The 57,671-nt window shown below is 68.9% G+C and carries 44 protein-coding genes and 1 rRNA gene (1 of these 45 running past the window's edge); 30 read left to right on the top strand and 15 right to left on the bottom strand.

The annotated features are described in order from the left end of the window. A protein-coding gene (locus BLR21_RS33160) for an FAD-dependent oxidoreductase (RefSeq protein WP_090012353.1) crosses the window boundary here: on the top strand, positions 1-339 show its 3' portion. 819 nt of this gene lie to the left of the window's left edge; the window shows 339 of its 1,158 coding nt (coding positions 820-1,158); its start codon lies beyond the left edge, outside the window; its stop codon occupies positions 337-339. A gap of 70 nt (positions 340-409) precedes the next feature. Continuing rightward, positions 410-1,567 (top strand): hypothetical protein, encoded by a 1,158-nt coding sequence (locus tag BLR21_RS33155; RefSeq protein WP_090012350.1) that lies wholly within the window; start codon positions 410-412, stop codon positions 1,565-1,567. Positions 1,568-1,609: 42 nt separating this feature from the next. On the opposite strand, the gene BLR21_RS33150 is transcribed toward BLR21_RS33155, so the two are convergent. The 4 genes from BLR21_RS33150 to BLR21_RS33135 form a co-directional block, all read right to left on the bottom strand. Then, complete coding sequence (locus BLR21_RS33150; RefSeq protein WP_090012347.1) at positions 1,610-3,700, bottom strand: alpha-galactosidase; 2,091 nt, start codon at positions 3,698-3,700, stop codon at positions 1,610-1,612. 98 nt (positions 3,701-3,798) lie between these two features. Beyond that, positions 3,799-5,196: a GntP family permease gene (locus BLR21_RS33145; protein ID WP_090012345.1), complete on the bottom strand. Its 1,398-nt coding sequence runs from the start codon at positions 5,194-5,196 to the stop codon at positions 3,799-3,801. Then, on the bottom strand, positions 5,193-6,776 hold the full coding sequence (locus BLR21_RS33140) for an N-acyl-D-amino-acid deacylase family protein (protein ID WP_090012343.1): 1,584 nt from the start codon (positions 6,774-6,776) through the stop codon (positions 5,193-5,195). Before BLR21_RS33140 ends, BLR21_RS33145 begins: the two co-directional genes overlap by 4 nt. A 13-nt stretch (positions 6,777-6,789) precedes the next feature. After that, positions 6,790-8,070: an amino acid deaminase gene (locus BLR21_RS33135; RefSeq protein ID WP_090012341.1), complete on the bottom strand. Its 1,281-nt coding sequence runs from the start codon at positions 8,068-8,070 to the stop codon at positions 6,790-6,792. Positions 8,071-8,168: 98 nt separating this feature from the next. Here BLR21_RS33135 and BLR21_RS33130 point away from each other — a divergent pair, with 98 nt between their 5' ends. The 3 genes from BLR21_RS33130 to BLR21_RS33120 are packed head-to-tail and all read left to right on the top strand — an operon-like array spanning position 8,169 to position 10,273. Beyond that, the gene (locus BLR21_RS33130) at positions 8,169-9,134 is read left to right on the top strand and encodes a sugar kinase (protein WP_090012338.1); all 966 of its coding nucleotides are present in this window, start codon (positions 8,169-8,171) and stop codon (positions 9,132-9,134) included. Beyond that, positions 9,135-9,881: an IclR family transcriptional regulator gene (locus tag BLR21_RS33125; protein ID WP_090012334.1), complete on the top strand. Its 747-nt coding sequence runs from the start codon at positions 9,135-9,137 to the stop codon at positions 9,879-9,881. It begins immediately after the preceding gene. Positions 9,882-9,892: 11 nt separating this feature from the next. Beyond that, positions 9,893-10,273, top strand: a complete 381-nt coding sequence (locus BLR21_RS33120; RefSeq protein ID WP_030481733.1) for a RidA family protein — start codon at positions 9,893-9,895, stop codon at positions 10,271-10,273. Positions 10,274-10,333: 60 nt separating this feature from the next. Here the strand turns inward: BLR21_RS33120 and BLR21_RS33115 are convergent, their stop codons facing one another. After that, the gene (locus BLR21_RS33115; protein WP_143027993.1) at positions 10,334-12,241 is read right to left on the bottom strand and encodes a tachylectin-related carbohydrate-binding protein; all 1,908 of its coding nucleotides are present in this window, start codon (positions 12,239-12,241) and stop codon (positions 10,334-10,336) included. A gap of 106 nt (positions 12,242-12,347) precedes the next feature. Beyond that, on the bottom strand, positions 12,348-14,411 hold the full coding sequence (locus BLR21_RS33110; protein ID WP_090012329.1) for a tachylectin-related carbohydrate-binding protein: 2,064 nt from the start codon (positions 14,409-14,411) through the stop codon (positions 12,348-12,350). A 356-nt stretch (positions 14,412-14,767) separates the two neighbouring features. Here BLR21_RS33110 and BLR21_RS33105 point away from each other — a divergent pair, with 356 nt between their 5' ends. The 4 genes from BLR21_RS33105 to BLR21_RS33090 all read left to right on the top strand — a co-directional run bounded on the left by BLR21_RS33105 (position 14,768) and on the right by BLR21_RS33090 (position 26,132). After that, a complete protein-coding gene (locus tag BLR21_RS33105; protein WP_176929910.1) occupies positions 14,768-24,469 on the top strand; it encodes an RHS repeat-associated core domain-containing protein in 9,702 nt (3,233 codons plus the stop codon). Further along, positions 24,459-24,785: a hypothetical protein gene (locus BLR21_RS33100; RefSeq protein ID WP_090012325.1), complete on the top strand. Its 327-nt coding sequence runs from the start codon at positions 24,459-24,461 to the stop codon at positions 24,783-24,785. Before BLR21_RS33105 ends, BLR21_RS33100 begins: the two co-directional genes overlap by 11 nt. 103 nt (positions 24,786-24,888) lie before the next feature. Then, entirely contained in the window at positions 24,889-25,479 is a 591-nt protein-coding gene (locus BLR21_RS33095; protein WP_090012322.1) for a hypothetical protein, read from the top strand. Beyond that, a complete protein-coding gene (locus BLR21_RS33090) occupies positions 25,476-26,132 on the top strand; it encodes a hypothetical protein (protein ID WP_090012320.1) in 657 nt (218 codons plus the stop codon). Before BLR21_RS33095 ends, BLR21_RS33090 begins: the two co-directional genes overlap by 4 nt. On the opposite strand, the gene BLR21_RS33085 is transcribed toward BLR21_RS33090, so the two are convergent. Next, the gene (locus BLR21_RS33085; protein WP_090012317.1) at positions 26,126-26,467 is read right to left on the bottom strand and encodes a DUF1844 domain-containing protein; all 342 of its coding nucleotides are present in this window, start codon (positions 26,465-26,467) and stop codon (positions 26,126-26,128) included. The two genes, BLR21_RS33090 and BLR21_RS33085, sit on opposite strands and share 7 nt — an antisense overlap. Positions 26,468-26,765: 298 nt before the next feature. Between BLR21_RS33085 and infC the strand changes: the two genes are divergently transcribed. From infC to BLR21_RS33060, 5 genes are all read left to right on the top strand, one after another. Next, positions 26,766-27,380, top strand: coding sequence for a translation initiation factor IF-3 (gene infC, locus BLR21_RS33080; protein WP_090012314.1), 615 nt, complete (start codon positions 26,766-26,768; stop codon positions 27,378-27,380). 49 nt (positions 27,381-27,429) lie between these two features. Then, entirely contained in the window at positions 27,430-27,624 is a 195-nt protein-coding gene (rpmI, locus tag BLR21_RS33075; RefSeq protein WP_030481724.1) for a 50S ribosomal protein L35, read from the top strand. A 77-nt stretch (positions 27,625-27,701) separates the two neighbouring features. After that, on the top strand, positions 27,702-28,091 hold the full coding sequence (gene rplT, locus BLR21_RS33070) for a 50S ribosomal protein L20 (protein WP_090012311.1): 390 nt from the start codon (positions 27,702-27,704) through the stop codon (positions 28,089-28,091). After that, positions 28,088-28,930: a TrmH family RNA methyltransferase gene (locus BLR21_RS33065; RefSeq protein ID WP_090012503.1), complete on the top strand. Its 843-nt coding sequence runs from the start codon at positions 28,088-28,090 to the stop codon at positions 28,928-28,930. The genes rplT and BLR21_RS33065 overlap by 4 nt, the downstream gene beginning before the upstream one ends. Positions 28,931-28,966: 36 nt before the next feature. Continuing rightward, positions 28,967-29,848, top strand: a complete 882-nt coding sequence (locus BLR21_RS33060; RefSeq protein WP_143027991.1) for a S41 family peptidase — start codon at positions 28,967-28,969, stop codon at positions 29,846-29,848. On the opposite strand, the gene BLR21_RS41950 is transcribed toward BLR21_RS33060, so the two are convergent. Then, a complete protein-coding gene (locus tag BLR21_RS41950) occupies positions 29,845-32,547 on the bottom strand; it encodes a hypothetical protein (RefSeq protein WP_143027990.1) in 2,703 nt (900 codons plus the stop codon). The genes BLR21_RS33060 and BLR21_RS41950 overlap by 4 nt on opposite strands. Positions 32,548-32,549: 2 nt before the next feature. Beyond that, positions 32,550-34,319: an HSP90 family protein gene (locus BLR21_RS33055; RefSeq protein WP_256335098.1), complete on the bottom strand. Its 1,770-nt coding sequence runs from the start codon at positions 34,317-34,319 to the stop codon at positions 32,550-32,552. A gap of 135 nt (positions 34,320-34,454) precedes the next feature. On the opposite strand from BLR21_RS33055, the gene pheS reads away from it, so the two are divergent. The 3 genes from pheS to BLR21_RS33040 all read left to right on the top strand — a co-directional run bounded on the left by pheS (position 34,455) and on the right by BLR21_RS33040 (position 38,879). Continuing rightward, on the top strand, positions 34,455-35,522 hold the full coding sequence (pheS, locus tag BLR21_RS33050; RefSeq protein WP_090012309.1) for a phenylalanine--tRNA ligase subunit alpha: 1,068 nt from the start codon (positions 34,455-34,457) through the stop codon (positions 35,520-35,522). Between the two features lie 5 nt (positions 35,523-35,527). Further along, positions 35,528-38,005, top strand: coding sequence for a phenylalanine--tRNA ligase subunit beta (gene pheT / locus BLR21_RS33045; RefSeq protein WP_090012306.1), 2,478 nt, complete (start codon positions 35,528-35,530; stop codon positions 38,003-38,005). A gap of 376 nt (positions 38,006-38,381) precedes the next feature. Further along, positions 38,382-38,879, top strand: coding sequence for a hypothetical protein (locus tag BLR21_RS33040; protein WP_090012303.1), 498 nt, complete (start codon positions 38,382-38,384; stop codon positions 38,877-38,879). Here the strand turns inward: BLR21_RS33040 and BLR21_RS33035 are convergent. Next, positions 38,876-39,544, bottom strand: coding sequence for a DNA alkylation repair protein (locus BLR21_RS33035; RefSeq protein ID WP_090012301.1), 669 nt, complete (start codon positions 39,542-39,544; stop codon positions 38,876-38,878). The two genes, BLR21_RS33040 and BLR21_RS33035, sit on opposite strands and share 4 nt — an antisense overlap. A 146-nt stretch (positions 39,545-39,690) precedes the next feature. Here BLR21_RS33035 and BLR21_RS33030 point away from each other — a divergent pair, with 146 nt between their 5' ends. After that, positions 39,691-40,695, top strand: a complete 1,005-nt coding sequence (locus BLR21_RS33030; protein WP_143027989.1) for a hypothetical protein — start codon at positions 39,691-39,693, stop codon at positions 40,693-40,695. A gap of 10 nt (positions 40,696-40,705) precedes the next feature. Continuing rightward, positions 40,706-42,121, top strand: a complete 1,416-nt coding sequence (sthA, locus tag BLR21_RS33025) for a Si-specific NAD(P)(+) transhydrogenase (protein ID WP_090012498.1) — start codon at positions 40,706-40,708, stop codon at positions 42,119-42,121. Here the strand turns inward: sthA and BLR21_RS33020 are convergent, their stop codons facing one another. From BLR21_RS33020 to BLR21_RS33010, 3 genes are read right to left on the bottom strand one after another with little or no spacing between them, the layout of a single operon-like run. Then, positions 42,122-42,763 carry a response regulator gene (locus BLR21_RS33020; RefSeq protein ID WP_090012297.1) on the bottom strand — a complete coding sequence of 214 codons (642 nt, stop codon included), beginning with the start codon at positions 42,761-42,763 and terminating at the stop codon, positions 42,122-42,124. It abuts the gene before it with no gap. A gap of 10 nt (positions 42,764-42,773) precedes the next feature. Further along, entirely contained in the window at positions 42,774-44,246 is a 1,473-nt protein-coding gene (locus BLR21_RS33015; protein WP_090012294.1) for a sensor histidine kinase, read from the bottom strand. Further along, positions 44,243-45,739: a sensor histidine kinase gene (locus tag BLR21_RS33010; protein WP_176929909.1), complete on the bottom strand. Its 1,497-nt coding sequence runs from the start codon at positions 45,737-45,739 to the stop codon at positions 44,243-44,245. The genes BLR21_RS33015 and BLR21_RS33010 overlap by 4 nt, the downstream gene beginning before the upstream one ends. Before the next feature lie 117 nt (positions 45,740-45,856). On the opposite strand from BLR21_RS33010, the gene argC reads away from it, so the two are divergent. The 9 genes from argC to BLR21_RS32965 are packed head-to-tail and all read left to right on the top strand — an operon-like array spanning position 45,857 to position 53,725. Then, positions 45,857-46,870 carry an N-acetyl-gamma-glutamyl-phosphate reductase gene (gene argC / locus BLR21_RS33005; protein ID WP_090012289.1) on the top strand — a complete coding sequence of 338 codons (1,014 nt, stop codon included), beginning with the start codon at positions 45,857-45,859 and terminating at the stop codon, positions 46,868-46,870. Then, entirely contained in the window at positions 46,867-48,039 is a 1,173-nt protein-coding gene (gene argJ / locus BLR21_RS33000; RefSeq protein WP_090012287.1) for a bifunctional glutamate N-acetyltransferase/amino-acid acetyltransferase ArgJ, read from the top strand. The genes argC and argJ overlap by 4 nt, the downstream gene beginning before the upstream one ends. Continuing rightward, a complete protein-coding gene (argB, locus tag BLR21_RS32995; protein ID WP_090012285.1) occupies positions 48,036-48,905 on the top strand; it encodes an acetylglutamate kinase in 870 nt (289 codons plus the stop codon). Before argJ ends, argB begins: the two co-directional genes overlap by 4 nt. Positions 48,906-48,925: 20 nt before the next feature. Beyond that, positions 48,926-50,059 (top strand): acetylornithine transaminase, encoded by a 1,134-nt coding sequence (locus BLR21_RS32990; RefSeq protein ID WP_090012496.1) that lies wholly within the window; start codon positions 48,926-48,928, stop codon positions 50,057-50,059. After that, positions 50,056-50,988, top strand: a complete 933-nt coding sequence (gene argF / locus BLR21_RS32985) for an ornithine carbamoyltransferase (RefSeq protein WP_090012282.1) — start codon at positions 50,056-50,058, stop codon at positions 50,986-50,988. Before BLR21_RS32990 ends, argF begins: the two co-directional genes overlap by 4 nt. Beyond that, positions 50,985-51,470: an arginine repressor gene (locus BLR21_RS32980; protein ID WP_030481704.1), complete on the top strand. Its 486-nt coding sequence runs from the start codon at positions 50,985-50,987 to the stop codon at positions 51,468-51,470. The genes argF and BLR21_RS32980 overlap by 4 nt, the downstream gene beginning before the upstream one ends. Further along, positions 51,463-51,729, top strand: coding sequence for a hypothetical protein (locus BLR21_RS44755; protein ID WP_084401610.1), 267 nt, complete (start codon positions 51,463-51,465; stop codon positions 51,727-51,729). Before BLR21_RS32980 ends, BLR21_RS44755 begins: the two co-directional genes overlap by 8 nt. Before the next feature lie 12 nt (positions 51,730-51,741). Continuing rightward, entirely contained in the window at positions 51,742-53,133 is a 1,392-nt protein-coding gene (gene argH / locus BLR21_RS32970) for an argininosuccinate lyase (RefSeq protein WP_090012494.1), read from the top strand. After that, complete coding sequence (locus tag BLR21_RS32965) at positions 53,123-53,725, top strand: DNA-3-methyladenine glycosylase (RefSeq protein ID WP_256335097.1); 603 nt, start codon at positions 53,123-53,125, stop codon at positions 53,723-53,725. The genes argH and BLR21_RS32965 overlap by 11 nt, the downstream gene beginning before the upstream one ends. Here the strand turns inward: BLR21_RS32965 and BLR21_RS32960 are convergent. Together BLR21_RS32960 and BLR21_RS32955 are read right to left on the bottom strand one after the other, a co-directional pair. Further along, complete coding sequence (locus BLR21_RS32960; RefSeq protein ID WP_090012280.1) at positions 53,717-54,760, bottom strand: toll/interleukin-1 receptor domain-containing protein; 1,044 nt, start codon at positions 54,758-54,760, stop codon at positions 53,717-53,719. The two genes, BLR21_RS32965 and BLR21_RS32960, sit on opposite strands and share 9 nt — an antisense overlap. 12 nt (positions 54,761-54,772) lie before the next feature. After that, complete coding sequence (locus BLR21_RS32955; protein ID WP_256335096.1) at positions 54,773-55,210, bottom strand: hypothetical protein; 438 nt, start codon at positions 55,208-55,210, stop codon at positions 54,773-54,775. A 67-nt stretch (positions 55,211-55,277) separates the two neighbouring features. Here BLR21_RS32955 and tyrS point away from each other — a divergent pair, with 67 nt between their 5' ends. Further along, positions 55,278-56,552 (top strand): tyrosine--tRNA ligase, encoded by a 1,275-nt coding sequence (gene tyrS / locus BLR21_RS32950; protein WP_090012278.1) that lies wholly within the window; start codon positions 55,278-55,280, stop codon positions 56,550-56,552. 567 nt (positions 56,553-57,119) lie between these two features. Next, positions 57,120-57,671 (top strand): 16S ribosomal RNA (locus BLR21_RS32945); the annotation flags it as partial.

The raw sequence follows: 57,671 nt of genomic DNA, 5'->3' as shown, positions 1-57,671 counted from the left end.
AGCGAGTGGCGCATCCGGTCGTCCAGGCCGATCGAACGCTGGCAGCCGACGAACGTCACGTTGCTCGGCGACGCCGTCCACGCGATGACGCCGATGAGGGGCATCGGGGCGAACATCGCGCTCAGGGACGCACAACTGCTCGCGCGGTGCATCGCCGAAGGTGGTGACGCCATCGCCAGGTACGAGAAGGAGATGTACGACTACGGCTTCGCGGCCGTGCGTGACTCGCTCAAGGCCGCGCGGCAGTTCGCCGACGGTGGCCCGGTCGCGCGGACGATCTTCAGGACCGTGCTCAGGACCGCGAGCGCCGTGCCCGCGTTGAAGCGCGCGATGTTCTGAAATCAGTTTGAACCGTTCTGGCTCGCTCTGCGTGTGATGGGCGTCGGAGGCACTAGCCAGGAGGTTCAGGATGATCCGCAGGAGTGTTGCGGTCGTCGCGCTGGGGTTGATCTCGCTGACCGCCTGCGCGGTGACGCCGGAGAGCAGGCCGGTGGCACAGCAGCGACAAGAGGGCGCGGTGGCGTTGAAGACCGCGGAGATCGTTGACCTCGGCTCGGTTGTCACCGACGACAAGGGTTTCACCCTCTACCGGTTCGACGGCGACAAGCCGGGAGAGTCCACTTGCGCCGGTGCGTGTGCCGCGACCTGGCCTCCCGCCACGGTTCCCGGTGAGAACTTCTCGGTGAACGGCGTCGACCAGAGCCTGGTCGGTTCCCTCGTCCGCGGGGACGGCAGCCGCCAGATCACCGTCGGCGGCATGCCGCAGTACCGGTTCGCCAAGGACACCAAGCCTGGTGAGACCAAGGGGCAAGGCTTGCAGGGCAAGTGGTTCGCCACCGGCACGGACGGCGCCCGCACCCAGCTCGCGGCACGAACGGGTGTCGTCGCGGGGCTTGGTGCCGTGCTGACCAACAACGCGGGCCTCACGCTCTACCGGTTCGACGGCGACAGGCCCGGTGAGTCCACTTGCGACGGTGGCTGTGCGGAGAACTGGCCGCCGGTCGTCGTGGAGGGCGACACGCCGCGGGTGAAGGGCGTCGACCCGAAGCTGCTCGGCACGGTCACCCGCGCGGACGGCAAGAAGCAGCTCACCGTCGCGAACTGGCCGCAGTACACGTTCAAGAACGACAGCAAGCCCGGTGAGGCCAAGGGCGTCACGGTGCCGAAGTGGTTCGCCACCGCCGCCGACGGCAGGAAAGCCCAGCAGAACAAGGCGATCGCGCTGACCAGTGCGACCGTGGGGGATCTCGGAGTCGTCGCCACCGACAAGGACGGCATGACGCTCTACCGGTTCGACGACGACACCGCGGAACCGCCGGTGAGCAACTGCTCCGGCGACTGCGCGGTGCAGTGGCCGCCCGCCTTCGTCAGCGAGGGTTTCCAGGTGCAGGGCGTGGACGCCTCGCTCGTGGGGACGATCGAGCGGGACGGGAGGAAACAGCTCACCATCGCGGGGTGGCCGCAGTACCTGTTCGCAGGGGACAAGGTCTGCGGTGAGGCCAACGGGCAGGGCGTTGGCGGGAAGTGGTGGGCCACCAAGGTCGACGGAAGTCGCGCCGGCCGGTAAGGGGAAGGCCTCGGCGGGAAACACTCCGCCGAGGCCTTCTTCCTACTTGAGGCGCAACAGAAGTGCCTGCTCCGGTTCGAGCACCGGCAACTGGACGCCGACCTCCGACAGCACGGAACCGGGTAGTTCCACGGACTTCCAGTCCGCGGGCAGCCGCTGGATCAGCTTGGGCCGCCCGGCCGGAGCGTCGAACGACAGCCGGTACGTCCGCGCGGGGTCGAGGCCCGGCAGCCGCACCCGGCGCGGTTTGTTCTGCACCGAGGTCGCGAGCTGCACGTACCCGAACAGGGCCTCGGACCGGTCGCCGGCAACGATTCCGTGCACCCAGGCCGAGGGGTCCGGGTGGTCGGAGTGCACGGTGACACCGTTGTGCACCAACGATCGTACGTCCTTGTAGTACTCGATCGCGGCCTGCAGCCCGGTCCGTTCCTCGTCGGTGGCCGAGTTGATGTCCCACTCGATCCCGAAGTGCCCGAACATCGCCGTGACCACGCGGAACGACAGGTCGTGCACGCGCCCGGTCGTGTGCGACTTCGTGGGGCCGACGTGCGCGCCCATCAGTTCCGGCGGCAGGAACACGCCGGTCCACCGCTGGATCAGCTGGCGTTCCAGGGCGTCGTTGCAGTCCGACGTCCACACCCGGTCGGTGCGCGAGAGCACGCCGAGGTCGATCCGTCCGCCGCCGGAGGAGCAGCTTTCGATCTCCACGTGCGGGTGCCGGAGTCGCAGTTCGTCGAGCAGCCGGTAGAACGCGGCCGTCTGGTCGTGCACGCGCGAGCCGATCAGGTCGCGGTTGTGGTCCCACTTCACGAACGCGATGTCGTTGTCCGACAACACGGACGAGACGCGGTCGAGGATGTACGCGTACGCCTCGGGGTGCGCGATGTTCAGCACCTGCTGGTTGCGCGACGGCGGCGGCAGCACGCCGGGACGTGGTCCGAGCACCCAATCCGGGTGGGCGCGGTAGAGGTCGGAGTCGGTGTTGATCATCTCGGGCTCGAACCACAGCCCGAACTCCATGCCGAGCGCGCGGACGTGCTTGATCAACGGCGTCAGCCCGTCCGGCCACACCGTCTCGTCGACGTACCAGTCACCGAGGCCGGCGGAGTCGTCCCGGCGGTGCCGGAACCAGCCGTCGTCCAGCACGAACCGCTCGACGCCGATGGCGGCCGCGGTGTCGGCCAGCGAGCTCAGCCGCGCGAGGTCGTGGTCGAAGTAGACGGCCTCCCACGTGTTCAGCACGACCGGGCGTGGCCGCAGTGAACGCTCCCGCAACTGCCGGTGGAACGCGGCGCTGATGCCGTCGATGCCGGTGGACGAGTAGGCCGCGTAGAGCCACGGCGACTCGTACTCCTCGCCCGCCGCCAGCGTGATCTCGCCCGGCAGCAGCAGTTCGCCGCCACCCAGGACGGGCGAGCCGTCGACCAGGTTCTCCGCGTACGTCACGTGGTTGCCGCTCCACGCCACGTGCAGCGCCCACACCTCGCCGTCGCGGAACGAGAACCCCGGCGTGCCGGCCAGCAACCCGATGGTCGCGTCGTGCCCGGTACGGCCGCGCCGGCTCTCCCGCACCCACGACCCGTACTGCAGCGCCTGCCGCTGCGGCGCGCGTTCGCGGCTCCAGCGTCCGGTGAAGTCGAGCAGTTCGGTGGCCTGAGAGGGAATGGGGAGCGCGGTTTCCAGGCCCTCCAGCGCATACGGCGTCTCGCCGTCGTTGCGGACGACGTGCCGCAGCCGGAGCATGCCGGACGGCAACAGTTCCACGCTGCCGGTCACGGTCAGCCCGGCGGCCTCGTCCGACGCGACGTAACGGAAGATCGAGCCGTTCTCGCCGGAGAACGACGTCACCGTCAGCGCGGGCGCGAAGTGCTCGCCGCCGCGATGGCCACGCAGTCCGGGACGGCCGACGTACCCGGCCCCGGCCTCGGGCAGCAGCGCGAGCGGCACCGGCGCGTCCGGCGCGTTGTTCGGGTTGGTCCACGACGCGACGTCGACCAGGCCACGTAGCGCGGCCTGGTCGAGGTCACCGAGCGTTCGCCCCCAGTGCGTCACGACCGGCAGGCTCCCGCCCACGAGGGTGATGACGACGCTGGAGGTGTCGTCGTGCAGGTGCACGACCTCCGTGTTGCTCATGCGGGCCCCGTCCACATCAAACACAAATGAACATTGTGCCGATCCTGAGATGCGGACGGGGTGTTGTCAAGCGTTGGGGAATGTTGAGTTGTGTCCGATTACACGACCAGGCTGAGCAATGCGGCGACCACGAAACCGACCACCGAGAGGATGGTCTCGAGGACCGTCCACGTCTGCAGCGTCTCCTTGACCGACAGCCCGAAGTACCGCGACACGATCCAGAACCCGCCGTCGTTGACGTGCGAGGCGATGATCGAACCGGACGCGATGGCCATGACGACCAGCGCGAGTTGCGGCTGCGAGTAGTTCAGGTCCGCCAGCACCGGCGCCACGATGCCCGCGGTCGTCACGATCGCGACCGTCGCCGAACCCTGCGCGATGCGGATGACGCAGCTGATCACGTACGCCAGCGCGATCACCGGCAGGCCGATGCCGGACAGTTCGGTCGCCAGCGTCTTGCCGATGCCCGTGGCGGCCAGCACGGCGCCGAAGAAGCCACCGGCACCGACGACGAGCAGGATCATCGCGACCGGCTTCAGTGAGGCGGCGGACATCTCCGCGACCTTCTCCCGCGTCATGCCGCGCCGGAAACCCAGCAGCCAGAACGCGAGCAGCACCGAGATCGTCAACGCCACCGCGGGCGTGCCGAAGAACGTCGCCACCGAGTACACCTGCGTGCCCTTGGTCAGCAGGATCGAGCCGAACGTGCCGGCGAGGATCAGCACCAGCGGCAGGCCGATGATCGAGAGCACCAGGCCGAGCGACGGCGGTTCGCGATCGCCGTTGTCCTCACGGGCAAGTTCGGCCGCCGCCAGCATCTCCTCCGGCACCGGCACGTTGATGCGCTTGCCGATCCAGTACGAGTACAGGACACCGCCGACGAACCACGACGGCAGTGCCACCGCGACACCCATGATGATGATCCAGCCGAGCGACACGCCCAGGAGACCGGCCGCCGCCACCGGTCCCGGGTGCGGTGGCATGAACGCGTGCATGACCGAAAGGCCTGCCAGCAAAGGCATGCTGAACAGCACGATCGACTTGCCGCTGCGCTTGGCCGCCACGTAGACGAGCGGCGCGAGCACGAAGATGCCGATGTCGAAGAAGACCGGCACACCGAAGATCAGACCGGCGAGACCGATCGCGACCGGCGCCTTCTTCTCGCCGAACGCGTGCATCAGCTTGTCCATCAGGACCTGTGCGCCGCCGGACGCTTCCAGGATCGCGCCCAGCAGCGTACCGAGACCGATGATCGCGGCGATGTGCCCGAGGATCGAGCCGAAGCCCTTCTCCAGTAACGAGTCCGAGGCCTTCTGCGCCGACCCGACCAGGGTCTCCACCGGCACGCCCGCCAAGAGGGCGACCAGCAGTGCGACGACGATCAGCGCGATGAACGGCTCTACCTTGAACTTGATGATCAGTAGCAGCAGCACCGCGATGCTGACTACCGCGAGGGTGAGCAAGCCCCCTGTTGAGTGTTGCAACCAGTCGATCACGGGCGGCTCCTGAGTGAATGGCCTGGCAATGAGCCGGTGGCGGTTCCGTCGTCGATCACCGTCACCCCGTTGCAGAACACGTACGGGATGCCGGCGGCCTGCTGTCTCGGCTCGTCGAACGTCGCCGTGTCGGCGATCGTCGCGGGGTCGAACAGCACCAGGTCGGCCGCGTAGCCCTCGCGGACCAGACCCCGGTCGGTGAGCCGCAAACGCTTGGCGGCGCGGCCGGTGAGGTGCTCGACGCACTCCTCCAGGCTCAGCACGCCCAGTTCGCGGACGTAGCGCGCGAAGTACCGGGGGAACGTGCCCCAGGCGCGCGGATGTGGCCGGTCGCCGACCAGCAGCCCGTCGCTGCCGCCGGTGTGCGCCGGATGCTTCATGATCGCCTGCACGTTCTCCTCGTGACCCACGTGCATGAGGCACGAGGTACCCATCCGCTCGTCGATCAACACGTCGAAGTACAGGTCGGCCGGTGCGCGTCCGAGTCGCAGCGCGGAGGCGTGGACGCTGGCGCCGACGAGGTGCGCGTTGCGGTCGTTGCGGACGCCGTTGATCTCGATGGAGTCCCAGTCGACCGGCACGCCGTGGCAGCCGTCCGACCCGGTCTCCTCGATCTCGGCCCGGATGCGCTCGCGGATGTCCACATCGGACAACCTCGCCAGCGCCCTCTCCGGCCCGCCTTCCGTGGCCCACGACGGCAGCAGCGCGCTCAGGTACGTCGCGCCCGGCAGGTACGGGTAGGTGTCGAGCGAGATGTCCGCGCCGTTCGCCATGGCGTCGTCCAGCAATGCCAGCAGTTCCGGCGCTTTGCCCTTGTTGACTGGGAAGTTCATCGTCGCGTGCGCGAGATGCAGCGCGCAGCCCGAGCGCTTCGAGACGTCCACCATCTCGGCGTAGGCGTCCAACGCGCCGGCGCCGTAGCTGCGGTGGTGCGGGCTGTAGAAGCCGTTGTGCCGCCCGACGACCTGGCAGAGCTGAACGAGCTCGGACGTGTCCGCGTACATGCCCGGCGTGTAGGTGAGCCCGGACGACATGCCCATCGCACCCTCGGTGAGCGACTGCGCGAGAACCGACCTCATGGTGTCCATTTCGGACTCGGTCGGCCGCCGGTCGTCCCAGCCGACGACCAGCATCCGCAGCGTTCCCTGCGGCACCAGGTACGCGGCGTTCACCGCGATGCCGCGGTCGAGCCGGTCGAGGTACTCCCCGACCGAGCGCCAGTTCCAGTCGAAGCCCGGCGGGTCGTCGTTCCACCCGGCGAGCTGGCCGCGCAACGTCGCGAGCACCTCGTCGTTCACCGGCGCGTAGGACAGGCCGTCCTGGCCCAGCACCTCGGTCGTGACGCCCTGCGAGACCTTCGCGAGGTGGCCGGGCTCGGCGAGGACCCGCAGGTCCGAGTGCGAGTGCATGTCGATGAACCCCGGCGCGAGCACCAGCCCGTCCGCGTCGATCGACCTCGTGGCGCTCACCCCGTTCCCGATGGACGAGATGACGCCGTCCTTGATCCCCACATCCGCCTGGTAGGCGGGTGCGCCCGTGCCGTCGGCGATCAGTGGTCCACGCAGGACGACGTCGTCCATCGGTGCACTCCTTCTAGAAGTAGGTGCGGATCAGGTCGACCACGGTCGTGCCCTGCACGACCGGGATCAGCTGCCACTTGTCGAACACGGTGCAGGGGTGCGACAGACCGAGCCCGATCCAGTCGCCGACACGGACCGTGGCCTCTGCGCCGAGCTGGAGGAACGCGTGCTGGTCGTTCAGCGCGGTGATCCTCGCCCCCGCCAGCGGAGCGATCGCGCCGTCGCCGCGGCGGACGAGCTGTGGTTCCGGCAGACCCTCGTCGAACGACGCGTCGCGCTTGCCGATCGTCAGCAACGCCAGGTCGCGCTGCGGCCGTGACGTCACCTGGGCCCATGCGCGGAGGGCGCTCTTGAACGGCTGCACACCCTCGATCCGCGCGAACGGCGAGATGCCGCGGTAGAAGCCGTCGTCGTGCGTGATGTACGCGCCGCTGCGCAGCACCGGGGTCACCGGCATCGGCCACGGCTGCGACAGCGTCGCCGCCACCTGGTCGAAGTACGCGCTGCCGCCCGCGGTGACGATCACCGTGTCCAGCTCGTCGAGCAGCCCGGCGTCGGCCAGGCGCAGCACGAGCGTGCGCAGGTCGGTCAGGTAGCGGTCCACAATGGACTGGGACGACTCGGACGCGTCGTGCGCGAGCGCGCCCTCGTAGCCACCGGCGCCCACCAGCCGCAGCACCGGGCTCTGGGCCACCGCCCGCGCGACGGCCAGCGCCGTCTCCAGGTCACGCGCACCCGTCCGGCCGCCGGGGGCACCGAGCTCGACCAGCACGTCGACCGGCCGTGACGGCTGGAGCTCCTGCAACGTCTCGCTCATCAGCGCGACCCCGGCCTCGGAGTCGGCCCAGCAGCTGAACTCGAAGCCCGGGTCCCGGTCGAGCTCGCGGACCAGCCAGCGCAACGCCGCGGGGTCGAGCAGCTGGTTCGCCAGCAGGATCCGGTTCACCCCGAACGCCCGGTAGACCCGCAGCTGCGACGCGGTGGCCGCGGTGAGTCCCCAGGCACCGTGCTCGGCCTGCCGCTGGAACAGCTGCGGCGCCATCGTCGTCTTGCCGTGCGGTGCCAGCTTGACGCCGTGGTTGTCGCACCACTTCGCCATCGTTGTCAGGTTGTGTGCCAGCGCGTCCGCGTCCAGCACGACGAGCGGCCCGACGAACTCGTCGCCGAACAGGTCGAGGCGCTGGCCGGCGACCTCGCCGATGGTCGAGCCGAACGTGCTCGACGGCAGGCCCTTGAAGCGCCAGCTGACCTGTTCCGACCTGATGTCCGCGACGGCCGCTAGGTCCATCTCCATCAGATGTTGCATATTTTGCAACTCCCATTGCGCGATGTGATGCTGAGTTGTGTAGCATTCGGTCTCGCCGCCGTCAACGAACACCCTCTGGAGCGCGCATGCGGTTCGATCACGTCGGCGGTGTCGTGTGTCTCGGTGAGACCATGGTGATGATGGTTCCGGCTGAACCCGGTCCCGTGCATCTGGTGCGAACCTGGCACAGGGCCGTCGGTGGCGCCGAGTCCAACGTCGCCGTGCACCTGACGCGCCTCGGCGTCCGGTCGTCGTGGGTCAGCGCGGTCGGCGACGACTCGTTCGGGCTGGCGGTGCTCGACGCGGTCGGCGGCTTCGGCGTCGACGTGTCCCGCGTCCGGGTCGACCCGGCACGCCCGACCGGTCTCTACGTCAAGGAGGCCTCGCCGCACGGCAGCCCGGTGCGCTACTACCGGCGCGGTTCGGCGGCCTCGGGCATGGGGCTGGAGATGATCGACCGGCTGGGCCTCGGCGAGGTGAAGCTCGTGCACCTCAGCGGTATCACGGCCGCCCTGTCCGACTCGTGCCTCGCGATGATGCGTGAGCTGCTGCGCCGGCCGCGGCACGGGTTCCGGATCTCGTTCGACCTGAACTGGCGGCCCGCGCTGTGGGCGGACCGCGACCCGCGCGTGCTGCGTGAGCTCGCCGACCTGGCGGACGTCGTGCTGGCGGGCTCCGACGAGGCGGAACTGGTGTGGGGCACGGGTGACCCCGCCCGGTTGCGGCAGCTGCTGCCCGGCCCGGCGTCGCTGGTGGTCAAGCAGGGCGCGGACGGTGCGACGCTGCTGGAAGGCGGTGCGTCGTACTTCGAACCGGCGTTGAAGGTCGAGGTCGTGGAGCCGGTCGGCGCGGGCGACGCGTTCGCGGCGGGCTTCCTCGCGGCTACCTTGGCGGGGGAGTCCCCGCCGGTGCGGTTGCGCGCCGGGCACCTGCAGGCGGCATCCGCTTTGCTCACCGCCGAGGACGTCGGCGATCCTTTGCCGGACGACGTGACAGCTCCGCTGCTGCACGCCGACCCGCAGACCTGGGCGTCCGCCCGCCTGGAGGTGTGAATGAGCCAGAGTCTCGACAGAGCGCTCACCCTGGTGAGCCAGCTCGCGACGGGCCCGAAGACGCTGGACGAGCTGTCCGGCGTGATCGGCGTCCACAAGTCGACGACGCTGCGACTGCTGCGCACGCTCGAGTCGCACCGCTTCGTGCAGCGCGACGGCGTGCACCACTACCGCCTCGGCACGGCGCTGTTCGACCTCGCCAACCGCGCCCTGGAGGAACGCGACGTCCGCCGCGCCGCCGAGCCCGCGCTGCGTGACCTCAACTCCCGCCTGGGCCACACGGTCCACCTCGCGTCCTACGAGGACGGTGAGGTGATCTACATCGACAAGTACGAGTCCAGGCACCAGATGCGCATGTACTCGCGTATCGGCCGCCGCGCGCCGTTGCACTGCACGGCCGTGGCGAAGATCCTGCTGGCCGACCTGCCGGGGCCCACGCTGCAGAAGGTGGTGTCCGGCATGGAGTTCCCGCGCCTGACCGACAACACCATCCTGGGCCCGGCCGCGTACCTGGCCGAGCTGGACCGCGTGCGCACCAACGGTTACGCCGTCGACAACTCCGAGCACGAGGACTTCATCCACTGCATCGCCGCCCCGATCAAGGGCGCGCGGGGCGAGGTGCTCGCGGCCGTGTCGATGTCGGTGCCGAAGGTGCTGCTCGACTACGAAGGCCTGCTGTCGCATCTGCCGGACCTGCTCGCTACCGCCGAAGCTGCATCAGTCGAATGCGGTTATGTTCCGAGATAAGGGGAATTACGTTGTCCAAGGTTGAGATCAAGACCGCTGACGCTCCGCAGCCGGTGGCCCGCTTCTCGCAGGGTGTGCGCAAGGGCAACATCCTGCAGGTGGCCGGACAGGTCGCGTTCGACCCGAAGTCGGGCGAGATCGTCGGCACCACCGTCGCCGAGCAGACGCGCCAGACGTTCGCGAACCTGCACGCCGTCCTCGCCGCCGGTGGCGCGTCCATCGACGACGTCGTGATGATCCGCGTCTACCTCACCGACACCGCGCACTTCGCGGAGCTGAACGAGGTCTACGGCGAGTTCGTGACGGACCCGGCGCCCGCGCGCACGACCGTCTACGTCGGACTCCCGGCCGGCCTGCTGGTCGAGATCGACGCGCTGGCCGTCGTCGACTGATCCCGCCGTACGGCAACGGCCCCGCCGGTTGGCGGGGCCGTCGTCGTGCTGCCCGGTAGCTCAGCGCCGGGTCCTGCCTCCCGTGTAGCTCACCCCGGAGTCGCCGACGGCACTGCGCGCCGAGGGCGTCGCACCGAACGAGCCGAGGTAGGTGTAGATCTCGCCGATCGGGTCGCGCCACGTGAGCAGGACGTCCCCGGCGTTCGTCCTGATCATCGTGGTGTCGGTGCCGGCCTCGTGGGTGTCGCGGATCTCCCAGGCGCGGAACGGGAGCGAGGGCGTCGACTGCCCGGTGGTGTTCACGAACCCGTTGGTGTCACGGACGCTCAGCTCCAGGCTGCCGGTACCGGCCAGCACCGCGGCGGGCGCACCGGCGGCGACCAGCGAACCGACCTGCTGCCACGCGCCGGGGAAGCCCGAGGTGCCTTCGCGCTGGGTGTGGATCCTGTTGTCGGTCCGCCGGACCACGACCTGCACCGTGCCGTCCGTGTGCACGACGGCGGCGGGCTTGCCCACCACGTCGGTCACGCCGGTGCTTCGCGCGGCGGCCAGTGTCGTGCCGTCGAACTTGCTCGCCCGCACCGAACCGTCCGCGTACCGGCCGACGATCTCGATCGCGTTTCCGTTGCGCAGCGCGGAGAAGTCCGCCGTCAGCCCGGAGCCGCCGAGCGAACGCCACGCGCCGAAAGTGCTCTTCGCCGGCGCGCCCCACAACACGAGCTGCCTGCTGTACCAGAGACCACCGGAGGCGTCGACCCCGAACGAGACGAGCAGGTTGTCCTTGTCCTTCACGATCACCGGGCTGCTGACGAACCTGCCCGCGTGGCCGGTGAAGGCGGCCGACCACTGGTTGAGGTTCTTGGTCGTCTGCGTGCGGCCGCGGATCCCGGCGTCCGCGGTGCTGTTGGCCTGGATCTCCAGCTTGCCGTCCCCGTAGACGCCGAAGCCCACCTCGCCGGTGAACTGTTCGTGGCCGGTGATGGGCGTGTGGTCCACCAGCAGGATGTCGCCGGTGTGCCGCTGCCTGCCGTGCAGCAACTTGCCCTCGTTGACGAGGAAGTAGTTCACCAGGTTGTCGTCACCCTGGTAGGCCGCCAGGGGCGCGGTGAAGTTCGGGGTCAGCGTCGGCGTGGCAGGTGGCGTCGGGCTGCCGCCGAGGATCTGACACGCGTCCGGCGCGCCCTCGATCTGCCAGGCGGAGGACCAGCCGTCGGAGATGAACTTGCCCGCGTCGGTGGCCCAGGCGCCGTCCCCGAGGTAGCGGTACCAGCGCAGCTGGCCGGTGTCGGCCTTCAGCGCGTAGAAGACGCCACCGCCGACGGAGGCCACGTCGGAGAACTGGCCCCAGCCGCTGCCTCCGACCTGACGCTCGTACTCGAGCCAGCGCTGGCTGTCGGCGTCGTACTGGTAGCGGAACAGCTTCCCGTCGGTCGAGCGGGCGAAGAGGCCGCCCGCGCCGTCGGCGAAGATCATGTCGTACTTTGTGCCCCAGCCGGTGTCGATGATCCGCTCGGCCCAGGTGCGGGTGCCCTCGTCGTAGCGCCACCAGTGCAGTGCGTTGTCCGACGGGAAACCGTAGAAGTCGCCGCGCGCGTCGATCGTGAGCCGCGTCTTGGCCGAGGCGTCACCCCAGCCGTGCCAGCCGGTGGCGATCCGGTCGCCTGTTCCGCCGTTCTCCCAGCTGGTGCCGTTCCAGACGAACTTGTTGACGTCGCCTTCCGGCGTGAACTCGTAGGTGCGGCCGCCGGGACCGGTGCGCATCTGCCCGTCCCACGCGAACCCGATGCCTCGGTTGGCGTTCCAGACCGGATTGCCGTTCTCGGGTTCCTGGTGCGCCCGGAGCTCCAGGCCGCTGTCGGCGTGCCGCACGAAGATCGGCGCGGCCGTCTGGCACGACAGAGTGCCCGCCGCGGCGGCCGAGGTGGCGAACACGGGCGTGACGAGACTTGCGGCGGTGACTGCCGCCACCGCGATTCCTCTTGCTCTCACAACAGTTCCCCAGAATCTTTTGTGCGGACACGGGAAGAACCGTCCTCTGTGGCGGAAGCTCCACAGAGGACGGTCTTGGAGAAGATCAGGACTTCGTCTTGCCGCCGGTGTAGGTCGGCGCCGTGCCGGCCGTGCTCGCTGTCGCCGAACGCTGCGTGAGCGCCGGGCCGAAAGTGCCGCGGTAGGCGTAGACCTCGCCCATCGGGTCGCGCCACGCGACCAGCAGGCTGTTGTCGCTCCAGCGGACCATCGTCGGGTCGGTCGCGGCCTCCCGGACGTCGCGGACCTCCCAGGCGCGGAAGCCGGTGGTCTCCTGGCTCTTGCCCGTGGTGTAGATGAGGTTGTCGTTGCCGCGTGCCGCGACCTCGACGGCGTTGCTCGCGGTGACGACGGCGGTGGGGGACCCGGCGGTGACGAGGCCGTCGACGACCGTCCATGCGCCGGGGAAGCCCGCCGAGTTCTGCTTCTGCGTGTAGATCTTGTTGTCGGTCCTGCGCACCAGCACTCGCACCGTGCCGTCGTCGTGCAGCACGGCCGCGGGCATGCCCTGGACGTCGGTGCCGCCGAGGTTCGTCCACGTGCCGAGCGTCGTGCCGGTCAGGCGGGCGACGCGGACGGAGTTGTCGGTGTGCCGTGCGACCACGTCGAACGAGCTGCCGTTGGGCACCACCGTGAAGTCGGAGGTGAGACCCGAGCCACCGAGCGAGCGCCACGCCGTGAAGCGGCCGTCCGCGGCGATCTGCTTGCGGTACCAGAGCTGGCCCTCGGCGCCGACACCGAACGACGACTGCAGGCCGTCACTTCCCTTGGCCAGCACGGAGTCTCCGGCCAGGTGACCGCGGTGCCGCAGCACCGGGCCGTCCGCCGGGAAGTAGCCGTTCGGGGTCACCTGGGTCTTGCCGCGCGTCTCGGCGTCGTCGTGGCTGTGCGCCTGGACTTCGAGCGTGTTGGCGAGGGTCGAACCCACCGCGGTGGCCGTGTTCAGGGCCGCCGCCGGCCGGCCGGTGTACTTGGTGTAGCCGTTCAACGGCTGGTGGTCGACCAGCAGCAGGTCGCCGGAGTGGCGCTGCTTGCCGTGGTAGAGGGTGCCCTGGTCGTTGACGAAGAAGTAGTTCGCCAGCTTCTCCGCGGTCGTGCCCTCGACCAGCGTCAGCGGAGCGGTGAAGTTCGCCTGGACCACGGGCCGCGGCGTGGTCGGGTAGCCGACGAGCCTGCAGTCGCCGGGGTAGGCGACGACGTCGAGCTCGTTGTACCAGCCGGTGCCGACGACCTTGCCGAGGTTCGTGTTCGGGTCGCCGGGCGCCCAGGTGTTGCTGTCCTCGAGGTAGCGGTACCACAGCAGCTCGCCCTGGCCGTTCGGTCCGGGCCACGTGCCGTAGAGGATGTCGCCGCCGGGGGAGAAGACGCGGTTGAACATGTTCCAGCCGGCCCCGACGTACAGGCCGTACTGCAGGAACCGGTCGGCCACGGCGTCGTAGCGGAAGCGGAACAGCTGACCGTCCGGCTTGCGGGCGTACAGCACGCCGTCTCCGGCCGCGACGATCAGGTTGTACTGGTCCCAGCCGGTGTCGAGGACCTTGCCGCCGCCCGTCTCCGCGGTCCAGCCGCCGTCGTCACCGCCTTCCCAGACGAACATCTTCAGCTTGCCGTCCGCGTTGATCTCGAACAGCCGGCCCTTCTCGTCGACCGTCACCTTGTTGCGGTGCTCGGGCTGGCTGTAGCGGGCCCAGCCGTTGCCCACGGAGCGGTACTGCCCGCCGCCGGGCATCGTCGCCCAGCCGGGACCTGTTGGTGTGTCGACGATCCGGAGCCGGCGCAGGTCGCCGGAGGCGGCACCCTGGTTGTCGCCGACGAGGTGGTAGACGACGCCGTCGGGGCCGGCGAGCGCACGGCCGATCTGCCAGCCACTGCTGGGGACGTCCTGCTTCGCGCTCCAGACGAAGTTGCCGTTCTCAGGCTCCTGGTGGGGGTAGCGGAAGACGGTGCCCTGCTGGGTGACACCGACGACGTTGACCGCGGAGTTGCAGTTGAGCGACGAGGCGGCGGACGCGACGTGGACGCCGGGCGCCACGATCAGGGACAGGCCCACCGCGCCGGCCAGGGCCGCGCCCAGTCCGGATCTGCGCGCGCGAGTAGAACGCGTTGACATTAACTCCCCCAGAGTCGAGTCAATGTGGACAGTCGACGGCCGGTAGGCGTCGTTCCTGCACCACAGTCTGCGAATCGGACCGTAGCTCAGCGGGTCGGCAGATCGCCAGCCCCAAACGCGTCACACGCTCGTGCTGCTTGTCCTGCCGTGTCCGAAAGCCTTCTGACTCTTGACACCGGCTCGGCGACCTGACGATGCTCAGCTGTCGGCATCTGGGGTTGACAGCGATTTCACACGCGCTGTTGTCGTAGAGGGTTTCTGGGGGTAGGTCCATGGCCAGCGGCCGTTTTTGGCGTGCGCGCATGCTTTTTCCGCGGTCTAGAAGAGGCAGAATCGCGGCCGTCGCAGGTCTGATCATGGTGCTGATGGTGGGCACCGTGGGGCCTTCGGCGTTGCAGCTCATCCCGCAGTGGGCCGCGGGTGGCGCGCTTGATCCGAGCGAGCTCGCCCCTGACCAGAAGTGGGGCTCCGCGGCGGATCAGCCTCATGAGACCGAGGGCACCGGTGCGGCGAACCGCGCGATGCCGAAGTCCGAGCTCGCCAAGCACCCGCAGCCGAACTTCCCGGCGGCACCCACGCCTCCGCCGAACAAGGCGGAGCAGGTCGACGCGCCGAACGGGTTCACCGGCTTCAACGCCCAGAGCAGCAAGGAGGACGCGGCCAAACGAGACGCGAACTCCCGCACCTTCCGCAACACCGACGGCACCCAGACCACCGAGTACTCGCAGTCGCCGCTGAACTTCCAGCGCCCCGACGGTTCCTGGGCACCGATCGACACCACGATCGTCCCTGACGGCGACGGCTTCCGGAACGCCGCGGACTCCGTGGACACCCGCTTCGACGCCACCGCCTCGGAATCGCCGTTCGTGCGCATGCGCCTGTCCGGCGACCACGAGATGTCCTTCGGCTTCGCGGGCACGAGCGCGGCGAAGGCCCGCGTCGAGGGCAGCACGATCACCTACCCCGGTGTCGCGGCCCACACCGACCTGCGGCTCGACGTCGCTTCGGGCGGTGTCAAGGAGACGCTGGTCCTGACGTCGCGCGAGGCGGCGACGAGCTGGCTGTTCCCGTTGCAGCTCAAGGGTTTGCAGGCCAAGGTCGCCGACGGCTCCGTCGTGCTGACCGACAACGCCGGCAACGTCAAGGCCAGGATCCCCGCCGGTGACATGACCGACGCCGCCGGTGCGGTGTCGACGGCCGTCACCTACGAACTGGTGCCGCACAACGGCGGCCAGGCGCTGAGGATGACGGCGGACGCGGGCTGGATCCGCGACGGCGCACGGCAGTTCCCGATCGCCGTCGACCCGACGGTGAGCGGCCTGAACGCCGGCCCCGCCATCTCGACCAACGGTTCGTCCGCGCTGACCGGGTCGACGCTCAAGTCCGGTGACGGCTACACCACCTACCTGAAGTTCAACACCAGCGGGATCACCAACCACCGCGTGTTCGGCGCCCAGCTGTACCTGTCGAACTACGACGCGCCGTCGTGCCGGCCGCAGCCCGTCAGCGTGCACCCGGTGAACCAGGCGTGGGACAGCGGTACGACGGCGGTGCTGGCCACCGGCGGCGCACTGGGCAGAGCCTCGTTCGCCTACGGCTACGTCGGTCTCGGCCAGTCGCAGTCGGCCTGTCCGCCGAGGCCGGAGGCCATCGACCTCGGTGAGGGCGGCCGGAACCTGGTGCAGGGCTGGGCGAAGGGACAGGCCAACAACGGCCTGGCCGTGAAGGCCGTGGCTGGCTGGAAGCTGTTCGCGGGCGCGGGCACGGCCAACCCGCCGCGGCTGTTCGTCACGAGCACGCAGTACGACGCGGGCTACCGCATCGACCGCGGTGTGCCGGAGCCACCGGTGCACCGCACCAGTGACAGCGGCGACCCGAAGCCCACCGTCAAGATCACGGTGACGAACAAGAGCGGCCAGGCGTGGAGTGCGGGCGCGGGCTACAAGCTCTCCTACCGCGCGTTCAGCGCGACGGGCCAGCCGAAGGACGCCCGCGTGGCGGCCGAACTGCCGGCCGGCGTCACCGTCCCGCCGGGCGGGAGCATCACGCTCGACGCCAGGGTGTTCCAGCTGGAGCCGGGCGACTACCTGCTCGACTTCAGCATGGTGCACAACAACACCTTCTTCACCGACGAGCAGATCCCACCGGCCCGCCTGTCGCTGACGGTGTTCGAACTGCCGCCGATCGTCAAGGCGCAGTACCCGCCGGCCGGCCACTCCTCGCCGGTGCTCACGCCGCAGCTGTGGGCCGACGCGGTGGACGTGGATGCCCCGCCGAACACCACGATCGACTACGAGTTCGAGATCTGCCAGAAGAACGACGTCACCGGCGAGATCAACGTCGGCTGCCGGATCTCGCCGAGGTCGAAGTCGCGCACCTGGACCGTCCCGAAGGGATGGTTGCAGTGGAGCGAAACCTATTACTGGCGCGCGTTCGCGATCGACCCGGCGGGTACGCGCAGCGAGAAGCTGGAGTTCAGCGCGCTGCTGACCGCGGTGCCGCAGCCCGACATCACCTCGCACCTGGGCGGTGCGCCCTACAGCGCCGGTGACCTCGACTTCGACCCGCAGATCGGCAACTACACCACCGCCGCGGTCGACTCCGCCATCGGTGTCACCGGCCCCGAACTCACGGTCTCCCGCACCTACAACAGCCTCGACCCGCGCAAGGACCTCGCCTTCGGCGCCGGCTGGTCGACGCGCTACGACATGCGCGTCGTGCCGGACAATGACGGCACCGGCAACGTCGTGGTGACGTATCCCGACGGCCAGGCGGTGCGGTTCGGCAAGAACAACGAGGACGGCAGCTTCGATCCGCCGCCCGGCCGGTTCGCGACCTTCTACCAGGACGCCGCCTCGTCGAACTACGTGCTGGTGGACAAGTCCAACACCACCTACACGTTCCGCTCCGACGGCAAGATCGCGTCGATCTACGACAACGCCGCCAGGCTCGTCGAGTTCGACTACGGCATCACGGGGCTGCTCAAGCGCGCGATCAACCGCACCAGCAACCGGACACTGTGGTTCACCTACTCGGGCAAGCACGTCAAGGAGGTCCGGACCGACGCGCCGACCACCGGTGGCACCCCGATCAAGTGGACCTACGAGTACTTCGGCGACCAGCTGACGAAGGTCTGCGACCCGGCCGGTGCCTGCACTCAGTACGAGTACTCGCAGGGTTCGCACTACCGGTCCGCGGTGATGGACTCGAAGCCGGACTCCTACTGGCGGCTCGGTGAGCCGGCCGGCAACGCGGCGGTCAGCCAGGTCGCGACCAACCTGACCAAGGACTGGGGCGAGCACAGGGACACCACGCGCGACCACGCCGGTCCGCTCGCCGGCAGCCCGGACAGGGCGACCGGGTTCAACGGCACCAGTTCGCTGGTCAAGCTGCCCGACGGCGCGATCAAGAAGAGCCGCGACCTGTCCATCGAGCTGTGGTTCAAGACCACGACCGGTGGCCCGCTGATGGGCTTCCAGCACAAGCCGTTCGACCAGAACCCCGAAGGCGCCGTCCCGGTCCTGTACGTGGACAAGGACGGCAAGCTGCGCGGCCAGTTCTGGCACGGCAGGGTCTCGCCCATCACCAGCGCCACCACGGTGAACAACGACCAGTGGCACCACGTCGTGCTCACCGGTTCGCTCGCGGTCACCACGATGTACCTCGACGGCGCCAAGGTCGGCGAGATCACCGGTGCCGAGATCGACGACAGCAGGCTGAACTTCGGTCAGATCGGCGCCGCGCACGCCGTCGGTCCCGCCGACTGGGCGCCGCACGGCTGGTGGCCGAACGAGGGCAAGAAGTTCTTCAACGGCCAGATCGACGAGGTCGCGCTCTACCAGCACCCGCTGGGCGAGGCCGCGGTCAAGCAGCACTACGCCGCGCGTGAGCACTCCGACCAGTTGACCAAGGTCATCATGCCGAGTGGCCGTGTCGCCGCGGAACTCGGCTACGACACGACGAACGACCGCATCTCGGAGTACACCGACGAGAACGGTGGCACCTGGAAGCTGGGTCTGCCGCAGGTCTCCGGCACCGAGGAGAAGGACGCGGCGGGCCGTTCGATCAAGAACCTGGTCCGCTCGATCGAGGTGACCGACCCCGGCAAGAGGTCGCACTTCTTCGACTACGACCCGATCAAGGGCCGGATCATCAGGTTCGTCGCCCCGCTGGGCATCGGTGTGCGGCACGAGGACAGGGCGGATCCGTCCGTCGTGCCGACCACCCCGACGGCGGCGCCGCCGTGCACCGCCGCCCCGACGCCGAACCCCGACGGCAGCCCCACCTACTGCGGTGGCAAGACGGGCAACAACCCGAACTGGATCGGCGGTCCCGTCCAGGGCCTGGGTGTCCGCACCTACGACTACGACGAGAGCGGCTTCCAGCACGTCATCACCGACGAGAACGGCCACCAGGTCGAGCTCAAGCATGACGAACGCGGCAACGTGGTGTCGCGCAGGACATGCCGGACGTCGACCCAGTGCGACACGGAGTACTTCACGTATCACAAGCCGGCCGCCGGCAACGTGAACGACACCGATCCGCGCATCGACAAGCAGCTCACCGCCCGTGACGCGCGTTCGGCGAGCGCGAGCGACAACACGTACCTGACCTCGTCGACGTACAACACTCGCGGCGATCTGATCGAGCAGAAGATGCCCGACGGCTCGACTGTCGTGCACAGGTACGCCGAACTGGGCGACAGGAGGGGTGCGAACGGCGTCGACGTTCCCCTCGGCCTGCTGTTGAGCACGACGGATGGTCGCGGCAAGAGGACGGAGTACCTGTACCACGCGAACGGAGACCTGTTCTCCGTCACCGAACCGCCGCGTGCGGAAGGTGCCAACGGCATCACCACCGAGTACCGGTACGACCTGATCGGCCGCAAGATCAGCGAGAAGCAGATCTCGGACGAGTACCCGGCCGGCCTGGAGACGAAGTTCCTCTACGACGGGCGGAACAAGCCCGTCGAGGTGACCGACGCCGCCGTCACGAACGCGGTGACCGGTGTCAAGCACACCAGGCACACCAGGACGACGTTCAACGCCGACGGCCTGCCCGAGCGGATCGACATCGCGGACCTGACCGGTGGCGACGAGACCAGGACGATCGCCTACGGCTACGACGACCGCGGCCGGCAGAGCTCGGTCACCGACGCCGAAGGCGCGACGACCTCGTACGCCTACGACGTGTTCGGCAACCGGACGTCCGTTGTGGACCCGTTGGGCACCAAGGTCGAATACGCCTACACGGCCCGCAACAAGCTCGCCGAGGTCCGCATGCGCGGCTTCCACGGCAAGCCGGTCAGCGGTGGCATCGGTACCGCCGAGCCCGCGGACGACGGTCAGATGATCGTGATGGAGTCGTACACCTACGACCTCGGCGGCCGGCTCGTGTGGCAGACGGATGCCATGGGCCGCAAGACGATGTACGACTACTACCAGAACGGCCTGCTGTTCCGGTCGCGTGCCGAGGTGCGCAACGCCGACGGCACGAAGTCGGCGAAGTTGCTGGAGGAGAACACCTACGACGCCGCGGGCAACGTCCTGACCCGCAAGGGTGCGGGCGACCGCGTCACGACGTTCAAGTACAACACCAAGAACCAGGTCGAGCAGATCGTCGCCGATCCGAACGCGTTGGGGCGCACGACTCTCTACACCTACGACGAGAACGGTCTCGTCAAGCAGATCGTCAGGTCGGGCCAGGCCTCCAACACCGGCGGGATGAGCGCGGCCACGAGCGAGGTCGTCGACTACACCTACGACAGCGTCGGCAACCTGCTCACCGAGGGGATCAAGTTCGGCCAGCAGTCGCTCACCACGACGCGTGCCTACGACCGCCGCGGCCTGATGGTGGCGGAGACCGACCCGCGCGGCTTCACCACCGAGTTCTCCTACGACGAGCAGGAACGCCAGGTCCGGGTCAAGCAGCCCACCGTGGCCGTGGAGACCGGTGGCGCGGCGCCGGTCGACGCCCGGCCGGAGAACGTGGTCGGCTTCAACACCTTCGGCAACGAGGTCCAGTCGAAGAACGAGAACGGCCAGATCACCAAGCGGTTCTACGACAAGAACGGCCGCCCGCTGCGGGTGGAGCTGCCGGACTACGTGGCACCGGGCACGACCACGCCGATCAAGGCCGTCACGTCGACCAGGTACGACGCCGCGGGCAACGCCGTGGAGACGACCAGCCCGCGTGGCTCCGTCACCAGGTTCCGCTACGACCAGCTCGGCCGCATGGTCGAGCGGCAGGACCCGAAGGCGGACGCGCCGACCGAGGTCGGCGGCGTGTGGAAGTACACCTACACGCACAAGGGTGAGCAGCTCTCGGCGACGGACCCGACGGGTGCGCGCACCGAGTCGACCTACGACGACCTCGGCCGTCAGGTGACGTCGTCGGTGCTGGAGCGCAAGCCGGTCGCCGCCGCGTTCACCACGTCGTTCGAGTACAACGACGCCGGCGAGCTGGTGAAGGCCACCGCGCCGAACAACGACGTCACGACGTTCACCTACGACGCGCTCGGTCAGCGGATCACGTCCACCGACCCGGCGAACGTGACGACGAAGTTCGGTTACGACGGCTCCGGCCGCCAGGTGTGGCAGCAGGACGCCATGGGGCGCAGCAGCTTCGTGAGCTACGACGCGGCCGGCCGGATGAAGGGCCAGTTCAGCCTCGACGGTGCCGGAGCGATCCAGCGCCGCACGTCCTACACGCACGACGCGGCGGGCAACGTCGAGACCGCGACGGACGCGATGGGCAAGACCGCGCGCTACACCTACGACGCGCTCGGCAGGATGACCCAGCAGGTCGAACCGATCTCGGACACCGAGAACATCACGACCTCGTTCGGCTACGACGCGGCCGGCCAGCGGACCCGCTACACCGACGGCCGTGGCAACAAGTTCGTCACCACCTACAACTCGTGGTCGCTGCCGGAGTCGGTCGTCGAACCGTCGACCGAGGCGCACCCGGACGCGGCCGACCGGACGTGGACGAGCACCTACGACGCGACGGGCAACGTCGCGAAGATGGTGGCGCCGGGTGGAGTCACGAGGGAACGGCAGTACGACTTCCTCAACCGCGTCGTGCGGGAGACCGGTGCCGGCACCGGGGTGGCCTCGGCCGAGCGGACCCAGGCCTACGACCCGGTCGGCAGGCTGCTGGAATCCGGTGCGCCGGGCGGCAAGAACGTCTTCACCTACAACGACCGCAGCGGAATGCTCACCGCGAACGGCCCGTCGGGCGACTCGTCGTTCGAGTACGACGAGCTCGGCAGGATGAAGACCAGGACGGACGTCTCCGGCACCGCCCGCTTCACCTACGACAAGGGCCGCCTGCACACCGCGACCGACAGCATCACCGGCGCCGGCCAGGTGTTCAGCTACAACGCGGCCGGTCAGGTCTCGAAGGTCCAGTACGGCACCAGCCGCAGCCGGGACGTCGACTACGACCCGCTCGGCAGGATGAAGTCCGACGTGATGAAGGACGGCACCTCCGGCGCCGTCGTCTCGTCGCTGGCCTACGAGTACGACAACAACGACCGCCTCACGCGGAAGGTGACGTCGGGTCTCGCGGGTTCGGGTGACAACACCTACACCTACGACTACGCGAACCGCCTGAAGTCGTGGACCGTCGGCGGCGTCACGACCGACTACGCGTGGGACGCCTCCGGCAACCGCACGAAGGCCGGCGCCAAGACCGCCGTCTTCGACGAGCGCAACAGGCTGAAGTCGGACAGCGACTACACCTACAGGTACTCGCCGTCCGGCGCGATGCTGTCGCGCACGTCGTCCGGTTTCGAGGAGAAGTTCTCCTTCGACGCCTTCGACCGGATGATCGCCGTGGGCCAGACGCAGTACGCCTACGACGGCTTCGACCGCGTGGTCTCCCGCAACACCAAGCAGTTCAAGTACGCCGGCACCGACATCGACCCGGTGTCCGACGGCGACTCGACCTTCGGCCGCGGTGCGTCGGGCGAGCTGCTGTCGTTGCAGCAGGGCACGGACAAGCGCGTCGCCGTGACCGACAAGCACGGCGACCTGGTGGGCGGCTTCGACCCGGCCCAGGCGGGCATGCAGGACTCGACCGCCTACGACCCGTTCGGCAAGCAGATCGCCTCGTCGGGCACGAAGCGTTCCGTTGGCTACCAGGGCGACTGGACCGACCCGGACTCCGGCCAGGTCAACATGGGCGCCCGCTGGTACCAGCCGAACACCGGTTCCTTCGCCTCCCGTGACACGGTCTCGGCCGCGTCCGGCGCCTCCGTGCTGTTCAACCGCTACACCTACGGCGCGGGCCGCCCGCTCGACATGATCGACCCCGACGGCCACTGGCCGAACTGGGGCAAGGTCTGGAACGGCGTCAAGTCCGTCGCCAAGGTCGGCCTCGAGGTAGTCAAGGAAGTATCCGGCTACAACGACATCGCGAACTTCATCCGCGAGCCGAGCCTCGGCAACTTCCTGTGGGCAGCCTCGAACTTCGTCCCGTTCGGCAAACTCGCCAAGGGCGCCAAGTACCTCTTCAAGTACGGCGACGACGTCCTCGGCGGCGCGCGCAGGTACGGCGACGACGTCGTAGGCGCGGGCCGGAAGTACGGCGACGACGTGGCAGGCGCAGGCCGCAAGTACGGCGACGACCTGGCAGGCGCCGCCCGCCGCAACGCGGGCGACATGGCCAAGACAGCGGCACGCGAGGCAGCACAGACAGCAGCCAGAAAGGCCGCAGCCGCAGCAGCCGCCGCGGCAGCCCGGCTGGCGGCGATGAAGGCGGTGACGGCCCGCGCCAAGGCCGCGATCGCCCACGCCGTCAAGAACAACGCGATGCCCATCCTGCAGGCCGCCCTGAAGCCGAAGATCGCCATGAAGGACCTGGTGTCCTCCTCGGCGAACATGCCGGCCCGGCTCGTGTCGGCGGTGGCCGAGAACGTCCAGGACGTCAACAAGGTCTGGGACACGATCAAGGCCACGATCATCAAACCCGGCGTGTCCGTGGTGCAGTCCGTGGGCGAGCAGGTGGTGTCCGACTTCGCCAACAGTCAGGTGCCCGGTCTCGGGGATCTGATCGGGCTGTTCGGGTCGAACAAGAAGCGGGGCAACGACAAGGCCAAGGACTCGGGCGCTCAGGGACGCAACGGGGCGGGGGCTTCCTGCCCGATCCCGACCGCCAAGAACAGCTTCACCGGCGACACCCCGGTGTTGATGGCGGACGGGACGCGCAAGCTCATCCGGGACCTTCGAGTCGGTGACGTCGTGCTGGCCACCGATCCGACCACCGGTGAGACCGCCGCCAAGGAGATCACCGACGTCCGTGAGTACCTGACGGATGCGTCGGTGCACCAGCTCGACATCGCCTCGGAGACCGGGACCGGCAAGATCTCGGTGAGCGACGAGCACCCGTTCTGGGTGCTGGGGCTCGGGTGGCGTGACGCTCAGGACATCCTGCCTGGGTACCAGTTCCTGACTGCTGACAACCGGTCGGCGACTGTTACCGGGACTCGGACGTTCTCGGGTGGGCGGCTTGTCTACAACCTCACGGTTGATGGGCTGCACACGTACTACGTGGGTGCCGGTGGTCCTGGAAAGGCTGCCGCTGCTGATGTCCTCGTTCACAACGAAGACCCCAAGAACTCGTCTGCTTGCGCCCGTGCGTACCCCCACGGATTCTCCTCACAGGAGGACTTCGACGAGTTTGGTGACAAGCTCAACTCTGGATTGGCCGCTGCGGGCTACGAGAACACTGAAGCGATCTTCCAGGGCAGTGCCGTCACTGGTGTCAAGTACACGACGGGCGCTCCGTTCGACGTCGGCAGGAAGAGCGATTTCGACATCGCGCTCGCTGGTGACGAGGTGATCGATGCAGCTGTGGAGGCCGGAGCGCCGAAGCGTTCTCGTGGCAACCGGACCGGACCGATCAAGGGCCGTGCGTTGCGGGACATCGGATTGAAGGAACTCAGTCGTGAACTGAGCGAACTCGCCGGTCGTCCGGTCAACTTCATGGCGTACAGGACCGCCGAAGGAGCGACCTCCAGGTCGCCGAGCATCAGGGTGTCACGTGGAAAGTAGTGACGAGACCTTCGGAACCAGCGCGTTGTCAATGGAGGTGTTGCGTCAGCGTTTGGAGCGGGTGTTGTCAGTGCGGTTTCAGCCGCACGACAGCAGCTACTTCGGTGGCGACTACTACCGGTGCGAAGCTGCTCCTGAAGAGGAGATGATCCTCTTTAGGAACGACGTGCCGGATGAGGAAGGTGAGGTGGTTCAGCCTCAGAACGCGCAGTACTCGGTGTTGTTCGAGGTGATGTCCACGTCGCGTGGTGATGAGTTGAGAGCAGCGCTGAGCGCGATACCCGAGCTCACACTCATCCGGCAGGAGCGGTACTAGTTGCTGGTCGAAGGTCACGCCAGGCATTTGCCTGGCGGGACCTTCGACCGTGCACACCGGGTGATCATCGACGCCTGAACGGTCGCGTGGCAGCATCCGCACCATGAAGTGGTACGCGGACAGACCGGCAAGATTCACGCGTCAGCTGATCGCCGACCTACTAGCCGCGGCATGGATAGCCACCTGGATCTGGGTGGCGACCACCGCCCACGACTGGGTCCTGGAACTCAGGGCCCCGGGAGACGGCCTGGTCAACGCGGGCGGCGACATCCGCGACGTCTTCACCAACGCGGCGGCGAAAGCCAAGGGCGTGCCCTTCGTGGGCGAGGACCTGGCGGGTGCGCTGGGCAACGGCACCAAGGCCGGCGAAACCCTGACCAGCGCGGGCAACGCGCAGATCAGCGTGGTCCAGGACAGCGCTTTTTGGCTTGCCACCGCCATCGTTGTCATCCCGGTCCTCTTCCTGCTCATCACCTGGCTGCCGATCCGGCTCCACTACGCCCGCAAGGCCGCCAGCACCGCGCGGCTGCGCGACAAGCCTGACCTGCTGGCCCTGAGAGCGCTCACAAGTCTCAGTTCCAGGCAGTTGAGCAAGTTCGACGGTGATCCCGCCGTGGCGTGGCGGACGGGGGACACTGACGTGATCGACGAGTTGGCACGACGTCAGCTGGCCTCGGTGGGGGTGAAGGCATGATCGCGATCGCGGTGATCGCCGCGGTGGTGGCGATGTGCGCCACCGCCATCGCCTTGTGGCAGGCGCGCGAGGCCAAGTACGCGCAGACGGCCGCGAAAGAGGCGCAGAACGCCGCCGGCAGGGCTCAGGAGGAGGCGCAGGCCGCGCGGAAGGCCGTCGAGCAGGCCACGGCCAGTGCCTTGCAGGCCAAGAACTCGGTGGAGGAAACCAAGAAGGCGGCGGCCAAGGCCGAGGAGAGGGCGGTGATGGCGGAGGAGGCCGCCACGGCGTCGCGGATGCTGGCCGACGAGGCCCAGCTCACCGCTCAGCAGGCGACGGCGCGGATCAACGAGTTCGTCGAGGTTCTCGCGGCCGCGCGCAGCCGTAGTGGCATGCCGACGTTCGCGATCACGCCCGGCGCGCCCGACGAGTTCCGGCTCAGCTACTTCGGCGGGCCCGCCGTCATCGAGCAGCTCACGGTGTCCGTGGTGCCGGGCAGTCGCGTGCTCGGGCTCTCCCAGTACGACGAGCCGCCGGCCGAGCACCTCGAGGTGGGTCCGCTCCACAACGGCTCGGCCATCACCTTTCGGGCCGCGACGGGCCAACGTGCCAGCGCGGTGTTCCAGGTCAGGGCCGAGCCGTGGGAGCCGGTCGTCGTGCGAGCGGATCAGTAGACGGGGCCGGTGAACTTCTCGCCTGGGCCCTGGCCGGGCTCGTCCGGCACGGCCGAGGCCTCGCGGAACGCGCGCTGCACCGACTGCAGGCCGTCCTTCAGCGGAGCGGCGTGCGGGCCGAGGTACTCGGAGGTCGCCGTGACCAGGCCGGCGAGGCCGGTGATCAGGCGGCGGGCCTCGTCGAGGTCGCGGCGCGGTGAGTTGTCGGGGTCCGGGTCGGCGAGGCCCAGGCGCTCCGCGGAGGCGGACAGCAGCATCACCGCGGCCCGGCTGATCACCTCGATGCTGGGGACATCGCCCAGGTCACGGATGCTGTCTTCAAGCGGATCGGTCACGGCTACATTCAAGCAAGTCCCCGCGGACGGCCGACGTCACAGGGCCGCGATTCGGGGGTTGACAAGAGCGTCTGCTAGTATTTCGGACGCGACCAGCTCTCGTTAGTGCGAGAGCGGCAAGTGGAGCCCCGCTCCCACCCGCGTTCACCGCTTCTTGAGGTGGCCGGGTCCGGTCCTCCAGGCGGCAGGCACACGGTGCTGGTTGTTCTGAGGTGCGATCGGTCGGAAGCGGGCCCCTTCACCGGGAGACGGTGACGGGGCTCTTGTTTTTGGCGCAACCGAGTCTCAAAGGACGTGAATGACAAGTCCCTCGAACCGCGGTGCACCCGTCAGCACCGAGCCGCGCATCAACGACCGCATCCGGGTGCCGGAAGTTCGTCTGGTCGGGCCGAATGGTGAGCAGGTCGGGATCGTTCGCATCGAGGACGCGCTCCGACTCGCGCAAGAAGCGGATCTCGACCTCGTCGAGGTCGCCGCTCAGGCTCGCCCGCCGGTCTGCAAGCTCATGGACTACGGCAAGTTCAAGTACGAGACCGCGCAGAAGGCCCGCGAGTCGCGTCGGAACCAGCAGCTGACGGTCATCAAGGAGCAGAAGCTCCGCCCGAAGATCGACCCGCACGACTACCTGACGAAGAAGGGCCACGTGGCCCGCTTCCTGTCGCACGGGAACAAGGTCAAGGTGACCATCATGTTCCGCGGCCGCGAGCAGTCGCGCCCGGAGCTCGGTTACAGGCTTCTGCAGAAGCTGGCGGAGGACGTCGCGGAGCTTGGCTTCGTCGAGTCGAACCCCAAGCAGGACGGCCGCAACATGATCATGGTGTTGGCGCCGCACAAGAACATCAAGCCGCGCGTGGTCAAGCAGGACGACGACGATGCGCCCGAGGCGGACGACACCGCTTCGGAAGAGGCGTAGGACGCACCCCCGCCCCCGACCCGGTGGGTAGCACGAGACGAGGACGGAAATGCCGAAGAACAAGACGCACAGCGGGACCTCGAAGCGCTTCAAGGTCACGGGCAGCGGCAAGATCCTCCGGGAGAAGGCCGGCAAGCGCCACATCCTGGAGAAGAAGTCCAGCAAGGTGACGCGTCGCATGAGCGGCACCGCGGTCGTGTCGGAGCACGACGCTCCGCGCATCAAGAAGCTGCTCGGTCTCTGACCCGCTTCGAAACCCCCTAGCTAATTCGGGTGGCGGACCCCGACTCCGCCTCCCCATGAGATCGACAGGATGTACCCGTGGCACGCGTCAAGCGGGCTGTAAACGCCCAGAAGAAGCGTCGTACCGTTCTCGAACTGGCCAGCGGTTACCGCGGCCAGCGCTCGCGGCTGTACCGCAAGGCCAAGGAGCAGGTGCTCCACTCGCTCAACTACGCGTACCGCGACCGCCGTGCGCGCAAGGGCGACTTCCGCAAGCTGTGGATCCAGCGCATCAACGCTGCCTCCCGTGCGAACGGCATGACCTACAACCGCCTGATCCAGGGTCTTCGCCTGGGCGGCGTCGAGGTCGACCGCAAGATCCTCGCGGACCTCGCCGTCCACGACGCCAACGCCTTCTCGGCGCTCGTCGAGATCGCCCGCAAGGCGCTCCCGGCCGACGTGAACGCTCCTGCCGGGGACCAGGCCTGAGCCAGCACCCTCGCGACAGCAACCGACCCGAGGCAGATCCGTTCACCGAACGGACGCCTCGGGTCGTTGCTGCTCGCCACCTGACCCGCCGCCAGGGCCGCGACAAGGCAGGCCGCTTCCTCGTCGAAGGCGCCCAGGCCGTGCGCGAGGCACTTGCCTGGCAGGGCGGCGAGGTGCACGAACTGTTCGTCACGGCGCCGGCCGCGCAACGGAACGCCGAACTGCTCCAGAGCGCCTCCGAGCGAGGCATCCGGATCAGCGAGGTCACTGACAAGGCCGCCGAATCGCTGTCGGAAACCGTGACGCCCCAGGGGATTGTCGCGGTCTGCGACGCGGTCCCGCAGTCGCTGGAAGCAGCCCTGCAGGGCACCCCGCGCCTCGTCGCGGTGCTCTACGGCGTCTCCGACCCCGGCAACGCGGGCACCGTCACGCGCGTGGCCGACGCGGCCGGAGCGGACGCGGTGATCTTCGCGGGCGACACGGTCGACCCGCACAACGGCAAGTGCGTGCGCGCCTCCACCGGCTCGCTCTTCCACCTGCCCATCGCTCGTTCCCGCGACGCGGACGAGGTCTTCGCCGCCTGCCGCCAGGCCGGGCTGAGGCTCGTGGCCGCCGACGGCTACGCGAAGCAGGACCTGGTCGAGGCATCGGCGAACGGCGAACTGGCGCAGCCCACCGCGTGGGTCTTCGGCAGCGAGGCGCACGGCCTGCCCGACGACGTCGTCGCGAAGCTGGACACGTCGCTCAAGGTGCCGCTGTACGGCGCCGCCGAGAGCCTGAACCTCGCGACCGCCGCCGCGGTGTGCCTCTACGCCTCCGCGCGGGATCAGCGGAATTGAGCTGACGGGCCACGGGCGCGCGGTTACTGTGCGCCCGTGCGCGAACCAGAGATCGAAACCCTGTGCTCCCAGCTCGCCTCCTACTACGTCTTTCCGGACACGGCCAACGAGATCGCGAAGGTCGTCCGCGCCCGTCTCGACGAGGGTGCGTACTCCGATGTGGACGATGAGGAGTTCGCGGCCAGGGTGACCGCGGACCTGCAGAGCGTCAACGGCGACAAGCATCTCCGCCTGCTCTACAGCGCGGAGGAGGTCCCCGAGACCGGCCAGGATCTGGCCTGGGACCCGGTGGCGTACCAGAAGGAAGCCGAGCTCGACGCGTTCGGCATCCGCAGGGTCGAGCGGCTCGACGGCAACGTCGGCCTGCTCGAAATTCGCCTGCTGCACGGCGCCGAGATCGCCACGCCGGCCTACGTCGCCGCGATGAACCTCATCGCGCACACGGACGCGTTGATCCTCGACCTGCGCGAGAACCGCGGTGGCGACCCGCAGACGGTCGCGTTGATCTGCAGCTACCTGTTCGACGAACCCGTGCACCTCAACGACATCTACAACCGCCCGGAAGACTCCACCCGGCAGTTCTGGACGCTGCCGCACGTGCCAGGCCCGAAGTTCGGCGGCACGAAGCCCGTCTACGTCCTCACCAGCGCCCGCACGTTCTCCGGTGGCGAGGAACTGAGCTACAACCTCCAGCAGAACGAGCGCGCCACCCTCATCGGCGAGACCACCAGGGGCGGCGCCCACCCCGGCGAACGCTACCGGGTCGGTCCGCACCTCAAGTCCGCGGTTCCCAACGGCCGCGCCATCAACCCGATCTCCGGCACCAACTGGGAGGGCGTCGGAGTCGTCCCGCACATCCAGGTGCCCGCGGACGAGGCGTTCGAGGTCGCCTACAAGAAGGCGACCCCGAAAAGCTAGTCCAGCCGGGCGGTCAGCTCGCGCACCAGCGGATCGGTGCCAGAAGGCTTGTTCTGGCGCCGCAACGCCTCCGACAACATCGAGAGCACGTTCCCGGCCTGGTTGTCGTCGGGCAGCAGCGATGCCGCCCGGCGTGCCTCGGCCTCCGCTCCCTCCGCGTCGTCGGCGATGAGCAGCACGTGCGCCGCCTTCAGCACGACGAACACCCGCCAGCCCTCGTCGCCCAGCGACACCACCAGCGCCTCGGCGTCGCGGTACTGCTTCATCGCCAGCGCGAACTCACCGGTCTGGCCGTGCACCCACGCGCGGATCGCGGCGATCTCGGCCTGGCGCCGGGTGACCTCGTTCGGCTCGTCCAGCAACGGCAGCAACGCCTCGGCGTCGTGCACGGCCGCACGGGTCTCGGTGATCTCGTCGTCGGGCAGGCTCGACGCCAGCTCGACCAGCGAGCCGATCGCCTCCGAGAGGTTGCCCTCCTGCTGCCACAACGCGGCACCGGCGCGCCAGGACGCGATGGCCTCGTCGTGCTTGTCCAGCCGGCCCTGCACCGAGGCGAGCGCGTCGAGCAGGAACGCCCGGCGCCCCGTCTCCTCGGGCGGCAGCAGTTCGGCCGCCTCACGCAGGTAGCGCTCGGCCGCCGGGAGCTCACCCAGCTTGCGGCACACCTGCCCGAGCCGGAACACCACCTGCAGCCGCAGGTCCTCCTGGCCTTCCTGCAGCAGCCGCAACGACTCCTCCAGGACCTCGGCGGCCTCCACGAACCGGTCCGTCTGCACGTAACCGCCACTCAGCGCGAAGCAGAAGTGCGCGGTGTGGCCGGGGGAGAGGTGCACGCGGGAGATCGCCACGGCCTCGCGCAGATCGCCCAGGCAGGCCCCTTCCTGGTCCAGCTCCTGGATCGTCGCGACCTGGTACCAGCGGGCCTCCGCGGCTTCCGGCAGCGGGAACGCCGACACGAACGCCCGCGCCGTCGCCACCGCCTCGGGAACCTTGCGCAGCAACGTCTCCAGCCGCAACCGCAGCCGGTAGCCCTCGAACCGGGCGTTCAACGGGATCTCGCCCGCCATGACCGCCAGGACGTCCGCGTACGCGCCTTCGAGGTCCTGCTGCCGCGCCTTGTGCTCGGCCGTCTCGACCGCGACCCGGCCGCGCAGCTCCGGAACATCCAAAGAGGACGCCAGCGCGATCATCTCGTTCGCCTGCTCGTGCGCGTGCGCGTCGTCGTACAGCTCCGCCAGCGACAGTGCCGCGACCGTCCGCGTGTAGTCCGTCGCCGCCTCGGCCAGGCACCGCTCGGCGAGCGACTGGCCATCCGGCAGCCCCATCGCGAGCCGGGCCTGGTAGCGCAGCGCGAGGTCGGCGGGCAACGCCGTCAGCAGCCCGTCGAACACCGCCGGGTCGAACGGCACGAGCCCGGTCGTCATCCGCCGGATGCCCGCGTGCGCGGCGAGATCGGGCGGCAGCAACGAGTCCATGTCCGCCGGCAGCGAGTCGAGCATCCGCCGCGCCTGCACGAAGTCGCCCTGCTCGTACAGCGTCACCATCGACTCGGCGATCTCCACCGGGTCGCCGAACACGACGGACTCCTCGGCGGGCGCGGCGACCGGCGCGGCCGGCACCGCGAGCTCCACCGCCGGGTAGTCCTTCTGCTCCAGCGACTTCGTGATCCGCTCGTGCCACGCCGGCGTGCCGTTGCGCTCGTCGAACTGCCTCGCGAGCTGCAGGGCCCGCTTCGACAGCCGGTCGAGGAGCTCGGCGGCCGTCCGCGCACCGACCGCGGGGACCTCGAACACCGTGTCGGCCGGGAGGCGTTGCAGCAGCACGGAAGCGCACTCCGCGAACGACATCTCGTCGGCCGGCAGCTGCACGCCCGTCACCTTGTGCAGCGAGCGGCGCAGGATGTCCTCGCCGCGCGCGAGGTTGCCCGTCAGCGCGCAGAACCGGATGTGCTCGTGCACGTACGAGGTGATCTCGTCGTCCTTGATCAACCGGTACGCCGTGGTGTGCGCGTGCGCGGCCTTCTCCAGCTCGCCGATCTCCAGCAACGGCCACAGCAGCGCGGACAGGATGCCCTGCGGCTGCGTGGCGCAGCCGGAGTCGCCCGACAGGCCCTCCCAGCCGTGCGCGGCGGCCTCCTGGTGACGGCCGAGGCGCGCCAGCATCCAGACCTGCTCCTCGATCACGCAGGCCGCGCAGTCCGCCATCGGCCCGCGCTCCGTGGCGAGGTAACGCCCGAGCTGCTCGGCGAGGCCTGTCATGTCACCGACGTGGTAGGCGTACTCGGCGCGGGCGCCGTGCACCGGCTGCACCGAGAAACCGAGCCTGCCGTAGCGGTCCGCCAGCTGGCCGATCACGGCCTGCAGCTGGTCCAGCGAGAACTTCGGGTCGCGGCGCAGCCCGGTCGCGATCCATTTGTGCGCCCAGTTCAGCGAGTGGACCTCGTACTCGTTGAACGCCTCGGGATCCTTCTCCTCGGCGGCCCGCACCCACGCGAACGGCGCGAGCATCAGGTCGTAGCGCGACAGGTAGTACGCCGAGTCGATCAGCGCGGTGCGGCACGAGACGCCGAGCGGCAGGTGCCCGAGCGCGTCGGACATGCGCGCGGCCCGTTCCAGCGCCTCGTGCTTCGGCATGCCCGTGGGCATGTTGTACGCCTCCAGGAACGCCCGTTCGGCGTCCTCGGCGGTGAAGTCGGCCATGTTCACTTACCCCCAACGGCGCGGTCCAGCAGTTCCAGGAACGAACGGTTCAGCGCCGCCGTGTCCTTCGGTCGCATCGCTCGCCGAGCCTGCAGAACGGCGTGCACGTATAGAGATTCGAGCGTCAGCTCCACCAGAGCCGGGTCCCTCAGCCGCGCCAGTCGCTGCACCAGCGGGTTGCGGCAGTTGAGGACCAGCTGCTCGGGACGTGACGTTCCGGAGCCCGCGGTCAGCTGCCCGAGCAGCTCCGCCCACAACGGGTCCGTCACCTCCTCCGCCGTCTGCTCGGTGTCGAGCTTGCGCTGCTGTTCCGCGTTGGTGATCAGCAGGGCGGGCAACGAGACCGGGTCGAAGTCGCGGATCACCGCGTCGCAGTCGTGCCGGTCCAGCGCCGCCGCGCCCTCGGAGAGCCGCAGCCGCAGCGCCGTCTCGATGCCCGGTTCCGGATCGGCCAGCGCCGCCAGCAGTTCCGACGGCGCGACCCGGCGCGCGACGGCAGGACCGTCCAGGGCGCTCAGCCGGTTCAGCAGCTCCATGTCGTAGGCGTAGCCGGCGTTCACGAGACCCAGCCCCTGCGCGGCCGCGACCGGCGCGAGCTGGTGGAACTCGTCGACGTCCGGGATGTAGAGGATCGCGCCGTGCTTGCGCTTGAACTGCCGCAACGGGATCGCGCCCTCGGTCGTCTCGAACGGCAGCCACCGCTCGACCAGCCGCAGCATCTCGTCGTCCGAACGCGCCAGCGACTTGATGCCCAGGTGGTGCGCGGCCAGCAGCTCACCGGCCCGGCGCGGTTCGATCGCGTCCAGCCTGATCAGCCAGTCGCGGATCTGCTCGCCCAGCTCCTCACGCACCGCCAGCAGCATCTCGTCCTGGTAGAGCGACTCGCGTGACGCCGTGGGCCGGATCGCGGACGCGTCGACCACGCACCGCACGAAGTACGCCCAGTCCGGCAGCAGGCCCTCGACGTTGTCGCCGACCAGCATCCGCTTCAGGTACACCCGGTGCGTCTGGCGCGTGCCGGGGTGCACACCGGACGGCAGCACGAACGCGACACCGGTGAGTCCCGCCGCCTCGACCTCGATCGGGATCGCCTCGAAGGGCCTGAACCCGAGGACCTGCTCGCAGTACTCGGAAAGGTCGGCGTCCTCGTCGTCCCACGGACGTTCGCCGCGGGTGACCTGAGCGCCGTCCAGCGTCACGACGGCCGGCAGCAGATCGCCGTAGTCGCTCACCAACGGCCGCACGACGTCGGCTTCGAGCCAGTGTTCGTTGCCACGCGAAGCAGTCAGCTTCACCGTCGTACCGACCGGCACACCGTCCGCAGTGTCCATTTCGGACACGGTGTAGTTACCCGAGGAGTCCGCCTCCCACCGCACGGCCGGACCACCGCGAGCGGACCGCGTGATGACCGTCACGGACGAGGCGACGAGGAAGCACGACAGCATGCCGACGCCGAACTGCCCGAGGAACCCTTCGCGGGCGAACCCCAGGTCGTCCCGCTTCGACGTGCGGCCGAGCGTGGACAACAGCTCGTGGACCTCGTCCTCGGTGAGCCCCACGCCGGTGTCGGTGATCGTCAGCGCCGGACCGCAGGTGATCGTGATGCCGGCGGGGCAGGACGGGTCGAGCTCACGCCTCGCCGTGATCGCGTCGACGGCGTTCTGCAGCAGTTCCCGCACGTAGACGCGCGGGCTGCTGTACAGGTGGTGACTGAGCAGGTCGATGATGCCGCGCAGGTCGACGCGGAAGGTGTGCGACATGATGCCGCCCATCCTAGGGACGATCGAGGGGCCGGTGCCGCTCTTTAACGGAACGCTCCGGAACGGTCAACAGCGCACCCACTAGGATCGGCCTGTTCATTACCGAGGTCCGCTGTGTGGATCAAAACTGGGAGCTGTCCACAAACCATGTCCGGAGCCAACGACCCGTACGACCCGAAGCAGGTCGCGGCGCTGTCAGCCGAGCACCTCGACGCGGCCGTGCGGAAGGCGCGCGAGGCGTTCGCCGGGGCAGCCGACCTCGAGGCGCTGGCGGCGGTCAAGCCCGGCCACCTCGGTGACCGGTCGCCCGTGCTGCTGGCCCGCCGCGAGATCGGTGCCCTGCCCCCCAAGGCCAAGGCCGAGGCCGGCAAGCGGGTGAACGAGGCGCAGTCCGCGATCAGGACCGCGTTCGACGAGCGCTTCGCCGTGCTCCAGGTCGAGCGCGACGAGCGGGTGCTGCGCGAGGAGTCCGTCGACGTCACGCTGCCCTGGGACCGCTTCCCGCGCGGCGCGCGCCACCCGATCACCACGCTCGCCGAGCGCATCGGTGACGTCTTCGTGGCCATGGGCTACGAGATCGCCGAAGGCCCCGAGCTCGAGACCGAGTGGTTCAACTTCGACGCGCTGAACTTCGGCAAGGACCACCCGGCCCGCTCGATGCAGGACACGTTCTACGTCGCGCCGGGTGACTCGCAGCTGGTCCTGCGCACGCACACCTCGCCGGTGCAGGCCCGCACGCTGCTGGACCGCGAACTGCCGGTGTACGTCGTGTGCCCCGGCCGCACGTTCCGCACCGACGAGCTCGACGCGACGCACACCCCGGTGTTCCACCAGGTCGAGGGCCTCGCGGTCGACAAGGGCCTGACGATGGGCCACCTCAAGGGCACGCTCGACGCGTTCGCCCGCGCGATGTTCGGCGAGGACTCGAAGACCCGCCTGCGCCCGAGCTTCTTCCCGTTCACCGAACCGTCGGCCGAGGTCGACGTGTGGTTCCCGGAGAAGAAGGGTGGCGCCGGCTGGGTCGAGTGGGGCGGCTGCGGCATGGTCAACCCCAACGTGCTGCGCGCCACCGGCGTCGACCCGGACGTCTACTCCGGCTTCGCGTTCGGCATGGGCCTGGAACGCACCCTGCAGTTCCGCAACGGTCTTCCCGACATGCGCGACATGGTCGAGGGCGACGTCCGCTTCACCCAGCCTTTCGGAACGGAGGCCTGATCCGGATGCGCGTCCCGGTCAGCTGGCTGGTCGAACACCTCGGTTTCGACGAAGTCCCCACGCCCGACGAACTCGCCGAGGCGTTCACCCGCATCGGCATCGAGGTCGAGGAGGTGAGCCCGCTCGGTCCCGTGACCGGCCCGATCGTCGCCGGTCGCGTCGTCGAGATCGAGGAGCTCACCGAGTTCAAGAAGCCGATCCGCTACTGCCGGGTCGAGGTCGGCCCGGAGCAGGTCAACCAGATCATCTGCGGTGCCACGAACTTCGTCGAGGGCGACTCGGTCGTCGTCGCGCTGCCCGGCGCCGTGCTGCCGGGTGGTTTCGCGATCTCCGAGCGCAAGACGTACGGCCGCGTGTCGCAGGGCATGATCTGCGCCTCCGACGAGCTCGGCATCGGCGACGACCACTCCGGCATCCTCGTGCTGCCCACCGGCACCGCGCAGCCCGGCGACGACGCGCTGGAGCTGCTCGGCCTGAACGACAGCGTCATCGAGCTCGCGCCGACCCCGGACCGCGGCTACGCGTTCTCGGTCCGCGGCCTCGCCCGCGAGATCGCCTGCGCGCTCGACGTGCCGTTCGGCGACCCCGGCGTGGTCGAGATCCCCGAGCCCGAGGGCGAGGCGTGGCCGGTCCACATCGAGGACCGTCCCGGCTGCTCCCGGTTCACCGCGCGCCGCGTCACCGGTGTCGATCCGACGGCGCCGACGCCGTGGTGGATGCGCCGCCGCCTGATGCTCGCGGGCATGCGCTCGATCTCGCTGCCGGTCGACGTCACGAACTACGTGATGCTCGAACTGGGCCAGCCGCTGCACGCGTTCGACGCGGCGTCCCTGTCCGGCGCGCTGACGGTCCGCCGTGCGCTGGCGGGGGAGAAGCTCACGACGCTGGACGACCAGGTCCGCGCGCTCGACGCCGACGACATCGTGATCGCCGACGACTCCGGCGTGATCTCGCTGGCCGGTGTCATGGGTGGTGCGTCGACCGAGGTCGGCGACAGCTCCTCGGACATCCTGCTGGAAGCCGCGAACTGGGACCCGGCGTCCATCGCGCGCACGGTCCGCCGGCACAAGCTGCCGTCCGAGGCCGCGAAGCGCTTCGAGCGCACCGTCGACCCGGCTCTCGCGCCCGTCGCGCTGGAGCGGGCCGCGAAGCTGCTCAACCACTACGCCGAGGGCCAGATCAAGCCCGGCCGCACGGACGTGGGCGTGCCCGCGCTGCCCGCGCCGGTGTCGATGCCGATCGACCTGCCGGACCGCATCGCCGGGGTCCGCTACGCGCGGGGGGTCACGGCCCGCCGGCTCGGCCAGATCGGCTGCCAGGTCTCGGTGACCACCTCGGAGGAGGGCCAGACGATCGTCACGGCCGTGCCGCCGACGTGGCGTGCCGACCTCGTGCAGCCCGCCGACCTGGTGGAGGAGGTGCTGCGCCTGGAGGGCTACGACACGATTCCGTCGGTGCTGCCGCCCGCTCCCGCCGGTCGGGGCCTGACCGAGCAGCAGCGCCGTCGCCGCACGGTGTGGCGCACGCTGGCCGAGGACGGGTTCGTCGAGGTCAAGCCGTTCCCGTTCATCGACCCGTCGGTGTTCGACGCCTTCGGCCTGCCGGCGGACGACATCCGGCGCAACACGGTCGGCGTGCTGAACCCGCTGGAGGCGGACAAGAACGTCCTGGCGACGACGCTGCTGCCGGGCCTCTTGGAGACCCTCCAACGCAACCTCGCCCGTGGTGCGAAGGACGTCTCGCTCTACAACATCGCCCAGGTGACGCTGCCGCGCGCCCAGCAGGTGCCCGTGCCGTCGCTGGGCGTGGACCGCCGGCCGACCGAGGCCGAGGTGGCCTCGCTGCAGGCCGCGCTGCCGCACCAGCCGCTGCACGTCGCCGGTGTGCTCACGGGCCACCGCGAACTGGCCGGCTGGTGGGGCAAGGGCCGCACCGCCGACTGGTCGGACGCCGTCGAGGCCGCCCGGCGCGCCGCTCAGGCCTACGGCGTGCAGCTGCGCGTCGTGGCGTCGGACCTGCTGCCGTGGCACCCCGGCCGTTGCGCCGAGCTGCGGGTCGGCGACTGGCCCGTCGGCCACGCCGGTGAGCTGCACCCGAAGGTGATCGAGGCGCTCGGACTGCCCAAGCGGACCGTGGCGTTCGAGCTCGACCTCGACGCGCTGCCGCTGGACGACCACCGCCCGGCCCCGATGGTCTCGGCGTACCCGCCGGTGCTGCTGGACGTCGCGCTGGTCGTCGACGCCTCCGTGCCGGTGCAGTCGGTGTCCGAGGTCCTCGGCGCGTCCGCGGGCGACCTGCTGGAGGACATCCGCCTGTTCGACGTCTACACGGGTGAGCAGGCAGGCGAGGGCAAGAAGTCGCTCGCGTACTCGCTGCGCTTCCGTGCGCCGGACCGCACGCTGACGGTGGAGGAGGCGACTTCGGCCCGCGACGCCGCCGTCGCCGCCGCCGCGGAACGCCTGGGCGCCGCACTCCGCACCTGACCTGCCGGCTGACGGCACGCGGGGACCTTCCTGGAGTACGGAAAGCTCCCCGCGTGCACAAACCCAGGTCGTGGTACCGAAAAACCGATGGGCAAGTTCGCTCGATCGGCTGAGTCCCGGAAGTCGGGATTTGGGGTCAAATCAGCAGGTGGTAGCCCTGCGTAGCTGTCAAGGTGCCAAAAGACCCTCATTACAAGGGGAAATCGGCGCCCGTCAGACGCTTGCGCAGTACGTGAAGCTTCTCCAAGATTGGCGGCGCGGCCCGCCAGGGCCGAGGGGCGAAGCGATGAACCACCGGGCGAGTATGGTCGCCGGTCCGGTGGGGAGCTAGAGGCGAACCCACCGCCTGGGAGCAACAACTCTGGAGAGTTGCGCCATGCGTAGTCTGGGTCCGCGCCTTGAGATCGCTGTGTCCTTGACGATCCTCATGGTCGGCGCCGCGGTCGTGGCGGCCATGCACCTCACGTGGCCCGAGCAGCAACTGCCCGCGATGGCGTATTCCGTGAGCAGCGGCGAGTCGGGCATGCAGCAGCTCAAGCCGTTCGAGATCAACGACATCTCCGGCGCTCCCGTGGAGCTCAAGCCAGGTGCCGTGGGCCAGCGCAAGGTGCGGCTGTCCAACCCCAACCCGGTCGTCATCATCGTCGAGAGCCTGTCGGCGGTGCCCGGCCAGCCGCTCGACGGCACCCAGCAGCGCGTCGAGGGCTGCCCGTCCGGCGTGCTGACGGTCGTGCCGCTCACCGACGTCGTGGAGATCCCCGCGGGAGGTGCGGTCGAGGTCGCCATGAAGGTCGAGGTCGCCGCCGACGTCCCGGCGGCGTGCGCCGAGCTCGTCTTCCCGCTCACCTACTCGGGTCGCGCGAAACACGGCTAGAGGTGTTTCAACGCCTCGCGCCGTGACAACGGCGACAACCCAGGCCGGGCCTCGACGAACGAGCGCACCCAGCCAGGCTCGGTCTTCGCGAACTCCCGCAGCGCCCAGCCGATCCCCTTGCGCAGGAAGAAGTCGGGATCGTCCACGTTGGCGTCGACGCACGCCGTCAGCAGTTCCACGTCGGTCGCGCCCTTGAACCCGAGCTGGCAGATCACCGACGTCCGGCGGCGCCACCTGTCCGCGTCGACGGACCACTTCAGCATCAACGGCCGCACGACGTCAGGCGTCGAGCGCAGCAACGGCCCGACGCGTTTCGACGCGATCTCGTCGACGTAGTCCCACCACGCGCCAGTCACGATCATCTCGTCGAACCACGGCAGCAGATCGACGGACTGGAATCGGCGATCACCGCTCAGTGACAACGCGATGTAGCGCTCCTCGCGATAGGTCGCCTCGCGCCACAACATCTGGATCGCGCCGAGCCACTCGTCCCGGTCGTGCAACTGGGGAAGCGACTTCAGCAGTGCCACGCGTCCCGGTTTCTGCACGCCCAGGAATGGCATGCCGGACTTCATGTACGCCTGCATCTCCAGCGCCTTCACCGGATCCGCGCGCTCCTCGAGTCCCGCTCGAACCGCCTCGATCAAGGAAACCTCAAGAGTCACACCCAAACGTTATAGGCATAAGGAGTAGCCCTGTTGGGATTTATGGCCCCATCGGTACCGGAAGTCCTAACGAACGCGCAAAACATCACTTGACCGGGTGCTCATGTGAACGGAAAGGGTGCTTGATCCGGATACAGTTCGCGTTCATGCGCGTGCTCATGGTCGTGGCGGCGCTCGTGCTCGGCAGCATGGGTGCTACCAAAGCGGACACGGTGGATTACCTGGATCTGCCGCTGGTGAACGGAAACGGCGAACAGCGGGGTGGAGTGCACCCCGACCTGCCGTCCGACCGTGCCGCGATCGAGCAGGCGCTGGCCGGATACCGGGCCAGGGGCATCGCGCCGGCGAGGTTCAGGGCGTTGCTGTGGCAGTACTGGATCGTGCGTGCCGCCGAGGACGCGGGCGTCAACCTGGCCGAGTGGGACCCGCAGCGTTCCGCGGACGCCAACCGCGCGGTGATCTTCGCCGTCTACGACTTCTACACGAAGCTCTACCTGACGCACCCGGACACGTTGCGGTGGATGGGTTTCGCGAACATCGGCGCGCCTGCTTTCGCCGCCGGAATGCTCGACCTCGGTTCGGTCCCGGAACTGCGCTGGTTCTCGTCGATGCTGATGTCGATGCAGAAGCACATCTTCATGGACTTAGGCGCGATGCACGCCGCCTACCTGCACGGTGGCATCAAGGCCGTGGAGGAACTGCGCGACGCGGGCATCATCGACGCCGACACCACGGCGGCGTGGGCGGACCCGGCGCAGGCCGTCATGGAGTTCTCGTCACGCGAGCAGAACCTGGTGATCGCCGGCCAGTTCGACCGGATGCGGTCCCGGCTGCTGCCGCCCGGCGAGATGGTCACGTACGCGATCACGGTCGCCGGGCCGATGCCCGTTCCCGGCGGGAAGACGCCGGCGCAGTACCGGCCGTTGTTCGGCGGTCCGCTGCCCGCGTTCAACTACGCGGACCGGGTGGCGCGCTGGGACTTCCTGAGCAACGACACGGTGCCCGCCTACGAGCGGCTCAGCAGGGACGCGGTGCACCGGATCGTGCAGCGGCCGTTCGCCGAGCGGGTCGCGGAGTACCGGGCCACCGGCCGCCTGCTGGATCTGCTGCCGTTCAGGAGTTCCGGAGTGGAATCGCAGCCGTCGAAGTAGGGTGTCGACCATGACGCCGTACGACTACGACCTGATCGTCATCGGCTCTGGCCCTGGCGGCCAGAAGGCGGCGATCGCAGGTGCGAAGCTGGGCAAGCGCGTGGCGATCATCGACAAGCAGGAGATGGTCGGCGGTGTCTGCGCGAACACGGGCACCATCCCGTCGAAGACCCTGCGCGAAGCCGTCATGTTCCTGACGGGCATGAGCCAGCGCGAGCTGTACGGCGCCAGCTACCGCGTCAAGCAGGACATCACGATCACCGACCTGATGGCCCGCACGCAGCACGTGATCGGCCGCGAGGTCCAGGTCGTGCGCGCGCAACTGCACCGCAACGGCATCGACCTCCTCAACGGCTGGGGCCGCTTCCTCGACGAGCACACCGTCGCCGTCGACGGGAGCCACCGCGGCGACCACACCACGATCACCGGCGAGTACATCGTCATCGCGACCGGCACGACGCCGGCCCGCCCCTCCGTGGTGGACTTCGACGAGGAGCGGATCCTCGACTCCGACGAGGTCTTCGCACTGCAGGAGATCCCGGCGTCGCTCGTGGTCGTCGGCGCGGGCGTGATCGGCATCGAGTACGCCTCGATGTTCGCCGCCCTGGGCACCCGCGTGACGGTCGTGGAGCAGCGCGAGAAGATGCTGGACTTCTGCGATCCCGAGATCGTCGAGTCGCTGAAGTTCCACCTGCGCGACCAGGCGGTCACGTTCCGCTTCGGCGAGAAGGTGGTGAACGTCGAGGTGTCCAAGGGCGGCACCATCACGACGCTGGCCTCCGGCAAGCGCATCCCGGCCGCCGCCGTCATGTACTCGGCGGGCCGGCAGGGCACCACCGAGAAGCTGAACCTCGCCGCCGCCGGGATCGAGGCCGACAACCGCGGCCGCCTGTCCGTCGACGAGCACTACCGCACGCCGGTCGAGCACATCTACGCCGTCGGCGACGTGATCGGCTTCCCGGCGCTGGCCGCGACGTCGATGGACCAGGGCCGGCTGGCCGCCTACCACGCGTTCGGCGAGGCGGTGCACGAACTGACCGCGCTGCAGCCGATCGGCATCTACACGATCCCCGAGATCTCCTACTGCGGCGCCACCGAAGCCGAGCTGACGTCGTCCGCGGTGCCCTACGAGGTCGGCATCTCCCGGTACCGCGAGCTCGCCCGCGGCCAGATCGTCGGTGACGCGTACGGCATGCTGAAGCTGCTGGTGTCCACTGTGGACCGGAAGATCCTCGGTGTGCACGTGTTCGGCACCGGCGCCACGGACCTGGTGCACATCGGTCAGGCCGTGATGGGCTGCGGCGGCACGGTCGACTACCTGGTCGACACGGTCTTCAACTACCCGACGCTGTCCGAGGCCTACAAGGTCGCGGCGCTGGACGCCACGAACAAGATCCGCGCACTGGACCGCTTCACGACCGAGTGATCACGACCGGGTGAGGCCGGCGTCGTGGGCCACGATGGCGGCCTGCACGCGGTTGGAGCACGCCAGCTTGGGCAGGATCCGGCTGATGTGCGCCTTCACCGTGCCGGTCGCCATGAAGAGCTGCTCACCGATCTCGGTGTTGGACAGCCCCTCGCCCACGAGCTTGAGCACGCCCCGTTCGGTCTCGGTGAGCGTGTCGATCTTGCGGCGCGCCTCCGAACCGTCGTTCGGTGCGGTCAGGTGCTTCTCGATCAGGCGTTTGGTGATCTGCGGGGCCAGGATCGGCTCGCCCCGCGCGGCCCTGCGGACGGCGTTGATCAGCTCCTGCGGCGGGGTGTCCTTGAGCAGGAACCCGGTCGCGCCGACCTTCAGCGCCTGGGCCACGTAGGAGTCCTCGCCGAACGTCGTGAGCATGACGACGTTGGCCCTCGCCGCGATCTGCTCGGCGGCCTTGAGCCCGTCGCCACCCGGCATGCGGATGTCGAGCAGGGCGACGTCGATCGTGTGCTTCAGGGTCAGCTCGACGGCCTGTCTGCCGTCGCTCGCCTCGGCGACCACGGTGATCTCGGGGTCGTTCTCCAGGATCAGCCGGATGCCGGCCCGCATGAGCGTTTCGTCGTCGGCGATGAGAACTCGGATCACGCCCAGCAGCCTACGTGCGCTCCTGCTCCTTCGAGGACAACCTGCCGTCGCGGAAGCACAGCTTGTAGGAGAGGTCGGGGTTGTGCGACGTCCGGAACCGTGAGCACCCGTCCACGCCGAGCTGCCCGAGGCCGAACTCCTCGTACACGTCCCCTTCAGCCGTGACGCCCACCCGCAACGAGTCGAAGTACGGCGCGTTCATCTGCGTCGGGTTGAGCAACGCGAAGAGCAGCAACACGATCAGCGCGCCCGCGATCGGCAGCAGCGTCAGCAACCCGAGGCAGCCCCCGCCCAGCACCCGCGGCACGGTCAGCACCTCGGCGGCGAGCGGCGGTGGCACCTCCACGGCCTCGGTGGCGGTCAGGTCCGCCTGGGCCGGCGGGTTCAGCGGCACGTCCGCCGCCACCCGGAAACCGCCCTCGACCGGCGGACCCGCGCTGAACGACCCGCCGAGCAGCCCGACGCGTTCCTCCAGCCCGATCAGGCCGCGCCGGGTGCCCCTGCCGGGAGTCGCCGGCGACGGGCCGTTCACGACCTGGATGCGGGCCCGGCCGGCCTGGACCGCGACCTGCACCCGCGTGCGGGCGGACGGCGCGTGCTTGGCGACGTTGGTCAGGGCCTCGCGGACCACCCGGTGCACTGCGCGGCGGGTGCGCTGGTCGGCGCCGTGCAGGTCGTCGCCGGACCAGTCGAGCGACGCGGCGAGCCCGGAACCCTCGACCAGCGCGGCGATGTCGGAACGGGTGCCGGTGTCCTCGTCGAGCGACTCGGGCTCGGGGTTCGTCCGCAGCACGCCGAGGATCTCGCGCAGTTCCGCCATCGCGAGCGACGACGTGGTGCGGATCAGTTCGGCCTGCTCGTGCAGCTGGGGAGCCTTGCGCGCGGTCGTGAGCTCGAGCGCCCCGGCGTGGATGGAGATCAGGCTGAGCCGGTGGCCGAGCATGTCGTGCATCTCGCCGGCGATGTGCGCGCGTTCGTCGGCACGGGCGGACGCGGCGGTCAGCGCACGGGCGCGTTCGAGGTACTCGTTGCGTTCCTGCAGCAGCCGGACCATCGGCTTGCGGCGGCCGAGCAGCATGCCCGAGACCGCCGGGAACAGCACGAAGAACACTGAACCGATGACCGCGCCGGCCACCGCTTCCCAGAGCGGCATGCTCCGGTAGCTCTCCTGGAACTGGCTGAACGCGGTCTGCAGCAGCGTCATGATCCCGAGCAGCGCCCACAACCGGCCCAGGCGCGGGAGGCGGCGGCACGCGGTGAAGACCACGATCGTCGTGATGGCCTGCGCCCACAGGTTGTTCACCGCGAAGAGCGGCGCGGTGAGCAGCAGCGCCCACTCGGGCCTGTCCGGCGCGATCCACACCAGCGCGGCGATCCACAGCGCGGTCGCGACCGTCAGCGCGGGATGGGGGACCGGTGCCAGCGGGGCGACCAGCGGCACCAGGCCGACCAGGAACGCGAGCAGCGTCCAGACGTACCTCATCGGGCGAGCTCCCTCTTCGTGGTCATGAGCCCGCTGGTCCGGTCGAAGCAGATCTCGAAGTCGCGGTCGTCCGAGCCCTCGACGTGGTAGCGGTAGCACCCCGTGTGGTCCGAGGGGACGCCGAACCCGAACGTGTCGGTGACCTGCCCCTCGTGCGTGACCGACGCCTGGAACTTGTCGAACTCCTCCCGGCTGATCTCGCTGCTGCTGAAGACCGCGACGAGGAGCAGCACGAACACCGTGCCGAGCGCCGGCACCAGCGAGAGCGTGGCCAGACAGCCGCCGCCGACCACGCGCGGCATCGTCAGGACCTCGGCGGTGATCGGCGGCGGCGCCTCGGCCACCGCACCCGCCGCTCCGGTCTCCTCCTGCGCGACGGGGTGTGCCGGCAGGTCGGCCGACACCCGGAACCCGCCGCCCGCCGGTATCCCGGCGAGGAACGACCCGCCGATCAGCTCGACACGTTCCTCCAGGCCGATGAGCCCGCGCCGGGTGCCGGCGCCCCTCGGTGCCGCGCTGGGACCGTTGACGACCTCGACGCGCACGCGGTCGGCGACGGTCACCGCCACCCGAGTCCGGGCTGACGGGGCGTGCTTGTGCACGTTCGTGAGTCCCTCACGCACGACCCGATGCACAGCCCTGCGCAGGCGTGCGTCGGCATCGGCCAGATCAGCGCCTGACCAGTCGAGGTAGACGGAGAGGCCCGCCGCGGAAGACGCCGCCACGAGCCGTTGGACGTCCACGCGCGTGCCCGCGTCCTCGTCGTGTTCGGAGGAGGTGCCCAGCACGCCGAGGATCTCGCGCAGTTCCTCCATCGCGACCGCGGACGTCTTGCGGATCAGCTCGACCTGCTCGCGCAGTTCGGGGGCGTGTTCGGCGGCGGACTGCTCCAGCGCGCCCGCGTGCGCGGTCAGCTGCCGGAGCCGGTGGCTGAGCATGTCGTGCATCTCGCTGGCGATGTGCGCGCGCGTGGCCGAACGAGCGGTGCTCGCCGTCAACGCGCGCGCGTGTTCCAGGTAGTCGTTGCGTTCCATCAGCACCTGCGTCAACGGCTTGCGCCGTCCGATCAGCGCCCCGGACACGGCGGGGAAGATCAGCAGGAACACGACCGAGAACAGCGTGCCGAGCAGGTACTCGGTGAAGCTGTCGCCGGCCCGCCACGAGTGCAGGCCGCCGAACGCCGCCTGCAGCACCGCCGTGACGCCCACCAGCGCCCACAGCTGACCCTGCGAACGGACCGACCGGGCCGCGCGGAAGACCACCAGCGACGTCGGGGCGATCGCGAGCAGGTTGTTGACCCCGTTGAGGGGAGCGGTGAGCACGATCGCCCACCGCGGCCAGCGTGCGCTGATCGGCACCAGCGCCGCCGCCCACAGCGCGGACGCCAGGACCAGCCACCAGTGGACGGGCCTGCCGAGCGGCGCGAACAGCGTCACCATGGCCAGCAGGAAGGCGGCAGCCGTCCACAGTCCGTCGCGGACCTTCACGTTCACGCGGATCATCATGGTCGACCGCGCTCAGCGCCCCACAGCGCCAGGTGGCCCCGATCGGGTGGCCAGGTGGCCACGCTCCTGTTGAGTGAGTTTGCATGTCAGTGCATAATCATGCGTATGACAGTGAGGATCGCGGTCGCGGGCGCCAGCGGGTATGCGGGTGGCGAGCTGCTCCGCCTGCTACTGGGCCATCCGGACATCGAGATCGGCGCGCTGACGGCGAACAGCAGCGCCGGTGACAAGTTGCTCAAGCACCAGCCGCACCTCCTGCCGCTCGGCGACCGAGAACTACAAGACACCACAGTCGAGACCCTCAAGGGCCACGACGTGGTGTTCCTCGCACTTCCCCACGGTCACTCAGCCTCGCTGGCCGAGCAACTCGGCGACGACACGCTCGTGATCGACTGCGGCGCCGACCACCGGCTGACCAGCGCCGACGACTGGACGCGGTGGTACGGCGGCGAGCACGCCGGCACCTGGCCGTACGGGCTGCCCGAACTTCCCAACGGGCGGGACGCGCTCGTCGGCGCACGCCGTGTCGCCGTTCCCGGCTGCTACCCGACGGTGTCCTCACTTGCCCTGGCCCCCGCCGTCGACCTCATCGAGGACGAGGTCGTCATCGTCGCCGTGTCGGGCACGTCCGGCGCCGGCAGGTCGCTGAAGACGAACCTGCTCGGCTCCGAGGTCATGGGGTCGGCCAGCGCGTACGGCGTCGGCGGCGCTCATCGGCACACGCCCGAGATCACCCAGAACCTGAGCGCGGCGGCGGGCCGGCCGATCAAGGTCAGCTTCACGCCGGTGCTCGCGCCGATGTCCCGGGGCATCCTCGCCACCTGTTCCGCGCAGCTCAAAGCTGGCGCAAACGTTCGCGAGGCCTACGAGAAGGCCTATGCGGACGAGCCGTTCGTGCACCTCCTGCCCGAAGGTCTCTGGCCGACGACGAACGCCGTTCTCGGTTCGAACGCCGTCCAGCTGCAAGTCACCGTCGACGCCGACCTCGGCCGGCTCGTGGTCGTCGCCGCCGTCGACAACCTGGCCAAGGGCACCGCCGGTGCCGCTGTCCAGTGCATGAACCTCGCTCTCGGACTGCCGGAAACGACCGGCCTCTCGACCGTTGGAGTCGCTCCGTGAACCGCAACAAGGGCGTCACCGGACCCCAGGGCTTCCGGGCCGCCGGGATCGCCGCCGGAATCAAGGAATCCGGCGCTCTCGACCTGACGCTCGTCGTGAACGACGGGCCGTCCGACGCCGCCGCGGGTGTGTTCACCACGAACAAGGTGAAGGCCGCGCCGGTGCTGTGGTCCCAGCAGGTCATCCAGTCCCGGCGCCTGACCGCGGTCGTGCTCAACTCCGGCGGCGCCAACGCGTGCACCGGCCCGGAGGGCTTCCAGGACACGCACGCCACCGCGGAGAAGGTCGCCGAGGTGCTCGGCACCGGCGCCGTCGACGTCGCGGTCTGCTCCACCGGCCTGATCGGTGAGCGCCTCCCGATGGACAAGATCCTGACCGGCGTCGAGAACGTCGCGAAGGAACTGGACTCCACGGTGGAGGCCGGCCTCAACGCCGCCACCGGCGTCATGACCACGGACAGCCGCCCGAAGCAGTCGTGGCAGGCGTCCGAGCAGGGCTGGTCGGTCGGCGGGTTCGTGAAGGGCGCGGGCATGCTCGCCCCGAACATGGCCACGATGCTGTCGATCATCACCACCGACGCCAAGATCTCCGGTGACTCGCTGGACAGGGCGCTGCGCCTGGCCACTTCAAGGACGTTCGACCGGCTCGACGTCGACGGCGGCACGTCCACCAACGACACCGTGCTGGTGCTGGCTTCGGGCGCTTCGGGTGTCGAGCCCTCGTTCGACGACTTCACCGCGTTGCTGACCGAGGTCGCGGCCGACCTGGTCAAGCAGCTCCAGGGCGACGCCGAAGGCGTGACGAAGGAAATCAGCATCACCGTCAGGCAGGCCGCCACCGAGGCCGAGGCTGTCCACATCGGACGGACCGTCGCCGAGGACAACCTGGTGAAGACGGCACTCTTCGGCAGTGACCCGAACTGGGGCCGCATCGCGATGGCGCTGGGCCGCGCGGACGCCGAGATCGACCCGGACGTGCTGCAGATCCTGATCAACGGCGTGTCGTTGTACCGCAACGGAACCCGCGACCGCGACCGCAGTGAGGCCGACCTGTCGGGCCGCGACATCGAGATCGTCATCGACCTCAACGTCGGCGAGGCGGAAGCCACCGTGCTCACCACTGACCTGTCCCACGACTACGTCGAAGAGAACAGCGCTTACTCCTCATGAACGCACAAGAGAAGGCGGCAGTCCTCGTCGAAGCGCTGCCGTGGCTGGAGCGTTTCCGCGGCGCGCTCGTGGTCGTGAAGTACGGCGGCAACGCCATGGTCGACGACGGGCTGAAGAAGGCGTTCGCCGAGGACATGGTGTTCCTGCGGCTGTGTGGCCTGCGCCCGGTCGTCGTGCACGGCGGCGGCCCGCAGATCAAGTCCATGCTGGACAGGCTCGGCATCCACAGCGAGTTCCGCGGCGGCCTGCGCGTCACGACGCCGGAGGCCATGGACGTCGTGCGGATGGTCCTGGTCGGGCAGGTCGGGCGCGAGCTCGTGGGCCTGATCAACCAGCACGGCCCTTACGCCGTCGGCATCTCCGGCGAGGACGCGCACCTGTTCACGGCCACGCGCCGTGGTGCGATCGTGGACGGCGAGGAGGTCGACATCGGTCTCGTCGGCGACATCACCGAGGTCAACCCGGACGCGGTGCTCGACATCGTGCGTGCGGGCCGCATCCCGGTCGTGTCGTCGGTCGCGCCCGACATCCACGGCGTGCCGCACAACGTGAACGCGGACACGGCGGCCGGCGCTCTCGCGGTCGCCCTGGGCGCCGAGAAGCTGGTCGTGCTGACCGATGTCGAAGGCCTGTACGCGAACTGGCCCGACCGCTCGTCGCTGCTGAACCAGATCCGGGCCTCCGAACTGGAGAAGATCCTGCCGGACCTGGAAAGCGGCATGGTGCCGAAGATGGAGGCCTGCCTGCGCGCGGTGCGCGGCGGCGTTCCGCAGGCGCACGTGATCGACGGCCGGCTGGCCCACAGCGTCCTGCTCGAAGTTTTCACCACTGAAGGTGTCGGAACCATGGTCTTGGGGGACAAGTGACCACGCGGTGGCAACAGTCCATGATGGACAACTACGGCACACCTCAGCTGGTTTTGGAGCGAGGTGAGGGCGCGCATGTGTGGGACGCGGACGGAAACCGTTACGTCGACCTGCTCACCGGCCTCGCCGTCAACGCCCTGGGCCACGCGCACCCGGCGATCGTCGAGGCGGTGTCCACGCAGATCGCGAAGCTCGGCCACACCGGCAACCTGTACGTCAACGAGCCCGCGCTGAAGCTCGCCGAACGCCTGCTGGACCTCGCGGGCGAGCCCGGCAAGGTCTTCTTCTGCAACTCCGGCGCCGAGGCCAACGAGGCCGCGCTCAAGATGGCGCGCCTCACCGGCCGCACGAAGATCGTGTCCACGATCGGCGGGTTCCACGGCCGCACCATGGGCGCGCTGACGCTCACCGGCCAGGAGCCGAAGCGCGCGCCGTTCGCACCGCTCGTGCCCGGCGTCTCGCACATCCCGTTCGGTGACGTGGCAGCACTTGAGGCCGCGATCGACGACGACACGGCGGCGTTCATCGTCGAGCCGATCCAGGGCGAGCAGGGCGTCATGGTCCCGCCCGCCGGCTACCTGCAGGAGGCCCGCCGGATCACCGCCGAGCACGGCGCGCTGTTCATCCTCGACGAGGTGCAGACCGGCATCGGGCGGCTCGGCACGTGGTTCGCGTTCCAGCAGGCCGGGATCGTGCCGGACGTCATGACGCTCGCCAAGGGCATCGGCGGTGGCCTGCCGCTGGGCGCCACGATCGGCTTCGGCGCGGCGGCGGAGCTGTTCAAGCCGGGTCACCACGGCACCACGTACGGCGGCAACCCGGTGTGCTGCGCGGCCGGGCTCGCGGTGCTCGACACGATCGCCTCGGAAGGCCTGCTGGAGCACGTCTCGTCCGTGGGCAAGGAGATCGCCGCGGGGGTGGAGGCGTTGCACCACCCCGCGATCTCCGGCGTCCGGGGAGCCGGGCTGCTGCTCGGCATCACGCTGCGCGAGGCGGTGTCGGCGAAGGCCGCGGCGGCCGCGCAGAAGGCCGGTTACCTGATCAACCCGATCCAGCCCGACGTGCTGCGGCTCGCCCCGCCGCTCGTGCTGGAGGAGTCCGACGCGCAGGCCTTCGTCGCCGCGCTCCCCACCTTCTTCGAGGAGACGCCGTGAGCCCGAGGCACTTCCTGCGCGACGACGACCTGTCCACCGAGGAGCAGGCCGCGGTTCTCGACCTCGCGGACGCGTACAAGGCGGACCGGTTCACCGCGAAGCCGTTGGCAGGTCCCAAGTCCGTCGCGGTGATCTTCGAGAAGAACTCCACGCGCACCCGGCTGTCGTTCGAGGTCGGCATCGCGCAGCTCGGCGGCAACCCGGTGATCATCGACGGCCGGTCGATGCAGCTGGGTCGCGAGGAGACGATCGAGGACACCTCGCGGATCCTGTCCGGGTACGTCGACGCCGTGGTGTGGCGGACGTTCGCCCAGGCCCGCATGGAGGCGATGGCGTCCGTGTCGCGCATTCCCGTGGTGAACGCGCTGACCGACGAGTTCCACCCGTGCCAGGTGCTCGCGGACCTGCAGACGATCCGCCGCCGTTACGGCAAGCTGGCCGGTCTGACGCTGACGTACCTGGGCGACGGCGCCAACAACATGGCGCACTCGTTGCTGCTCGGCGGTGCCACGGCAGGTATGCACGTTCGCATCGGTGCGCCGGCTTCGTTCGTGCCGAACCCGCAGTTCCTTGAGGACGCCAAGAAGCGCGCCGCCGAGACCGGCGGTTCGGTGGCGTTGATCAGCGACCCGCGTGAGTCGGTCGACGGCTCGGACGTGCTGGTCACCGACACCTGGACGTCGATGGGGCAGGAGAACGACGGCAAGGACCGCGTCGGCCCGTTCCGCCCGTACCAGGTGAACGCCGCTTTGCTGGAGGCGACGGGCAAGCCGGACTCGACGGTGCTGCACTGCCTGCCCGCGCACCGCGGCTGGGAGATCACCGACGAGGTGCTCGACGGTCCGCAGTCGCTGGTGTGGCAGGAAGCGGAGAACCGGTTGCACGCGCAGAAGGCGCTCCTCGTGTGGTTGCTGGAGCAGTCGTCATGACTCGCACCGCCCGTCAGGGCCGCATCGTCGAGGTGGTGTCGCAGCGTGCCGTGCGCAGCCAGTCCGAGCTCGCGAAACTGCTTGCGGCGGAAGGCATCGACGTCACGCAGGCCACGTTGTCGCGTGACCTCGACGAGCTCGGCGCGGTCAAGCTGCGCGGCCCTGACGGCGGTGCGCCGGTCTACGTGATCCCGGAGGACGGCAGTCCCGTGCGCGGCGTCCAGGGCGGCACGACGCGCCTGGTCCGCGTGCTGGGCGAACTGCTGGTGTCGACGGACTTCTCCGGCAACCTCGCGGTGCTGCGGACCCCGCCCGGTGCCGCGCAGTTCCTGGCCTCCGCGCTGGACCGCGCGGCGTTGCACGAGGTCGTCGGCACGATCGCGGGTGACGACACGATCCTGGTCGTGGCCCGCGAGCCGATGACCGGAGCGGAGCTCGCCGACCGGATCACCGCGCTGGCCTCCGGTTCCGTCGATGAATGAGCCCGTGCACGCCGTTCTGACGTTCGACGCGGGGGTCCCGGTGGCGGTGGACGGCGAGACCGTCTCCGTCGCCGAGGCCGTCCGCGAGCTCAACTTCCGCGCCGGCGTGGTCAGGTCCAGTCTGGGCTCGGTCGCGGTACGGGTCGCGCGGATGGCCCTGCCGTCGGGTTCCGGGGAGGTCGACGTCGCGCTGTACGAGGGGCGCGTGGTCGGTCTCGTCGCCCGTTCGGAAGAATCGCTTTACGACTTCGCCAGCTGAAAGTTGCGTGTGATGAGTTCTTTGTGGGGTGGCCGGTTCGAGTCGGGACCGGCCGAGGCGATGGCGCGGCTGTCGCTGTCGACGCACTTCGACTGGCGGCTCGCGCCGTACGACATCGCGGGCTCGCGCGCGCACGCCCGTGTGCTGCACGCCGCGGGTCTGCTGTCGGACGAGGAGCTCTCCGGCATGCAGAAGGCGCTGGACGAGCTGCTCGCCGACGTCGAGTCCGGCGCGTTCACCCCGGTGCTGGAGGACGAGGACGTCCACACGGCACTGGAGCGGGGCCTGATCGACCGCGCCGGCACCGAGCTCGGCGGCAAGCTGCGCGCCGGCCGTTCCCGCAACGACCAGGTCGCCACGCTGTTCCGCATGTGGCTGCGCGACGCGGCTCGTCGTGTTGCATCCGGCGTGCTGGACGTGGTGGACGCGTTGGCTCAGCAGTCCGAGACGCATTTCGGTGCCGTCATGCCGGGTCGCACGCACCTGCAGTCCGCCCAGCCCGTGCTGCTCTCGCACCACCTGCTGGCGCACGCCCACGCGTTGCTGCGCGACGTCGACCGCCTGCACGACTGGGACAGGCGCGCCGGGTTCTCGCCGTACGGCTCGGGCGCCCTGGCCGGGTCCTCGCTGGGGCTGGACCCGGCGAAGGTGGCCGCCGACCTGGGCTTCTACGCCCCGGTCGAGAACTCGATCGACGGCACCGCCTCCCGCGACTTCGCCGCCGAGATGGCCTTCGTGCTGGCCATGATCAGCGTGAACCTCTCCCGCGTCGCCGAGGAGATCATCATCTGGACCACCGCCGAGTTCCGGTTCGCGGTCCTCGACGACGCCTGGTCCACCGGCAGCTCGATCATGCCGCAGAAGAAGAACCCGGACGTGGCCGAACTCGCGCGCGGCAAGTCGGGCCGCCTGATCGGCAACCTGGCCGGACTCCTCGCGACGCTGAAAGCCCAGCCCCTGGCGTACAACCGCGACCTGCAGGAGGACAAGGAGCCGCTGTTCGACGGGGTCGAGCAGCTCGAACTGCTGCTCCCGGCCTTCGCGGGCATGGTGGCGACGCTCCGGTTCGACGTCGACCGGATGGCGTCGCTGGCCCCGGCGGGCTTCACACTGGCCACGGACATCGCGGAATGGCTTGTGCGCCAGGGCGTCCCGTTCCGCGTGGCCCACGAGGCGGCCGGAGCGTGCGTCCGTGCGGCCGAGACGCGCGGCGTCGGCCTGGAAGACCTGACCGACGAGGAGTTCCTCGCCATCTCGCCCTCGCTGACGCCCGAGGTCCGTTCGGTGCTCACCGTCGAGGGCTCGATCGCGTCGCGCGACGCCCACGGCGGCACGGCACCCGTCCGCGTCCGCGAACAGCTCGACGCACTCGTGGCAAAGGCTGCCTCCGCACGTGAGTTCTAGGCTTCTGACCAGGGAGGAGCTGGCCACCGACCCGATCGATGCCGCCCGGCTCCTCCTCGGTTCGTACCTGGAAGCCGGCGGCGTGCGCGTGCGCATCGTCGAGGTAGAGGCGTACCGGGGCGGCGACGACCCGGCGTCCCACTGCTACCGCGGCAGGACCCCGCGCAACGAGGTCATGTTCGGCCCGGCCGGCTTCCTGTACGTCTACTTCGTCTACGGCATGCACTTCTGCGCGAACGTCGTGTCCTTGACCGACGGCGTACCGGGCGCGGTGCTGTTGCGCGCGGGCGAGGTCGTTGAGGGTGAGGACATCGCCTTCTCTCGCCGCCCTGCCTCGCGTTCCGCCGCCGAACTGGCCAAAGGGCCCGCACGGTTGTGCAAGGTTCTCGGGCTGGACCGCTCTCAGAACGGCCTCGACCTGACGTCCGCCGACTCGCCCGTGCGGTTGTACGCGGGTGAACCGGCGGCGAAGGTGCACGCGGGTCCGCGCGTGGGTGTTGCCGTGGCCATGGACGTGCCTTGGCGGTTCTGGATCGACTCCCCGGCCGTGTCGACCTACAAGAGAGGCGGCAAGCGCCGCCCGTCAGCGTGACAGCCTGTCCAGCGCAGCCTTGAACTCCTGCTCCAACGCCGGCTCCACCTCGAACACCAGCGGCACCGTCATGTCGATCCGTTCCCCGGCGGTCAACCGCTCGACCAGCGTGTCCGCCACCTCGCGCAGATCCCGCGCCACCGCGTGCATCGCCTCCAGCTGCCGGTCCGCGAACCGCGCCTGCACCCGAGCGGCGGCACGGGCGGGCTCGTGCGCGTAGCTGGTTCCGTGGATTCCCCGCGCCCAGTCGAGAATCTCGGCGAACGTGCGCACGAACAGTTCGCCGAGGTGCACGATCCGGTCCGCATCACCCGGCTCGCCCGACCTGCCGAACGCGGCTTCCTGGGTCTCGGGGGTGAAGACGGACTCCACGGCGACCTTGATGATCTCGCCCAGCAGCACGTTGCGGTCGCGGATCAGGTCGATGCCGTTGCCGTGCTCGACGATGCCGTTGCGCGGCGAGTACCGGAGGAAGTGCTCGCGGTACTTCTGCTGGAGGTCAGCGAGTCCTTGTGCCACAACGGTCGCGTAGAGGAGGTACTCCCAGCCGCGTGGCTTCTCCCTGACCAGCGCGGCCACCGACTTGGGGGTGATCGGGGTCGACGGGGTGAACTCGGCACGGTGTTGCGCGAGCTTCTCCACGACGGACTGCGCGATCACTTCGGTGTCGTGCACGCGGAGGTCCAGGTAACCGATGCTGGACAGCAGGCCGGGCACCTCGGTGTCGTCGAGCTTGATGGGCAGCAGGTACTCGTTCTGCTGCCCAAGAGCCCGTGCTTGTGCGGTCTTGCGTTCGTGCCGTGCCCAGTTGTGTTCGACGTAGTGCCGTGAAGCGAACATCAGCACGAAGCGAACCTTGTGCGTCAACGTCTCCGTGGTGAGCTCGATCAGGTCGAGGCCCCACCGCGCGACGAGCTGGTCCTCGTCGTAGTAGACCTTGACGCCAAGGTCCTCCAACCGTCGCACGATCGGCTCGACCTTGGCGCGGTCCTGCTCGGCGAACGAGGGGGCGACGTCGAACTCGTACTCGGCCACCCCGTCATTCTCCTAGGGACGCACGGACCTGCGGTACCAGGCGCGCCGATGTCCGGAGGGCAACGCGATGCGGGCGATCAGGCTGGTGAGCAACGCACCGATGATCAACCACAGGACAGCGGCCAGGCCCTCGTTGAGGAGCGTCGCCATGGACGCGTTGTCCGGCGTGAAGAGACCGTCCAGGCCGAGCGTGATGTTGCCCGCCCACCCGGCGATGAACTGGAAGAACCCGTTGCCGGTATTCGCACCTCCGATCACCAGGAAGATGTGCACCAACAGCACGATGGCGAACGTCCAGCACACGATGTCGATGACTGCGCAGACGGCTCGCACCGTCCGCACCCTGCGGTAGTCGTCGTCGCGCTCGACGACCTCTTCGACCACCGGTTCGTCCGCGCGCGGCATGCGCTCGGTCGGCCGGCGCAACTCCGAGTCACGTGGGTCCGTCATGGCCTCCGCATACCCGTCCGCCTACCAGGTCGAAACCCGTTGGACCAGGTAGGCGACAATGAGAGCCGTGAGCGAGCACATCCTTGACGAACTGTCCTGGCGCGGCCTGATCGCGACGTCCACCGACCTCGACGCACTCCGGAAGGACCTGGACGCCGGCCCGCTCACGCTCTATTGCGGTTTCGACCCGACGGCGAAGTCGCTGCACGCCGGCAACATGGTCCCGCTGCTCATGCTCAGGCGCTTCCAGAAGGCGGGCCACCGGCCGATCGTCCTGGCCGGCGGCGCCACCGGCATGATCGGCGACCCGCGTGACACCGGTGAGCGCACGCTGAACTCGCTGGACACCGTCGCCGAGTGGGCGGAGCGCATCCGCGGCCAGCTGGAACGGTTCGTCGACTTCGACGACTCGCCCACGGGCGCGGTCGTCGAGAACAACCTCAACTGGACGGGCCAGGTCAGCGCGCTCGAGTTCCTGCGCGACGTCGGCAAGCACTTCTCGATCAACGTCATGCTGTCGCGGGAGACGGTGAAGCGCCGCCTCGAAGGCGACGGCATGTCGTACACCGAGTTCAGCTACCTGCTGCTGCAGTCGAACGACTACCTGGAGCTGTACCGCAAGTACGGCACCGCGCTGCAGGTCGGCGGCTCGGACCAGTGGGGCAACATCGTCGGCGGCGTCGACCTCGTCCGCCGGGTCGAGGGCAAGCACGTGCACGCCCTGACCGCGCCGCTGGTCACCGACGCCGAGGGCCGCAAGTTCGGCAAGTCCACGGGCGGCGGCAGCGTGTGGCTCGACCCGGAGATGACTTCGCCGTTCGCCTGGTACCAGTACTTCGTGAACGTCGACGACGTCACGGTGCTGAACTACCTCCGCCTGTTCACGTTCCTCACGCGTGAGGAGCTCGACGAGCTGGAGAAGCAGACCGCGGAGGCGCCGCACCAGCGGGCCGCGCAGAAGCGTCTCGCCCAGGAGTTCACCGACCTGGTGCACGGAGAGCGCGCGACGCAGCAGGTCATCCTCGCGTCGTCGGCGCTGTTCGGCCGGGGCGAACTGCGTGATCTCGACGCGTCGGTGCTGGAGGCGGCGCTGGCCGAGGCGCCCAAGGGCCAGGTGCGGCTGGCCGACGAACCCACGATCGTCGACCTGCTGATCGCGTCGGGCCTGGCCGAGAGCCGGGGTGCCGCGCGGCGGACGGTCAACGAGGGCGGTGCCTACGTGAACAACGCGAAGGTGACCGACGAGGAGTGGAAGCCGGCGTCGTCGGATCTGCTCCACGGCAAGTGGCTGGTGCTCCGCCGCGGCAAGCGCAACAACGCGAGCGTGCAGGTAGAGCTCTGACCTGCAAGTTCTGGTCGCCGAAGGCCGCCGATCCCACCCGGGACCGGCGGCCTTCGATGTTTCTCGATGTGATCGCGGTCACAGTGTGCACGGGTTTGGGCTGCGATAGCGTGGTCGGAGGGTCCTGTACGGGGCTGCTGACCTGCGGTTTCTAGATCGCGGGTGGCTGGGTTGCCCCCGATTTGACCCCCCGTTGGCGTGCGTGTAACTTTCTCCATGTCAGCGAGGAACGGGCCGGGAACACCGGAACGGAGCGCGACACGGATCACGAACCAAGCTTCCACCGAGTGTGGTAGAGTGGGTGATCTAGAAACGACGAAGACCCAGCCGGTAGCTCGTCTGAGCTCAGAGGCCAAGGGCGTCGGAAGTTTCGATAACCAAGCTTAAGTACGACACAGCCCCGGAAGCAACTCTCTTCAGGAGACTAGCTGCGGTGTGCGCGTGTTCTTTGAGAACTCAACAGCGTGCCGAAACACAGCCAGTAATATATGAATTACCTCTCGTCGAGGTAATTCCTTTGAGAAGATAGATGCCAGACATATTCCGTCTGGAGCGATCACACAATCCTTATTGGAGAGTTTGATCCTGGCTCAGGACGAACGCTGGCGGCGTGCTTAACACATGCAAGTCGAGCGGTAAGGCCCTTCGGGGTACACGAGCGGCGAACGGGTGAGTAACACGTGGGTAACCTGCCCTGTACTCTGGGATAAGCCTTGGAAACGAGGTCTAATACCGGATATGACATCGAACTGCATGGTTTGGTGTGGAAAGTTCCGGCGGTACAGGATGGACCCGCGGCCTATCAGCTTGTTGGTGGGGTAATGGCCTACCAAGGCGACGACGGGTAGCCGGCCTGAGAGGGTGATCGGCCACACTGGGACTGAGACACGGCCCAGACTCCTACGGGAGGCAGCAGTGGGGAATATTGCACAATGGGCGAAAGCCTGATGCAGCGACGCCGCGTGAGGGATGACGGCCTTCGGGTTGTAAACCTCTTTCAGCAGGGACGAAGCGCAAGTGACGGTACCTGCAGAAGAAGCACCGGCTAACTACGTGCCAGCAGCCGCGGTAATACGTAGGGTGCGAGCGTTGTCCGGAATTATTGGGCGTAAAGAGCTC

Source organism: Lentzea albidocapillata subsp. violacea (assembly GCF_900100275.1).
Lineage (GTDB): Bacteria > Actinomycetota > Actinomycetes > Mycobacteriales > Pseudonocardiaceae > Lentzea > Lentzea violacea.
The sequence above is the reverse complement of the archived record's forward strand: the minus strand, read 5'-3'. Positions and strand labels throughout refer to the sequence as shown.

Coding starts and splice junctions, on each gene's coding strand:
- BLR21_RS33155 (WP_090012350.1), top strand. CDS start 410: ATGATCCGCAGGAGTGTTGCGGTCGTCGCGCTGGGGTTGATCTCGCTG.
- BLR21_RS33150 (WP_090012347.1), bottom strand. CDS start 3,700: ATGAGCAACACGGAGGTCGTGCACCTGCACGACGACACCTCCAGCGTC.
- BLR21_RS33140 (WP_090012343.1), bottom strand. CDS start 6,776: ATGGACGACGTCGTCCTGCGTGGACCACTGATCGCCGACGGCACGGGC.
- BLR21_RS33135 (WP_090012341.1), bottom strand. CDS start 8,070: ATGGAGATGGACCTAGCGGCCGTCGCGGACATCAGGTCGGAACAGGTC.
- BLR21_RS33130 (WP_090012338.1), top strand. CDS start 8,169: ATGCGGTTCGATCACGTCGGCGGTGTCGTGTGTCTCGGTGAGACCATG.
- BLR21_RS33125 (WP_090012334.1), top strand. CDS start 9,135: ATGAGCCAGAGTCTCGACAGAGCGCTCACCCTGGTGAGCCAGCTCGCG.
- BLR21_RS33110 (WP_090012329.1), bottom strand. CDS start 14,411: ATGTCAACGCGTTCTACTCGCGCGCGCAGATCCGGACTGGGCGCGGCC.
- BLR21_RS33105 (WP_176929910.1), top strand. CDS start 14,768: ATGGTGCTGATGGTGGGCACCGTGGGGCCTTCGGCGTTGCAGCTCATC.
- BLR21_RS33095 (WP_090012322.1), top strand. CDS start 24,889: ATGAAGTGGTACGCGGACAGACCGGCAAGATTCACGCGTCAGCTGATC.
- BLR21_RS33090 (WP_090012320.1), top strand. CDS start 25,476: ATGATCGCGATCGCGGTGATCGCCGCGGTGGTGGCGATGTGCGCCACC.
- infC (WP_090012314.1), top strand. CDS start 26,766: ATGACAAGTCCCTCGAACCGCGGTGCACCCGTCAGCACCGAGCCGCGC.
- rpmI (WP_030481724.1), top strand. CDS start 27,430: ATGCCGAAGAACAAGACGCACAGCGGGACCTCGAAGCGCTTCAAGGTC.
- BLR21_RS41950 (WP_143027990.1), bottom strand. CDS start 32,547: ATGGCCGACTTCACCGCCGAGGACGCCGAACGGGCGTTCCTGGAGGCG.
- BLR21_RS33055 (WP_256335098.1), bottom strand. CDS start 34,319: ATGGGCGGCATCATGTCGCACACCTTCCGCGTCGACCTGCGCGGCATC.
- pheS (WP_090012309.1), top strand. CDS start 34,455: ATGTCCGGAGCCAACGACCCGTACGACCCGAAGCAGGTCGCGGCGCTG.
- pheT (WP_090012306.1), top strand. CDS start 35,528: ATGCGCGTCCCGGTCAGCTGGCTGGTCGAACACCTCGGTTTCGACGAA.
- BLR21_RS33040 (WP_090012303.1), top strand. CDS start 38,382: ATGCGTAGTCTGGGTCCGCGCCTTGAGATCGCTGTGTCCTTGACGATC.
- BLR21_RS33030 (WP_143027989.1), top strand. CDS start 39,691: ATGCGCGTGCTCATGGTCGTGGCGGCGCTCGTGCTCGGCAGCATGGGT.
- sthA (WP_090012498.1), top strand. CDS start 40,706: ATGACGCCGTACGACTACGACCTGATCGTCATCGGCTCTGGCCCTGGC.
- BLR21_RS33015 (WP_090012294.1), bottom strand. CDS start 44,246: ATGAGGTACGTCTGGACGCTGCTCGCGTTCCTGGTCGGCCTGGTGCCG.
- argC (WP_090012289.1), top strand. CDS start 45,857: ATGACAGTGAGGATCGCGGTCGCGGGCGCCAGCGGGTATGCGGGTGGC.
- argB (WP_090012285.1), top strand. CDS start 48,036: ATGAACGCACAAGAGAAGGCGGCAGTCCTCGTCGAAGCGCTGCCGTGG.
- BLR21_RS32990 (WP_090012496.1), top strand. CDS start 48,926: ATGATGGACAACTACGGCACACCTCAGCTGGTTTTGGAGCGAGGTGAG.
- BLR21_RS32980 (WP_030481704.1), top strand. CDS start 50,985: ATGACTCGCACCGCCCGTCAGGGCCGCATCGTCGAGGTGGTGTCGCAG.
- BLR21_RS44755 (WP_084401610.1), top strand. CDS start 51,463: ATGAATGAGCCCGTGCACGCCGTTCTGACGTTCGACGCGGGGGTCCCG.
- argH (WP_090012494.1), top strand. CDS start 51,742: ATGAGTTCTTTGTGGGGTGGCCGGTTCGAGTCGGGACCGGCCGAGGCG.
- BLR21_RS32955 (WP_256335096.1), bottom strand. CDS start 55,210: ATGACGGACCCACGTGACTCGGAGTTGCGCCGGCCGACCGAGCGCATG.